The sequence below is a fragment of the Cupriavidus sp. UGS-1 genome (assembly GCF_021213615.1).
GTDB lineage: Bacteria > Pseudomonadota > Gammaproteobacteria > Burkholderiales > Burkholderiaceae > Cupriavidus.
This window is the reverse complement of sequence record NZ_JAJQJF010000015.1, coordinates 1-56627: the sequence shown is the minus strand read 5'-3', so window position 1 is coordinate 56627 and position 56627 is coordinate 1. Positions and strand designations below refer to the sequence as shown.

Below are 56627 nucleotides of genomic sequence, written 5' to 3'. Positions count from 1 at the left end.
CCCGCCGTCCGCTGCCGCCGGAAGTGGCCGACGCCCTGCAGGCGCGCTTCGGCGAGCGCTTCACCACGTCGGCCGGCGTGCGCGATCACCACGGGCGCGACGAATCGCCGTTTCCGCCGGCCCCGCCCGATGCCGTCGTGTTCGCCCACAGCACCGAGGAAGTCGCCGAGGTCGCCAGGCTGTGCAACGCCCATGGCGTGCCGCTGATTCCCTACGGCGCGGGCTCGTCGCTGGAGGGCCATTTGCTGGCCGTGGCCGGCGGCATCAGCCTGGACCTGTCGCAGATGAACCAGGTGCTGGCGGTGCAGCCGGAAGACCTGACCGTTACCGTTCAGCCGGGCGTCACCCGCAAGCAGCTGAACCAGGAAATCAAGGACACCGGCCTGTTCTTCCCGATCGATCCGGGCGCCGACGCTTCGCTTGGCGGCATGTGCGCGACGCGGGCGTCGGGCACCAACGCCGTGCGCTACGGCACGATGCGCGAGAACGTGCTGGCGCTGACCGTGGTCACCGCCGACGGCCGCGTGATCAAGACCGGCACCCATGCCCGCAAGTCCTCGGCCGGCTACGACCTGACCCGGCTGTTCGTCGGCAGCGAAGGCACGCTCGGCATCATCACCGAGATCACCGTGCGGCTGTATCCGCAGCCCGAGGCGATCTCGGCCGCGGTCTGCGCCTTCCCCGACATGGGCAGCGCGGTGCGGGCCGTGATCGACACGATCCAGCTCGGCGTGCCGGTGGCGCGGGTCGAGTTCGTCGACGCGCTGGCGATCCGCGCGATCAACCGCCACGATCGCCTGACGCTGCCGGAAAGCCCGCACCTGTTCTTCGAATTCCACGGTACCGAGGCCGGCGTGCGCGAGCAGGCCGAGACCGTGCAGCAGATCACCGCCGAGCATGGCGGCCAGGGTTTCGAATGGGCGACGCGGCCGGAAGACCGCAGCCGGCTGTGGAACGCCCGCCATACCGCCTACTTCGCGATGCTGCAGCTCAAGCCGGGCTGCCGCGCGGTGACCACCGACGTCTGCGTGCCGATCTCGCGGCTGGCCGACTGCGTGGTCCAGACCGAGCGCGACCTCATCGCGTCCGGCCTGCCCTGCCCGATCGTGGGCCACGTCGGCGACGGCAATTTCCACGTGGCGATCCTGACCGATCCCGTCAAGCCCGAGGAGCTGGAACAGGCCGAGGCGCTGAACGCGGCGATCGTCTCGCGCGCGCTGGCGATGGGCGGTACCTGTACCGGCGAGCACGGTGTCGGCCTGCACAAGATGGACTTCCTGGTCAGCGAGCATGGGGAGGACGCGCTGGACCTGATGCGCGCGATCAAGCGGGCGCTGGACCCGAACGGCATCCTCAATCCGGGCAAGATCTTCCGCCCGAGCCGCTGAGTCCCGCGAGCAACACCCGACATAACCGATATCCCACTCATGGCCGCGCTGTTCAACCGCATCCCGCCGCTCCATCTGCTGATCGCCTTCGAGGCGGCGTCGCGGCTGGGCAGCTTCGCCCGCGCGGCCGAGGAGCTGTCGGTGACGCCCAGCGCGGTGTCGCACAGGATCAAGAATCTCGAGGAGCTGTGGGGCGAGGACCTGTTCGTGCGCGCCAACACCGCGCTGCGGCTGACCGCGGCCGGCACCCGCTATCTGCGCAATGTGCAGGACGCGCTCAAGTCGCTGAACGAGCTGGCCCGGCCCGAGTACAACAAGATGCGCACGCGGCTGCGGGTCGCCACGCCGCCGACCTTCGGCCGCCAGCATCTGGTGCCGCGGCTGCCCGAGTTCGGCGCGCTCTATCCGCATATCGACCTGGAACTGCAGCTGGCCATTCCCTTCCTCGATGTGAAGGCCGAGGACACCGACGTCGAGATCCGCTATGGCACGGGCCGCTATCCGGACCTGAAGACCACGCGGCTGCTGGTCGAGCCGGTGTTTCCGGCCTGCGGCCGCGAGTACTATGAACGGATCGACGGACGCTCGATCACGCGCCCCGAGCACCTGGCCAATCTGGTGCTGCTGCGCAGTCCGCTGGAGCCGTGGAAGCCCTGGTTCGAGACCGCCGGGCTCGACTGGCCCGAGCCGCAGAGCGGCCCCCAGTTCAACGACATCGGTTTCATGCTCGAGGCGGTCGCCTCGAACCAGGGCGTGGCCCTGGTGCGCCAGCGCATGGCGCGGCACTGGCTGTCGCTGGGCCAGATGGTGCGGCTGCTCGATATCGAATCGGAGTCGCCGCATGGCTACTACATCGTCGAGCGCGAACAGGCGCCGCTCAAGCCCGAGGCCCGCTACTTCGTCGACTGGCTGCTCAGCCTCGAGTGGTAAGACGCGGCGCGATGCCGCCCCGGCATGAACGGATTTGATCGGCGCGGCGCGCCGAATTCACGTGTGGCGGCGGCTGCGCGGGCATGGCCTGCGCTATAGTCTGCCGTCCCCGCCTCGCCCGCGCCGCCAGCGCCGCGAGGCCATACAGGAGTCGCCATGAACGCCCCGCAAGACGCCGCCATCCCCGCGGCCTCCTCCGCCGCGCTGGCCGCCGCGCTGTCGCCCGAGCAGACCGCAGAGCTGCTGCGCGAACTCGCGCGCATCCTTCCCGAGCCGGCGCTGCTGACGCGCCCCGAGGACACGGTCCCCTATGAATGCGACGGCCTGGCGGCCTATCGCCAGGTCCCGCTCGCGGTGGTCCTGCCCGACAGCGAGGAGCAGGTGATCGCGATCCTGCGGCTGTGCCACCGGCTGCGCGTGCCCGTGGTGCCGCGCGGCGCCGGCACCAGCCTGTCCGGCGGCGCGATGCCGATCGCCAGCGGCGTGGTGCTGTCGCTCGCCAAGTTCAAGCGCATCGTGTCGATCGATCCGCTGTCGCGCACCGCCGTGGTCCAGCCGGGCGTGCGCAATCTGGCCATTTCCGAAGCCGCCGCGCCGTACGGCCTGTACTACGCGCCCGATCCCTCGTCGCAGATCGCCTGCACCATCGGCGGCAATGTCGCCGAAAATTCCGGCGGCGTGCATTGCCTGAAATACGGCCTGACCGTCCACAACGTGCTGCGCGTGCGCGCGATCACGATGCAAGGCGAGGTGGTCGAGTTCGGCAGCGCCGCGCCCGACGCGCCGGGCCTGGACCTGCTGGCGGTACTGATCGGCTCGGAGGGCATGCTGGCGGTCACGACGGAAGTCACCGTCAAGCTGGTGCCGCGGCCGCAGCTGGCGCAGGTCATCATGGCCAGCTTCGATGACGTCGAGAAAGGCGGCAATGCGGTCGCCGACGTGATCGCCGCCGGCATCATCCCGGCCGGGCTCGAGATGATGGACAAGCCGGCGACCGCCGCGGTCGAGGAATTCGTCCATGCCGGCTACGACCTCGACGCCGCCGCGATCCTGCTGTGCGAATCCGATGGCACGCCGGAGGAAGTGGCCGAGGAAATCGAGCGGATGAGCGAGGTGCTGCGCGCCTCCGGCGCGACCCGCATCGCGGTGTCGCAAAGCGAGCCCGAGCGGCTGCGCTTCTGGAGCGGCCGCAAGAACGCCTTCCCGGCCGCCGGCCGGATCTCGCCGGACTACTACTGCATGGACGGCACCATCCCGCGCAAGCACATCGGCACGCTGCTCAAGCGCATCGAGCAGATGGAGCACAAGTACGGCCTGCGCTGCATCAACGTGTTCCATGCCGGCGACGGCAACATGCACCCGCTGATCCTGTTCGATGGCGCGGACCATGACGAGTGGCAGCGCGCCGAGCTGTTCGGCGCCGACATCCTGGAGACCTGCGTCGAACTCGGCGGCACCGTCACCGGCGAACACGGCGTCGGCGTCGAGAAGCTCAATTCGATGTGCGTGCAGTTCGCGCCCGAAGAGCGCGAGGCCTTCCTGCGCGTCAAGGCGGCCTTCGACCCGGCGCGGCTGCTCAATCCGGACAAGGCCATTCCGACGCTGGCGCGCTGCGCCGAATACGGCAAGATGCATGTGCGCCGCGGCCTGCTGCCGCATCCGGACCTGCCGCGCTTCTGAGCGAGGCCCGCACGCCGATGGCCAATTACCGCCAAGCCCCTCGCAACGACGGCCCCCGCCAGGCCCCGCGCGACGATCCGCGCCGCCGCCAGGAAGCGTTCGTGCGCCAGTATCTGGGCAAGCCCGAGACCGGCTGGCGCCAGCGCTGGTACACGATCATCTTCGAGGCCGATACGCGCGAGGGCCGGCAGTTCGATGTGGCGTTGCTGCTGGCCATCGTCGCCAGCGTGCTGGTGGTGATGTTCGACAGCGTGCCGGCGATCCACGCGCGGCTCGGCGTGGGCTTCACCGTGCTCGAGTGGATGTTCACGCTGCTGTTTACCGCCGAGTACGTGATGCGGATCCTGGTGGTGCGGCGGCCGCTGCGCTACGTGTTCAGCTTCTTCGGCATCATCGACTTCATTTCGATCATGCCGACCTGGCTGGCCTTCTTCATGCCGGAGCTGGCCTTCCTGATCGACGTGCGCCTGCTGCGGCTGCTGCGCGTGTTCCGGATCCTGAAGCTGACCGTCTACTTCGAGGAGGCGCAGATCCTCTACCGCGCGCTGGCCAACAGCCGGCGCAAGATCGCGGTCTTCCTCGGCACGGTGTTCATCATCACCGTGATCCTCGGCACCGTGATGTATGTGGTCGAGGGTCCGGAAAACGGCTTCGTCAGCATTCCGCGCAGCATGTACTGGGCGGTCGTGACGCTGACCACCACGGGCTACGGCGACATGGTGCCCAAGACCGCGTTCGGGCAGTTCATCACCTCGCTGACGATCCTGCTGGGCTACGGCATCATCGCCTTCCCGACCGGCATCGTCGGCGCGGAACTGGCCGCCAGCATCATCCGGCGCCCGCTGACCACGCGCACCTGCGTGCATTGCCTGACGGAAGGGCACGACCCCGACGCCTCCTATTGCAAGCACTGCGGCAAGAAGCTGCCGCCGTATCAGGTCGAGGTCGGCGACAACGCCTGACGCGGCGCGACGAGGATCGACCGGACAACAGAACCAGAGCGCCCGCCGGCGCGGCCGCGTGCCGCGCGCAGGACGCCCCGAACCCCAGAAAACCAGAACCCCAGCCATCCCTGCCAACGCCATGCAAGACAAGCTCGACGCCTTTCGCGATGCCATCCGGCACGCCGCCGCCAGCCGTACGCCGCTGCGCTTCACCGGCGGCGGCAGCAAGGACTTCTACGGCCAGCCGCCCCAGGGCGAGGTGCTGGACACGCGCGGCCATGCCGGCATCGTCGACTACGACCCCGCGGAGTTGGTGATCACCGCGCGCTGCGGCACGCCGCTGGCCGAGATCGAGGCGACGCTGGCCGAACGGCGCCAGATGCTGGCCTTCGAGCCGCCCCACTTCGCCGGCGCCGACGGCGTCAGCCGGGCGACGCTGGGCGGCGCGGTCGCGGCCGGCCTGTCCGGCCCGCGCCGGCAGTCCGTTGGCGCGCTGCGCGACTTCGTGCTCGGCGTGCAGATGATGGACGGCCGCGGCGACACGCTGCAGTTCGGCGGGCAGGTGATGAAGAACGTCGCCGGCTACGATGTGTCGCGGCTGATCGCCGGCTCGCTCGGCACCCTGGGACTGATTCTCGAAGTCTCGCTGAAGGTGCTGCCGGTGCCGTTCGACGATGCCACGCTGCGCTTTGAACTGAACGAGGCCGAGGCGCTCGAGCGCCTGAACCAGTGGGGTGGCCAGCCGCTGCCGATCGCCGCGTCGGTCTGGCACGACGGCGTGCTGCACGTGCGGCTGTCCGGCGCGGCGGCGGCGTTGCGCGCGGCGCGCGAACGCCTGGGCGGCGAGGCGATGGAACAGGGCGAGGCGCAGGCGCTGTGGCAGGCGCTGCGCGAACAGACGCATCCGTTCTTCGCGCCGTCCCATGCCGGCGCGCCGCTGTGGCGCCTGGCGGTGCCGACCACGGCCGCGCCGCTGGCCCTGCCCTCCGCGGCGGGCGGCACGCAGTTGATCGAATGGGGCGGCGGCCAGCGCTGGTGGATTCCGGCGCAGCCGGTACCGGCCGCGCAGGTGCGGGCGATCGCCCACGCCGCTGGAGGACACGCGACGCTGTTTCGCCACGGCGACAAATCCGAAGGCGTGTTCACGCCGCAGTCCGCGCCGCTGATGGCGATCCACGCGCGGCTGAAGGCGGCCTTCGATCCGGCCGGCATCTTCAATCCGGGGCGGCTGTATCCGGAGCTCTGAATCGGCGCTCCCTTCGTTCCTTCCCCCATTCGCCCATTCGCCCATTCGCCCATTCGCTAGACAAGCGTCCCGGCAAGTCCCCGCGACAAACCCGAACAACAAGCCAACCGACAAGCCGGCGCGACAAACCCTCTGGTCCCTATCATGCAAACGACCCTGGCCGATTTCCTCCGCGACACGCCCGATGGCGAAGAAGCCAAGTCCATCGTCGGCAAGTGCGTGCACTGCGGCTTCTGTACCGCGACCTGCCCGACCTATCAGCTGCTCGGCGACGAGCTCGACGGCCCGCGGGGGCGCATTTACCTGATGAAGCAGGTGCTCGAGGGCAACCCCGTCACCGAAAGCACGCGGCTGCATCTGGACCGCTGCCTGACCTGCCGCAACTGCGAGTCGACCTGCCCGTCCGGCGTGACCTACGGCCGGCTGGTCGATATCGGCCGCCAGGTCGTCGACGAGCGGCTGGCCGAGCAGGGCCTGCATCGCCCGGCGCGCCAGCGCATCGCGCGCTGGGTGCTGCGCGAAGGGCTGACGCGCCCTCGCCTGTTTGGGGCGGCGATGCGCATGGGGCAACTGGTGCGTCCGCTGCTGCCCGAGGTGCTGCGCAACAAGGTGCCGGTCGCCGCGCCGGCCGGCGCATGGCCGCGACGCGAGCACGCCCGCAAGATGCTGCTGCTGGCCGGCTGCGTGCAGCCGTCGATGTCGCCCGGCATCAATGCCGCGACCGCGCGCGTGTTCGATCGTCTCGGCGTGCAGATGGTGGTCGCGCCCGAGGCCGGTTGTTGCGGGGCAATCCGCTATCACAATGGCGACCATCCGGGCGGCCTCGACAATATGCGCCGCAATATCGATGCATGGTGGCCGCATGTCGAGGCCGGCGCCGAGGCCATCGTGATGAATGCGTCGGGCTGCGGCGTGATGGTCAAGGAGTACGGCCATCTGCTGCGCCACGACCCGGAGTACGCCGAACGCGCGGCCCGCATCTCGGCGCTGACGCGCGACGTCTCCGAGTTGCTGCCGGCCTTCGCCGAGCCGCTGAAGCGGCTGGCCGAGGCCGCGCCGCCGCCCGAGCAACGGGTCGCGTGGCACCCACCCTGCACGCTGCAGCACGGCCAGCAGATTCGCGGCAAGGTGGAGGCGCTCTTGACCGCACTCGGCGTGGAGGTCAAACTCTGCGCTGACAGCCACCTGTGCTGCGGATCGGCGGGCACCTACTCGGTGTTGCAGCCGGACCTGGCCTATCGCCTGCGCGACGACAAGCTCGCCAAACTGCAGGCCACGCAGCCGGACACCATCGTGTCCGCCAATATCGGCTGCATCACCCATCTGCAAAGCGGCACGCAGACGCCGGTGCTGCACTGGATCGAACTGGTGGATCGCATGCTCGGTTGACGGTGCGCGGGAGGCTGCCGCCGGTGGAATCGCGGTGATTCCGCCTGGCCGACCAACCTGCCTCTCGCATGCTTCAGACGCTTGCCATCCTGCTGGTATTCCAATCCGTGGGCGAGGTGTTCAGCTACGCGCTGCGCCTGCCCGTTCCCGGTCCCGTGATCGGCATGATCCTGCTGTTCTGCTGGCTCGCGATCGACGATCGCCTGCTGGCGATCATCCAGGGCACCACCGCCGAACTGCTCAAGCATCTGTCGCTGCTGTTCGTGCCGGCCGGCGTCGGCATCATGGTGCACGGCAGCCGCATCGGCGGCGAATGGATGCCGATCATCGTCGCGCTCGTGCTGTCCACCTGGCTGGCGATCGCGACCACCGCGCTCGTCACGCGCGCGCTGATGCGCAAGCCCCCGGCTTCGCCTTCCGCCCCTTCCAGCCCTTCCGCGGACGATGCCGCGAACGGCGCGGGAGAGACGCGATGACGCCGCGCCTGAACGAGATCTGGGTCTATCTGGCCGCCAGCCCGCTGCTCGGGCTGACCGCGACGCTGCTGGCCTATGTGTTCGCCTTCCGCATCTACGAGCGCGCGCGTTTCTCGCCGCTGGCCAATCCGGTAATGATCTCGGTCGCGCTGCTGGTCGCGGTGCTGACCGTGACCGGCACGCCGTACCAGACCTACTTCGACGGCGCCCAGTTCGTGCACTTCCTGCTCGGCCCTGCCACCGTGGCGCTGGCGGTGCCGCTGTACCAGCAATTGCCGAAGCTGCGCGCGCACGTGCTGCCGCTGCTGGGCGGGCTGCTGGCGGGCTCGCTGGTCGCGGTGGTGTCGGCGGTCGGCATCGCCTGGCTGCTGGGCGCCTCGCCCGAGGTGGTGCGCTCGCTGGCGCCCAAGTCGGTGACCATTCCGATCGCGATGGGCGTCGCAGAAAAGATCGGCGGCCTGCCGTCGCTGACCGCCGTGCTGGTGATGGGCACCGGCATCATCGGCGCGATCAGCGCGACCAAGATCCTGAACCTGCTCGGCATGCGTGACTACAGCGTGCGCGGCTTCGCCACCGGGCTGGCGGCGCATGGCATCGGCACCGCGCGCGCCTTCCAGGTCAACCAGGAGGCCGGCGCCTTCGCCGCGCTCGGCATGGGCCTGAACGGCGTGCTGACCGCCGTGCTGGTGCCGTTGCTGGCGACGTGGATGCCGCGCTGATTTGCGCCGATCGGCGCTGAACCCGCCGCAGCGCGCTTCGGCGCCGGCAACGCAGGACCGAACGACAACCGACCGGGAGAACGCGATGGTACTGAAGCTGGCTCTGGCGCTCGTCTCGCTGTTCGTGCTGTGGGGCGCGCTGGCGCCCGACCAGCTCGGCGCGACGATGCAATGGCTGCTGACGGGCGTGATCGCCCGCTTCGGCTGGTTCTATCTGCTGACGATGTTCGGCTTCCTGGTGTTCGCGCTGTACCTGGCGTTCGGCCGCTTCGGCAGCATCCGGCTTGGCGGCGAAGACGCGGAACCGCAGTTTCACCGGCTCAGCTGGTTCTCGATGCTGTTCGCCGCCGGCATGGGCATCGGCCTGGTCTTCTGGGGCGTGGCCGAACCGGTGTCGCACCTGATCAAGCCGCCGCAGGGACTCGAACCGCTGACGCCGCAGGCTGCCGGCACCGGGCTGCGCTACGCACTGTTCCACTGGGGCCTGCATCCGTGGGCCGCCTATTCGGTGGTCGCGCTGGCGCTGGCCTTCTTCCAGTTCAACCGCGACCGGCCGATGCTGATCAGCACGACCTTCGAGCCGCTGATCGGCGCGCGCGCCAACGGGCCGCTCGGCAAGTGGATCGACGTGCTGGCGCTGATCGCCACCGCGTTCGGCGTCGCCACCTCGCTTGGGCTGGGCGCGCTGCAGATCAATGCCGGCCTGTACCGGGTGTTCGGCGTGCCCAACGATATCGCGGTCGAGCTGATCATCATCGCGGTGGCCGGCGCGCTGTACATCCTGTCGTCGCTGAGCGGACTGACGCGCGGCATCCAGTGGCTCAGCAATCTGAACATGGTGCTGGCCGTGCTGCTGCTGTTGACGGTATTCGTGCTGGGGCCGACCTCGTTCATCCTGGACGCGCTGACCACCACGATCGGCGCCTATCTGGACAACCTGATCGGCATGAGCATGCGGATGACGCCGTTCAGCCAGGGCACCTGGGTCGCCGACTGGACACTGTTCTACTGGGCCTGGTGGATCGCCTGGGCGCCGTTCGTCGGCACCTTCATCGCGCGCATCTCGAAGGGCCGCACCATCCGCGAGTTCATCGTCGGCGTGCTGCTGGCGCCGACGCTGATCAGCTTCCTGTGGTTCGGTGTGTTCGGCGGCGCGGGGCTGTATGCGTCGATGTTCCAGAACGTGCCGGTGGTGCAGGCGGTCCAGCAGGATCCGTCGCTGGCGCTGTTCGCGCTGCTGGACGCCTACCCGGCGGCGACGCTGACATCGATCCTGGCGATCGTGCTGGTCACCGTATTCTTCGTGACCTCGGCGGACTCGGCGACCTTCGTGCTCGGCATGATGTCCGACCACGGCAATCCGCGTCCGCCGGCGCGGCTCAAGCTGATCTGGGGCGTGCTGATCGCGCTGATCGCCGGCGTGCTGCTGGTGTCCGGCGGGCTCAAGGGATTGCAGTCGATGTCGATCCTGGCGGCGCTGCCCTTCGCGGTGGTGATGGCCGCGATGTGCGTCAGCCTGTTCCGTGCGCTCGACGAGGAATCGACCCGGCTGGAGCGCCGGCACCGCGCGCGTGACCGGCTGCTCGAGCGGCTGCTGCGCGACCGCGAAACCCAGCCGCCGGCGGGGCCGCCGCAGGACTGAGCGGCCGCTGGCGACGGCCGGCGCCGCCTCGGTGCGCCGCCTCGGTGCGCCGGCTCAGTGCGCCGGTTCGGCCAGCAGCGTCTCGATGTCGGCCTCGATGTCCTCCGGCTTGGTGGTCGGCGCATAGCGCTTGTACACCGTGCCGTCGCGGCGCAGCAGGAACTTGGTGAAGTTCCACTTGATCGCCTCGATGCCGAGCAGCCCCGGCTTTTGCCCGGTCAGCCAGCGATACAGCGGATGCGCGTTGGCGCCGTTGACATCGATCTTGGCGAACATCGGAAAACTGACCTGGAAGCGCGATTCGCAGAACTGGCCGATCTGCTGCGCATCGCCGGGCTCCTGCTTGCCGAACTGGTTGCAGGGGAAGCCCAGCACCGCGAAGCCGCGGCCCGCATGGCGCTCGTGCAGCCGCTGCAGCCCGGCGTACTGCGGTGTGAAACCGCATTCGCTGGCGGTATTGACGATCAGCAGCACCTTGCCCTCGAACTGCGATAGCGAGACCGGTTGGCCGGCCAGCGATTCGGCGGTGAACTGATAGACGTTGTCCATGGCGTGTTCCTGTCGGCGATTGGATCGGGAGCAAACACTATAATGGCCTACCCCTAGTTGCCAACCGTTTCTTTAGATGTTTGCCGAATCATGTCGGTCATAGCCGCGAATCTGCAAGCCGTGCGCCGGCGCCTTGCCGCCGCCGAACTCGAGGCGGGCCGATCGGCCGGCGACGTATCGCTGCTGGCGGTGTCCAAGACCTTCCCGCCGGGGGCCGTGCGCGAGGCCTTCGACGCGGGCCAGCGGGCCTTCGGCGAGAACTACGTGCAGGAAGGCCTGGACAAGATCGCCGCGCTGGCATCGTTGCGCGAGCAGCTGTCGTGGCACTTCATCGGCCCGCTGCAAAGCAACAAGACGCGTGCGGTGGCCGAGCACTTCGACTGGGTCCATTCGGTCGACCGGCTGCGCATCGCCGAGCGGCTGTCGGCGCAGCGCCCGGCCTCGATGGGGCCGCTGCAGGTCTGCATCCAGGTCAATATCAGCGGCGAGGCCAGCAAAAGCGGCGTGGCGCCGGCCGACGTGCTGCCTCTTGCCCGCGCGATCGCGCCCCTGCCCAATCTGCATCTGCGCGGGCTGATGGCGATTCCCGAGCCGGAGGAAGACATCGCGGCGCAGCGCCGCCCGTTCGCCGCGCTGCGCGCGCTGCTGGCCACGCTGCGCGAGGATGGCCTCGCGGTCGACACGCTGTCGATGGGCATGTCCGGCGACCTCGAGGCGGCGGTGGCCGAGGGCGCGACCATCGTGCGCGTCGGCACCGCGATCTTCGGCTCGCGTCCGCGTCCGGCCTGAACCTGGCTTGAACCTGGCCGGCACCTCTGTGCCCATCTTCCGAACCCCACATCCAGACTCACAGCGAGACCCACCCATGCTCACCACCCTGACCTTCGGCTTCGTCGGCGGCGGCAACCTTGCCACCGCGCTGATCGGCGGCCTGATCGCCCGCGGCGTGCCGCCGACCTCGATCCGCGTCGCCGACCCGTACGCGCCGGCACGCGAGCGGCTGGCGCGCGAGCAGCGCGTGCATACCGTCGAGACGCCCGACGTCGAACTGGCCGGCAGCGACGTGATCGTGATGGCGACCAAGCCGCAGCAGTTCCGCGAGGCGGCCGAACAGCTGCTGCCGCATCTGCGCACTGCCGGCAGCCGCGGCCTGGTGATCAGCGTGGCCGCCGGCATCCGCCTGCAGGACATCCAGCGCTGGCTCGGCGGTCATGCGCGCGTGGTGCGCTCGATGCCGAATACGCCGGCGCTGGCCGGCAAGGGCATGACGGGCTTGAGCGCGCCGGCCAGCCTGTCGGCCGAGGACCGCGCGATCGCCACCGCGCTGGCCGAGGCGGTCGGCCAGTGCGTCTGGCTCGACAACGATGCGCAGATGGATGCGGTCACCGCGGTCTCGGGCAGCGGTCCGGCGTATGTGTTCTACGTGATCGAGGCGATGGAGCGCGCGGCCACCGAACTGGGGCTGACCGCGGCGCAGGGCCGCCAGCTGGCGATCGAGACGTTCCGCGGCGCGGCCGCGCTGGCCGCGCAGTCGAGCGAGCCGGTGGCCACGCTGCGCGAGCGCGTGACGTCCAAGGGCGGCACGACCTACGCGGCGCTGACGGTGCTGGAGCAATCGGGCGTCGGCGATGCCTTCGTCAAGGCGGTCCACGCCGCGGCGGCGCGCGGCGCGCAGATGGGCGAGGAATTCGGCAAGGAGGGTTGAGTCCGGAGCCAGCGCCAAGATCGCTGTCGTCCCCGCGCAGGCGGGACCCAGCGGCTTTCAGCCGCCCCCCTTGGGAGTCGCTGGGTTCCCGCCTGCGCGGGAACGACAGGCTCTACCGCAGTGCGTAGGCCAGCGCGGTACCGGCGAACACCCAGGCGCCCAGCCAGTTGTTGTGCCGGAATGCCGCGAAGCACTGCATGCGGTCGCGCCCGCGGATCAGCGTGTAGTGATACAGCGCGGTGACGGCGGCGGCCGCCAGGCCGAGCCAGTACGGCCAGCCCAGCCCGAGCATGCTGCCGGCCAGCGCCATCAGCGCCAGGAAGCCCGCGTAACAGATCATGATCGCCGCGACATCGAAGCGTCCGAACGTGATCGCCGAGGTCTTCATGCCGATCAGCAGGTCGTCGTCGCGATCGACCATCGCGTAGGCGGTGTCGTAGGCGACCGACCAGAACACATTGGCGAGCAGCATCAGCCAGGCCACCGGCGGCACCTGCTCCTGCACCGCGGCGAACGCCATCGGGATGCCGAAGCCGAACGCGATGCCCAGATAGGCCTGCGGAATCGCGAAGAAGCGCTTGAAGAACGGATAGGTCGCCGCGACGATCACCGCGACCACCGACAGCCACTTGGTCAGCGCGTTCAGCGGCAGGATCAGCAGAAAGGCCAGCACGGCCAGCGTGCCCGCGACCGCCAGCGCCTCCCAGGCCTGGATGCGCCCGGCGGTCAGCGGCCGCTCGCGTGTGCGCTTCACATGCTTGTCGAAATCCCGGTCGGCCCAGTCGTTCATCGCGCAGCCGGCCGAGCGCATCAGGAAGGTGCCCACCACGAAGATCCAGAAGATCGGCCACGGCGGCGGGCCGCCGGCGGCCATCCACAGCGCCCACAAGGTCGGCCACAGCAACAGCAGCGTGCCGATCGGCTTGTCGATGCGCACCAGGCGCGCGTACAGGGCGAGACGTTCGAACATCGGGGTCGGGCGGTGGGAGGGGGACAGCGGCACGGGCGGACAGGCAGGAAGCGGGATCGAGAATGAAGCCCAGCGGTTGCCGTCAGGTTCGATTGCCCCTGGCGAGGCCCCTGCTGCAACCTGAAACGATACGCCGCCGGCATCGGCGGCGCATCGTCACGACACCGGCCCGTTCAGGCCAGCATCGAGCGCAGCATCCACGCGGTCTTTTCGTGGGTCTGCATGCGCTGGGTCAGCAGATCGGCCGACGGCTCGTCGGCGGCGGCCTCGACCAGCGGGAAGATCGAGCGCGCGGTGCGCACCACGGCCTCCTGGCCCTCGACCAGCTTGCGGATCATCTCGGTGGCCTCGGGCACGCCCTCTTCCTCCTGGATCGACGACAGCCGCGCGTATTCCTTGTAGGTGCCCGGTGCCGGATAGCCCAGCGCGCGGATGCGTTCGGCGATCGAATCGACCGCCAGCGCCAGTTCGTTGTACTGCGTTTCGAACATCAGATGCAGCGTGTTGAACATCGGGCCGGTGACGTTCCAGTGGAAGTTGTGCGTCTTCAGATAAAGCGTGTAGGTGTCCGCGAGCAGCTTGGACAGGCCCTCGGCGATCTTCTTGCGGTCCTTGTCCGAAATCCCGATGTTCACGCTCATCTCGTTCTTCTTCGCCATGATCGATACGCTCCGTTCTGATGTGGCCACGACAAACTGCGGAAAAATGCGACGGGGCCGCGAGCGGAATCTCCGCCTGCGGCCCGGCATCGCATTATGGCATCCCGCGGCGAATGCGGACAAACCCGCACGCACCGGCTGGGCGCCATGCGACGATCGTCAACGTACGTTCAGCGCCTGCTCCACCCCCTGCGCGTAGGCCGGATCGATCTTGCGGAAGTGCGCGAGCTGGACCTGCACGATGTCGGCCGGCACGCCCTGCATCGCCGCCGCGATATTGCCGAACAGCCGTTGGCGCTGGCCTTCGTCGAACAGCTGGAACAGCGCGCGCGGCTGGCTGTAGTAATCGTCGTCGTCCGCCCGGTGATCGAAGCGGTCCGCCACCGCGCCGACCGCCAGCGGCGGCTCGACCGCGCGCTCGCCGGCCGCGAAGGCGCCCTGCCGGTTCGGCTCGTAGTTCAGCTTGCTGCCCTGGTTGCCGTCGACGCGCATCGCGCCGTCCCGGTGGAAGCTGTTGTGGAACGGGCATTTCGGCGCGTTGACCGGGATCTGGTGGTGATTGACGCCGAGCCGGTAGCGCTGCGTGTCGCCGTACGAGAACAGCCGTCCCTGCAGCATCCGGTCCGGCGAGAAGCCGATGCCGGGCACGATGTTGGACGGGTTCATCGCGACCTGCTCGACCTCGGCGAAGTAATTGTCCGGGTTGCGGTTCAGTTCCAGCACGCCGACGTCGATCAGCGGGTAGTCGGCATGCGGCCAGACCTTGGTCAGGTCGAACGGATTGATCCGATAGGTCGCCGCGTCGGCCTCCGGCATGATCTGTACCTGCAGCTTCCAGCGCGGGAAATTGCCCTGCTCGATGTGTTCGTACAGGTCGCGCTGCGCGCTCTCGCGGTCGCCCGCCACGACCTTCGCCGCTTCCTCGTTGGTCCAGTTGGCGATGCCCTGCTGCGACTTGAAGTGGAACTTGACCCAGAAGCGCTCGCCGGCGGCGTTGATGAACGAGTAGGTGTGCGAGCCGAAGCCGTGCATCTGCCGGTAGTTCTGCGGCAGGCCGCGATCGCTCATCAGGATGGTGACCTGGTGCAGCGATTCCGGATGGCGCGACCAGAAGTCCCAGACCGCGATCGGGTCACGCAGATTGGTGCGCGGATTGCGCTTCTGCGTGTGGATGAAGTCGGGGAATTTCAGCGGATCGCGGACGAAGAACACCGGCGTGTTGTTGCCGACCACGTCCCAGTTGCCCTCGTCCGTATAGAACTTGACCGAGAAGCCGCGCACGTCGCGCTCGGCATCGGCGGCGCCGCGCTCGCCGGCCACCGTCGAGAAGCGCAGGAACAGCGGGGTCTGCTTGCCGACCTCGGCGAAGATCGAGGCCTTGGTGTACTGCGTGATGTCGTGCGTCACCGTGAAGGTGCCGTGGGCGCCCGAGCCCTTGGCATGCACGCGGCGCTCGGGAATGACCTCGCGGTCGAAGTGGGCGAGCTTCTCCAGGAACCAGACGTCCTGCAGCAGCATCGGACCGCGCACGCCGGCGGTCAGCGAATTCTGGTTGTCGGCGACCGGCGCGCCGGCGGCGGTGGTGAGGATGTCCTTGTCCTTGCTCATCGTGACCTCTGCTGGTGGGGATACGGGGAATACGGAGATACGGGGGTGCGCGGAACGGCTGCGCAAAACGGCTGCGCCAACGCGCGCGAGACTACGCGCCGTTTGCGATGCCGCCGTGACGCCGCGTTCGCCGGCCGTCAATAGACGGTGGCGAAACAGGCCAGGCAGTCGGTCAGCTGACGGCGCAGGTCGCGCCAGACGGCGCCCGGGGCGGGCAACGACAAGGGACGATTGCGGTTCATGCTGACTCCTTCTGCGAGCGGTATCGTGCGTCGATGGAAGGAGTTTAACAATCACCTATTGGTATGAGAATTTAATTATTTAAAACTATGATATAGCGTAAAGCTAACAGCGCCTTTGCAAGGCAATGCGGTCCCCGCCTGCGCGGGGACGACCGTGGATGCAGCGGGATGGGAAAGGGTCAGGCCGCCTTGGCCAGCGCGTCCGGCGTCAGCTTGCGCACGCCCGGCAGATCGCAGGCCGCGACCGCCGCGCACAGCGCTTCCATCGCCGGCAGCCGGGTGAAGCTCTTGCGCCAGGCCAGCACGACGCGGCGATCGGGCACCGGCTCGGCGAACGGCACGTAGGACAGCAGATCGTTGCCGGCCTGCAGGTCCGGCACCGAGGTACGCGGCAGCACGGTAATGCCGACGCCGCTGGCGACCATATGGCGGATGGTCTCGAGCGACGAGCCCTCGAAGGTCTTCTGGATGCCGTCGGCCGCCTGGGAGAAGCGCGACAGCTCCGGGCAGACGCCCAGCACATGGTCGCGGAAGCAGTGGCCGCTGCCCAGCAGCAGCATGGTTTGCTGCTTCAGTTCGTCGGGCGCGACGTGCTCGGCCTTTTCCAGCTGATGGCCGCGCGGCACCGCGACGACGAAGGGCTCGTCGTACAGCGGCCGCACCGTCAGGCCCGAGTCGGGGAACGGCTCGGCCATGATCGCGCAGTCGATCTCGCCCTGCTTGAGCAGCTCGATCAGCTTGACCGTGTAGTTCTCCTGCAGCATCAGCGGCATCTGCGGCACGGTCTGGATCATCTGCTTGACCAGCGCCGGCAACAGGTACGGCCCGATCGTGTAGATCACGCCGACCCGCAGCGGTCCGGCCAGCGGATCCTTGCCCTGCTTGGCGATCTCGCGGATCGCCATGGTTTGCTCCAGCACCCGCTGCGCCTGCGCGACGATCTGCTCGCCGACCGCGGTCACCGACACCTCGGAGGTACCGCGCTCGAAGATCTGCACGTTCAGCTCGTCTTCCAGCTTCTTGATCGCCACCGACAGCGTCGGCTGCGACACGAAGCAAGCCTCGGCGGCGCGGCCGAAATGGCGCTCTCGCGCGACGGCAACGATGTACTTCAGTTCGGTCAGCGTCATGTCGTATCGGCTTGGGACGGTTGCGGTGGAGCGGGCGATTCTCGCGAGATTGCCAGACGTTGCTGTACGTTGCCGGACGTGTCCCGGCGGACCGGTGCGGCCGGCGGGACGGTGGAATCGCCGCGAAAGCACGTGACAGAAGTGCTTCGCAAATTATCGCTTTTCGGAAGCGATAGATTTTACCTTCGAATCGAGGTTCTGTCAGAGCCGCGCGGCAAAGCGGCGCCGGCTGCTCTTGCCTGCGACGCCCCGCCGGTGGCCGCCGCAGGCGATTTCAAGCCTTCAGAAAGTGCTCCCGCCCACCGAGCCAGCGCGACAGGTGCGCCTGCGCCGCCTCCGGGTAGCGGCCCAGCAGCAGCTCGGCGGCCTGCTGTGCCGGTTCGACCAGCCAGGCGTCGGTCTCGAGGTCGGCGAAGCGCAGCATCGCCTCGCCGGACTGGCGCGCCCCGAGGAATTCGCCGGGCCCGCGGATCTGCAGGTCGCGCCGCGCGATCTCGAAGCCGTCGGTGGTCTCGCGCATCGTCGCCAGCCGCTGCTTGGCGGTGGGCGACAGCGGCGCCTGGTACATCAGCAGGCAGACCGACTCGGCGCTGCCCCGGCCGACGCGGCCGCGCAGCTGGTGCAGCTGCGCGAGGCCGAAGCGCTCGGCATGCTCGATCACCATCAGCGAGGCATTGGGCACGTCGACGCCGACCTCGATCACCGTGGTAGCGACCAGTACCTGCAGACGGTTGGCCGAGAACGCGTCCATCACCGCGGCCTTCTCGGCCGGCGGCAGCCGGCCATGGACCAGCCCGACCTTCAGGTCCGGCAAGGCGGCGGCCAGCGTCTCGAAGGTTTCCTGCGCGGTCTGCAGCTGCAGCGCCTCGCTCTCCTCGATCAGCGGGCAGACCCAGTAGACCTGCCGGCCCTGGGCGGCGGCGTGGTGCACGCGCTCGATCACCTCGTCGCGGCGGGCGTCGTTGACCAGCCGCGTGACCACCGGACTGCGGCCGGGCGGCAGTTCGTCGATCACCGAGACGTCGAGATCGGCGTAATAGGTCATCGCCAGCGTGCGCGGGATCGGCGTGGCCGACATCATCAGCTGGTGCGGTACCGTGGCGGGCTCGTCGGACTGTTGCGCAGTCGCGGCGCCGTGCTGGTCCGGCCCTTCCACGCCGTCGGCCTTGCCGCGCAGCGCCAGCCGCTGCGCCACGCCAAAGCGATGCTGCTCGTCGACGACCGACAGGCCCAGCCTGGCGAAGCGCACCGCGTCCTGGATCAGCGCATGGGTGCCGATCGCCAGTTGCGCCTGGCCCGATTCGACCCGCGCCACGGCCTCGCGCTTTTCGGTGCGCTTCAGGCTGCCGGCCAGCCACACCACCTCGACGCCCAAGGGCGCCAGCCAACCCGACAGCTTGCGGTAGTGCTGCTCGGCCAGGATCTCGGTCGGCGCCATCAGCGCGGCCTGGTAGCCGGCGTCGATCGCCTGGCAGGCGGCCAGCGCGGCGACGATGGTCTTGCCGCTGCCGACGTCGCCCTGCAACAGCCGGTGCATCGGGTGCGGCGCGCCCATGTCGGCAGCGATCTCCCTGACCACGCGCTGCTGCGCGCCGGTCAGCGCGAACGGCAGCGCGGCGAGGAATCGGTCGAGCAGGCCGCCGGCGCGGCGCGGCATCGGCGGCGCGTTGCGGGCGCGGCGGGCGGCCTGCGCGCGCTTGAGCGACAACTGCTGGGCCAGCAGCTCGTCGAACTTGATCCGGACCCACGCCGGATGGGAGCGGTCGATCAGCGCGGCCTCGTCGACCTGCGGCGGCGGCGCATGCAGCAGCCGCAGCGATTCGGCCAGCGGCTGCAGCTTCAACGGCGCCAGCGGCCCGTCCAGCAGCGGCCGCGGCAGCGTCTCCGGCAGCGGCGTGCGCTGCAGCGCCCCGCCGATCGCCTTGCGCAGATAGGCCTGCGAGATGCCGGCGGTGGCCGGGTACACCGGGGTCAGCCGGTCCGGCAGCGGCTCGTCGGGGCCGACCGGACGCACGACCGGATGGATCATCTCGGCGCCGAAGAAGCCGCCGCGGACCTCGCCGCGCACGCGCAGCCGCACGCCCTCGGCCATCTGCCTGGCCTGGCTGCCGTAGAAATTGAGAAAGCGCAGCGTCAGCTCGCCGCTGTCGTCGGCGATGCGCACCACCAGTTGCCGGCGCGGCCGCAGCGTGACCTCGCTCGACACCACCTCGCCCTCGACCTGCACGGCAAAGCCCAGGCCTGCCCGATGCACGGCCTCGCGGATCGGCAGCAGCGTGGTCTCGTCCTCGTAGCGCATCGGCAGATGCAGCACCAGGTCGACGTCGCGCTTCAGGCCGAGCTTGGCGAGCTTGGCCATCGCCGACGACGGCGCGCCGGGCTTGGCGGATTTCGCGGCCGCGGCGGGCTTGGTCGACCTGGACGTCGACTTGGACGCCGACTCGGACGCCGACTTGGGCGTCGGCTTGCCGGCCGGCTTGGCCGATTGCGGCTGGGCGTCTGGCTTGGGCGTGCGTTCGCTGGCGGTGACGGGCATCGAGGCGGTGGTCGGCAGGGCGCGGCGGCGCCGCTGGCGTGTCGGATCGGATCGGGGAAAACGGCTGGGCCGTCGGCGCTTTGCGGGCCGCCCCGGCGGAATACCCGCCATCACGGCCAGCGCGGCAAGCCTGGCGGCCGAAGCCTTACAATAGCGGGTCCGCCGATTGTACCCATGCCTGCGCCGCGCGCTCCAGGCGCTACTGGCGGTTCCCCAACCTGCTGCCGTCCCGTTTCGTATGCGCCGGCCTCGTTTCGAGGCGCCGGCCCCTGTCCTTTTATGCTGACGCTGTCCGATTTCGATTTTCCGCTGCCGCCCGAACTGATCGCCCAGACGGCGCTGCCCGACCGCAGCGCGAGCCGGCTGCTGGTCGTGCGGACCGGCGCGGACGGCGCCACGGAGCTCGACGACCGGGCCTTCGCGGACCTGACCGACTATCTGCGCCCGAACGACCTGCTGGTGTTCAACGACACCCGCGTGATCAAGGCCCGCTTCTTCGGCCAGAAGGCCAGCGGCGGCAAGGTCGAGGTGCTGGTCGAGCGCGTGCTCGACAACGACACGGTGCTGGCCCAGGTACGCGCCTCGAAGACGCCGGCCGAGGGCAGCACGCTGCGGCTGGCCGATGCCTTCGATGTCACGGTCGGCCCGCGCGTGGACCAGTTCTTCACGCTGCGCTTTCCCGAGCCGGCGCTGGACCTGATCGAGCGCTTCGGCCGGCTGCCGCTGCCGCCGTATATCACGCACGATCCCGACGCCTACGACGAGACGCGCTATCAGACCGTCTATGCCTGTCATCCGGGCGCGGTGGCGGCGCCGACGGCCGGGCTGCATTTCGACGACGCGCTGTTCGCGCGGCTCGACGCCCACGGCGTGCGGCGCGCCTTCCTGACGCTGCATGTGGGCGCCGGCACCTTCCAGCCGGTGCGCACCGAGAACCTGGCCGAACACAAGATGCACTCGGAGTGGTACGCGATCTCCGAGGAACTGGCGCAGGCGGTGCGCGACACCCGGGCCGCCGGCGGCCGTGTGATCGCGGTCGGCACCACCTCGCTGCGCGCGCTGGAATCGGCCGCGACGCCCGAGGGCGAGCTGGTGGCCGGCAGCGGGGACACCGACATCTTCATCACGCCGGGCTACCGCTTCAGGCTGGTCGACGCGCTGATCACCAACTTCCACTTGCCCAAGTCGACGCTGCTGATGCTGGTGTCCGCGCTGGCCGGCATCGAGCCGATCCGCGTCGCCTATCGCCATGCGGTCGAGCAGCGCTATCGCTTCTTCAGCTATGGCGACGCGATGCTGCTGCAGCGCCAGCGCTGAGCCGCCGGCACGCCTTGCCCCAACGAATCTCCGCCACCGCTACCCCATGCTCCAATTCGAACTGCTCACCACCGATGGCAACGCCCGCCGTGGCCGTGTCACCCTGAACCACGGCGTGGTCGAGACGCCGATCTTCATGCCGGTCGGCACCTATGGCTCGGTCAAGGCGATGTCGCCGCTGGAGCTGAACGAGATCGGCGCGCAGATCATCCTCGGCAATACCTTCCATCTGTGGCTGCGGCCCGGGCTCGAGGTCATCGACACCCACCAGGGCCTGCACCGCTTCATCGGCTGGGACAAGCCGATCCTGACGGACTCGGGCGGCTTCCAGGTGTTCTCGCTGGGCGAGCTGCGCAAGATCACCGAGGACGGCGTGACCTTCGCCTCGCCGGTCAACGGCGACAAGCTGTTCCTGTCGCCGGAGATCTCGATGCAGATCCAGCGCACGTTGAACTCCGACATCGTGATGCAGTTCGACGAATGCACGCCGTACGAGATCGAGGGCCGGCCGGCCACGCACGAGGAGGCCGCGCGCTCGATGCGGATGAGCCTGCGCTGGGCAAAACGCTCGCGCGACGAGTTCGAGCGGCTGGCCAACCCCAACGCGTTGTTCGGCATCGTCCAGGGCGGCATGTTCGAGGACCTGCGCGACGAGTCGCTGGCCGGGCTGTCGGAGCTCGGTTTCCATGGCCTGGCGATCGGCGGGCTGTCGGTCGGCGAGCCCAAGGAAGACATGATGCGGGTGCTCGAACACGTCGGCCCGCGGCTGCCGGCGGACAAGCCGCACTATCTGATGGGCGTGGGCACGCCCGAAGACCTGGTGGCGGGCGTGGCGGCGGGGGTCGACATGTTCGACTGCGTGATGCCCACCCGCAATGCGCGCAACGGCTGGCTGTTCACGCGCTACGGCGACGTCAAGATCAAGAATGCCACGCACCGCAACGATCCGCGCCCGCTGGACGAAAGCTGCGCCTGCTACACCTGCCGCAATTTCTCCCGGGCCTATCTGCACCATCTGCACCGGGTCGGAGAAATTCTGGGCGCGCGGCTCAATACGATCCACAATCTGTATTACTACCTGCAGCTGATGCGCGAAATCCGCGAGGCGATCGAGCAGCACCGCTTCGACGCCTTCCGCCGCCAGTTCGCCGCCGACCGGGCGCGCGGCACGCAGTAGACGGGCCTGCCGGCCCTGCCGCCGGCCGTGCGAGACGGGGCTGTCCGGGCGGGCGAAGAAGCGCCTGAACCGGCCGAAGCGGGTGATAGAATGCCCGATTCCTTGAATGTAATTTGTGACGGAGAAGCAACGTGCTGATTTCGAACGCATTTGCCCAGGCCACCGGCGGAGCCGGCGGCGCGGCGGGTGGCCTGATGAGTTTCCTGCCGATCATCCTGATGTTCGCGGTGCTGTGGTTCATCATGATCCGCCCGCAGATGAAGCGGCAGAAGGAAGCGAAGGCGATGCTGGAAGCGCTGGCCAAGAACGACGAAGTCGTGACCGCCGGCGGCATCCTGGGCCGGATCACCAAGGTCAACGAGCAGTATGTGACGCTGGAAATCGCCGAAGGCACCGAGATCACGGTGCAGAAGAACGCCGTCACCGCGGTGCTGCCGAAGGGTTCGCTCAAGGCGCTCTGAGCCCCTCGCTCTCTTACGCCTTGCGGCTTGGCCGCAAGGTTCCGGCACGCCGCCAATAGCGTGCCCGCACAGCCGCCTGGCCCCGCCCCGGGAAGTCTCCGGTCGGGCCAGGCGGCTGTTTGCCAACCGGTTGCCTGCGCGGCACGCCCGCGGATTCCCGTCCGCGCGCCGCGCCGGCCGTAGCAAGACCGTAGAAAGACTGGCCGAAGATGAATCGCTATCCGCTTTGGAAATACCTCGTGATCCTGGTGGCGCTTGCCATCGGCATCATCTATACGCTGCCCAACTTCTTCGGCGAGGCGCCTGCGGTGCAGGTCTCGTCGGGCAAGGCCACCGTCAAGGTCGATCTGGCGATGCAGAAGCAGATCGAGCAGGTGCTGGCGCAGAACGGCTTGCAGCCCGACGGCGTGTTCTTCGACGTGTCGGGACAGTCCGGCTCGGTCAAGGCGCGCTTTCGCACCACCGACGAGCAGCTGCGCGCCAAGGACGTACTGTCGCGCGCGCTGAACCCCGATCCCGCCGACCCGACCTATGTGGTCGCGCTGAACCTGCTGTCCGGCTCGCCGAAGTGGCTGACGTCGCTGCATGCGCTGCCGATGTACCTGGGCCTGGACCTGCGCGGCGGCGTGCACTTCCTGCTGCAGGTCGACATGAAGGGCGCGGTCGACAAGAAGCTCGACAGCCTGGCAGGCGATGCCCGCACGGTACTGCGCGACAAGGGCATCCGCCACGGCGGTGTGGACCGCAACGGCGACCGCGTGACCGTGCGCTTCAACAATCCCGAGGACGCCAATCGCGCTCGCGGCGTGCTGGCCGACACCATGCCGGACCTGACCTTCGCGATGGACGGCAACAACGTGGTCGGCACTTTCACCGAAGTGGCGCGCCGCGCGGTGCAGGACGCCGCCGTGAAGCAAAACATCACCACGCTGCACAACCGCGTCAACGAGCTGGGCGTGGCCGAGCCGGTGATCCAGCAGCAAGGCGCCGAGCGCATCGTGGTGCAGCTGCCGGGCGTGCAGGACACCGCCAAGGCCAAGGACATCATCGGCCGTACCGCCACGCTGGAGGCCCGCCTGGTCGATCCGGACGCGCCGCGCAGCCCGCGCCAGGGCGATCCGATCCCGTTCGGCAGCGAGCTGTTCCTGCATGGCAACGGTGCCCCGGTGGTGCTGAAGAAACAGGTGATCTTCACCGGCGACCGCATCGAAAGCGCGTCGGCCGGCTTCGACCAGAACCAGCGCCCGTCGGTCAACATCAAGCTCGACGCCCAGGGCGGCCGCGTGCTGCGCGATGTCTCGCGCGAGAACATCGGCAAGCCGATGGGCATCGTGCTGTTCGAGAAGGGCAAGGGCGAAGTGCTGACGGTGGCGACGATCCAGTCCGAACTGGGCTCGAGCTTCCAGATCACCGGCTCGTACTCGACCGAGGCCGCCAACGACCTGGCGCTGCTGCTGCGCGCCGGCTCGCTGGCCGCGCCGATGGAGATCATCGAGGAACGCACGATCGGCCCGTCGCTGGGCGCCGACAACATCGAGAAGGGCTTCGATTCGGTGGCCTACGGCTTCGCCGCGATCGCCGTGTTCATGGTGCTGTATTACCTGCTGTTCGGCGTGTTCTCGGTGATCGCGCTGGGCGTCAACCTGCTGCTGCTGATCGCGGTGCTGTCGATGCTGCAGGCCACGCTGACGCTGCCCGGCATCGCGGCCATCGCGCTGGTGCTCGGCATGGCGATCGACGCCAACGTGCTGATCAACGAGCGCATCCGCGAGGAGCTGCGCGCCGGCGCGTCGCCGCAGATGGCGATCGCGGTCGGCTTCGACCGCGCCTGGGCGACGATCCTGGACTCGAACGTGACCACGCTGATTGCCGGCCTGGCGCTGCTGGCCTTCGGTTCGGGTCCGGTGCGCGGCTTCGCCGTGGTGCACTGCCTGGGCATCCTGACGTCGGTGTTCTCGGCGGTGTTCTTCAACCGCGGCCTGGTCAACCTCTGGTACGGCCGCAAGAAGAAGCTGCAGAGCGTGTCGATCGGCCAGATCTGGAAGCCCGGCCCGGACAACAAGGGCACCGTGGCCAACAAGTGAGCCAAATCAGCGCAATGAGCGCGAGCCGCGCGCGGCCCTGCCCCGCGGCTGCGCTCTGAACATGAAACACCCGAACGCAGCACGCTGCAGCAGATACAGGATTCACCATGGAATTCTTCCGCATCCGGCGCGACATTCCGTTCATGAAGCACGCGTTGATCTTCAACGTGATTTCCTTCGTGACGTTCTTCGCCGCCGTCTTTTTCCTCTGGCAGAAGGGCCTGCACCTGTCGATCGAGTTCACCGGCGGCACGGTGATGGAGGTCAGCTACCAGCAACCGGCCGATCTGGAACGGATCCGCGGCCAGGTCGGCAAGCTGGGCTACACCGACGTGCAGGTGCAGAACTTCGGCACCTCGCGCGACGTGATGATCCGGCTGCCGCTGCAGAAGGGCGCCGACGGCAAGCCGATCAGCTCCGCGCAACAGAGCGAGCAGGTGATGGGCGCGCTCAAGGCGGTCTCGCCCGACGCCAACCTGCAGCGCGTCGAATTCGTCGGCCCACAGGTCGGACGGGAGCTGGCCACCGACGGCCTGCTGGCGCTGCTGTGCGTGATCGCCGGCATCGTGATCTACCTGTCGATCCGCTTCGAATGGAAGTTCGCGGTCGCCGGCATCATCGCCAACCTGCACGACATTGTGATCATCCTGGGCTTCTTCGCCTTCTTCCAGTGGGAATTCTCGCTGTCGGTACTGGCGGCCGTACTCGCGGTGCTCGGCTATTCGGTCAACGAGTCGGTGGTGATCTTCGACCGGATCCGCGAGAACTTCCGCAAGTTCCGCAAGATGAACACCCACGAGGTCATCGACAACGCGATCACCAGCACGATCTCGCGGACCATCATCACGCACGGCTCGACCGAGATGATGGTGCTGTCGATGTTCTTCTTCGGCGGCCCGACGCTGCACTACTTCGCGCTGGCGCTGACCGTGGGCATCCTGTTCGGCATCTATTCGTCGGTGTTCGTCGCCGCGGCGCTGGCCATGTGGCTGGGCGTCAAGCGCGAGGACCTGATCAAGGGCGAAAAGAAGGCCGGCGGGGCCGACCGCGACGACCCGAACTACGGCGCGCAGGCATGACGTGCCGGTGGTAAGGAAGCACGCATAAAAAACGGGGCTCAGGCCCCGTTTTTTTATGCTCCAGCGTACCGCTCACCGGCTGTGTCCGCCCTCTCCCGCAAGCGGGAGAGGGGAGAAAACCAGCGGGATGGCAACCGCTTCTCTTCCTGCCGATCCCCTTCCCTCAGAACTGCTCGATCCAGATCGCCAGCCGGTCGGCGCCGAACTCGGTCGAGGCCGGCGCCAGGCGCGAGACGATCGTGTTGCCGTCGCGCAGCATCTGCAGCGCATTGCCGCTGTGATCGAGCCACAGCAGCGCGGCGAACCACGCGGCGTGCTGCTCCGACACCGCCGTGCCGACCGGTGCGCCGAGGAATTCGGACAGCACCGGCAACGACAGCCACACCAGGGCGTCGCCGTCGCGGCGCACCGCCTCGCCCAGCTGCTGCGCGATCACCGCCAGCGCATCGGCGCCCGCGGCGGCGTCATGCGCGGCGCGCAGCTGTGCCAGGCGGCTCGCCACCGCATGACCGAACGCGCCGCTGCGCTGGCTTTCGGCGCCGACCAGGTCGGCGTAGTCCATCCGCGCCCAGTCCGGCTCGGGACCCTTGGCCCCGGCCAGCACGGCGGCCGCAAGATAGGTCTCGACCGGCTGGAAGCGTTCGGGACCGATCAGGCTGGCGCACAGCGCGCGCACCATGCCGATGCGCGCCGCCAGCGTCTGGCGCTGGATCACGCTGAGCTTCTCGCGCACCAGCTGGTCGCGCTCGCGGCGCAGCCCGGCGATTTCCAGCGCCTGCTTGAGCTCCATGCGCAGCGCGGTGATGTCCCACGGCTTCTTGATATAGCGGTGGATCTGCCCTTCGTTGACCGCCTGCACGGTCGACTCGAGCTCGGAATACGCGGTGGTCAGGATGCGGACGATATGCGGATAGTGCTCGCGCGCATGGCGCAGCAGCTCGTTGCCGTATTCGCCGGGCATGCGCTGGTCCGAGACCAGCACGGCCAGCGTGTCGCCATGGGCTTCGAGCAGCGCCTTGCCCTCCTCGACCGAACCGCCGGTGACCACGGGCGCCAGCCCGCCGATCGCCCTCTGGAAATACTTGACCGCGGTGGCCTCGTCGTCGACGAACAGAATCGCGGGAGGCGATGCCTGGTTGTCGTTCGGTTCGTTCATTGACCGCTCCTATTGCTGTGCATTCGAGTCTTCGTATGGGGGAATTCCAGCGTCACGGTGGTGCCGGCGCCCGGAATCGACTCGATCCGGATGCCGCCGCCGAACGACTGCATGACGCGGTTGCAGAAAATCATGCCGAGGCCATTTCCGCCGGCGGCGGCATGCGTGGTGACCGGATCGACCAGCAGGCGTTCCATCACGTCCGGTGGAATGCCCGGGCCGTTGTCGCTGATGCGGATCACGGGGTCGGGCTGCGCCACCACACGGAAGCGCAGCGACGGCCTGGGAACATCGGTCAGCGCCCGCAAGCCGTTGTTGAGCAGCGACGACAGCACCAGCGACACGCAGTTCGGCAGCGTATGGACGATGAAATCGCCGTGCAGCTCGACCTCGATCCAGTTGCGCTGCGGGCCAGCGAACGGATAGCTGTCGAGCAGCGCCATGATCAGGCTGCCGGCGGTGATGTCGCGATCGTTCTCGCTGGTCAGCGGCCGTTCGCCATTGCCGCGTACCGACTGCAGGAACGACGAGATCACCGCCAGGCAGTACTGCGCATTGCTGTGCATCACCGCGGCCGCCTGGCCGATCTCGGCCTGGCGCTGCGGATCGTATTCGGCGCTGCTGCGGCTTTCAACACCGCGGGCAAAATTCGCGATAGCCGCGAGCGGGGTGTTAAGTTCGTGCGCCAGGAAGGCCAGCGTCTCGTCGATCGCGGTCAGCCGCTGGTGGCGCGACTGCCGTTCGCGATAGCGCTCGCGCGCCAGCGCCAGCACGTCGCGCACCGCCTGCAGGCCGAGCGGCTTCTCGAGGATGCGAAACACCTCGCCGCTGTTGACCGTCTGCAGCAGCATGTCCTTGTCGGCGTAGGCCGTCACCAGGATTCGCACGATCTGCGGATACTCGGCGGCGACCTGCCGCAGCAGATCGGCACCGTTGCGCCCGGGCATGCGGAAGTCGGTGACCAGCACCGCGGTGCGGCCGCTGTCGTTGCGCAGCATCTCGATGGCCTGGTCGGCGCCCTGGGCGAGCAGCACCTCGTACTCCGCGCCTGCGGCGCGCGCGAAGTACTTGCAGGCCATCTCCTCGTCGTCGACGTAGAGCACGGTCAGCCGCGGCTGGCGCCGATCGGATCGCAGCTCGGGCCGCGGATCCGTCCGCTGTTCTGTCCGCTGTTCTGTCATCGCGCTCATTCCGCCCGCGGCAGATCGAAGCTGAACGCGGCCCACTGGCCCAGCTCGCTTTCGGCGAACAGCACGCCGCCATGCCGCTCGATCACCGCATAGCTGATCGACAGCCCCAGTCCCAGGCCCTGTCCGACTTCGCGCGTCGTGAAGAACGGCTCGAACACGCGCGCCAGATTCTCGCTGGGGATGCCCGGGCCGTTGTCGCGCACGTTGACATGCAGCCGGCCGTCCCTCCAGACGACGGTGGTATGGATTGCCGGTGCCGGCGTGCCGGCCTTGCGCATCGCCAGCGCCGCGTTCGAGAACAGGTTGATCAGCACGCCGATGATGGCCGCCTCGTCGCCGAACACCAGCGTGTCGGGCGGCAGATCGCGCGACATCCGCACGCCGCGCAGTTCGTGCGCGGTCAGCCGGCTGGCCGAGTCCAGCGCCTTCTCGAACAGGAACGGCCGGCCCTCGACCTCGGCGCCCGGCTGCCGATAGGCAAAGATCTTCAGGTCCGAGACGATATGCTGGATCCGCTGCATCCCCTGCCGGGCATCGATCAGGCATTCCTGCAGCGAGGCGCTCTCCTTGGCCTCGGGCTCTTCCAGCGCGATCTCGATCGCCATCAGGCAGAAGTTGACCGGGTTGTTCACCTCGTGCAGCAGCCCCGCGGCCAGCGTACCGACCGCGGCCATCTTTTCCTGCTGCAGCAGCTGGCCCTTGATCTGGGCCAGGTTCTCGTTGATGCGCGCCAGCTCGTCGTTCTTGTGGGCCAGTTCTTCCTTCAGCCGGAACAGCTGGAAGCGGCCCTTCTCGTTGAAGTAGGTGTAGACCGCGCTGGCCGCGCCGGCGAACAGCACGAACAACGAGTTGACGATGAAGGTGCCGATCGGATGCAGGCCGTCGGGATGCAGCAGGCAGGCGACCAGGTAGCACAGGTACGAAAGCCCGCCGAACACGACGTTCTGCCACAAGCCGAACGGCAGCGCGATGCCGGACGCGAAGATCGCCAGATTCAGCCCCACGTAGTACGGCGAGGCGACGCCGTCGGTCTCCCAGATCATCCACGCGATCATCAGCTGCGGCAGCAACAGCCACGACAGCGTCAGCCACGGCGCCAGCCTGCGCCCGTGCCGGCTGTACAGCACCACGACGATGCCGGCGATCAGCATCGACACGACGATGCGGGCGACCGCGAACGGTACCTGCCATTCCGGGTACTGGCCGTAGTCCAGACCCATGCCGAGCAGCACCAGCACGATGGCGGTGTAGGCCCCGCCGCGGCTGAACGCCAGGCGAAAGTCGGCCAGTTCGGCCTGGTATCCGGCGTAGAGTCGGTTGACAGTCATGGCAGATCGGCGGCGCCGCCTCAGGAGATGGTGGCTTCAGCGAACACGTTGACGCCCGTGGCATCGACATAGACCTGGTGGTCGGTCGACTGCTCGGGCAGCAGGCTCAGCATCTTTGCTTCGTCGCGATAGATCAGGTACCACTCGAGCAGGTGTTCCATGCCGTATCGCTCGGGATTGCTCGAATGGACGTTGGTGACCAGGACCCGCCCGCCGGGACGGGTGCGCGCCGCGAAATGGTTCAGCAGGCGGGCGCAGACCTTGTCGGACAGATAGTCGAACAGGCCGGCGCAATAGACCGCATCGAACTCGCGCACCGAGGGATCCTCGACCGCGATACGGCGCTTGAGCAGCTCGTGCACCGACTCGTGCACCATCTCGACTTGCACGCTGCGGCCCGCCTCCCGCGCCGCCCGCTGGATCGAGCCGCGCGTGAATTCGAGCGTCTCCTCGCTGAAGTCGACCAGCTGGAACGACAGCCGGTCGGGCTCGGCGTATTCGCGCGCAAAGCGCTGGATTTCGAAGGCCGGGCCGCAGCCGACGTTGAGCACGCGAAACGGTCGGCCCGCGGCGCGGGCGCTGTCCGCCTGCCGGCCGAGGAACTCGACCAGCAGATCGATGCGGTTGCGGTGCGCGGTGGCGACCGCCGCCTTCAGGAAGGCGGTATTGACGATCTGGAAGTAGGTGGTCGGCCCCTGCTGCGGATCGCTGAGGATCTGGTTCACCATTTCGTAGTCGCCGGCGTAGCCGAGCGGCTTGGTGAAGGTGCGATAGACGAACGGCGCGCGCAGCAGCAACGGGTGCAGCGCCGATTGCGCATAGGTGCGATGGACCGGCGCCAGCTCGACGTCGACGCGCTCGGCCTCCTCTTCGAGCCGGTCCAGGTACGCCTTGACCTTGACCATCAGCGGCGTGGCCAGCTCCTGGAACACGTCCTCGCGCAGGCGGCCGTCGACCTTGGGCAGGCTTTCGGTCAGGTCGACCTGCTCGACCCAGCGCGACACCTCGGACAGGAAGGCGCGCATCTCGTTGACGGCGATCTGGTAATCGCGGCGGATGTTGAAGCGCGTGTCCCAGTCCGTGACGAACAGCTCGGCCTCGCGTCCCACCGAGCGCGGCTCGTTGGGCAGGTCGCTCAGCTCGCGCCATTCGTCGATCAGCGTCAGCGAGACCACCGCCGTGAGACCGGTATTGACCAGGCTCATCACCACCGCTTTGCCAAGATAGGCGTTCTTGGCCCCGATCCTCACGCTCAGGTCGCTCAATACCTCGCTGACCTGGACGATCGAATACGGGTTATAGACTTCCATCACCAGAGACTTTCTCTGGAGATTGATGATCGTGCCCCGCACCTGCTCGCCCTGCGAGTTGCGGAAGCTGACCACCGGATCAATTTGCGTTTGGGAGTACACGGTTTTGCGCCAGGGAAAATCCGAAGAATGCGGCTGGCTCATGCCGACACGGGGGTCGGGACGGTCCGGCGCGGCATGGGCGAAGGAACTCGCGAACGGCTCGGCGAAGGCGATGCACGGAAACTAGGGGTTGGGCATACGCTTGCGATCCTGATCGGGAAGTGAGCGGCGAAGGGGCAAAGCTGCGGAAACGCCTGCGGGCCAACGACAGGCCGATGCGGGCCAGCAGCCTGACCGGAAGCCGGCCGGCAACGGCCTCGGGCGCGATCGGGCAACGCCTGCCCCGGTCCCGCTCCCCGGGCCGCCAGGTGCGAATCAGCGACCGATTGTACTGTGGGCCCCTGCGGTGGACAACGACCCTCATCCCAACGAGGGGGAGCGGCCGCACATGCCCCCCACCGCGGGAGGGGTTGCCACCAATGAAAAAGGGCCGGATCAACCGGCCCTCGAATGGCAATGCGCAGGCAATGCGGATGCGCCCCAGGCAGGGCCGCGGCGGCGTCAGTCGGCGCGCACGCCCTCGACCTGGATCGCCAGCTTGACCTCGGGCTTGAAGCCCATCTTGACGCCGTAGTCGATGCCGAAGTCGGTACGGTTGAAGGTGGCATAGGCATCGGCGCCGCAGGCCTCGCGCTTGAGCATCGGATGCTGGATGCACTTGAACTCGCGGATCTCCAGCTTGACCGGCTTGGACACGCCGCGCAGCGTCAGCACGCCATCGACCTCGGTCGGCACGTCGCCGGCGAACTTCGAGAACTTGCCCTTGTAGGTGGCCTCGGGATAGGCCTGCACGTCGAACATGTCCGGGCTCTTGGCGTGCTCGTTCATCTTGCCGTTGCCGAAGTCGATCGATGCGGCATCGATCTTGATGTCCAGCGTGCCGGTCTTGGCGGCACGATCGAGCGTGACGACGCCGCTGGACTTTTCGAACTTGCCGCGCCACTTCGACAGGCCGCCCAGGTGATCGGCCTCGAAGCTCGGATACGTATGGGTCGGATCGAGGTTGTAGGTCACGGCGGCAGCCGAGGCGAGGCCAGCGAAGGCGGTGGCGGAAGCGGCGGCAACGATGGCGGCGGCGGTACGCAGTTTCATGGGTTCTCCGGTCAGCGGTCGGGTTGGATACATTTCGATCGGTTCGATTCGATCGTTTGGGGTCGTTGGGTTGGGTTCGAACGTTGCGATTCGGTTCAGGACTTGGCGGCCGTCACCAGACGGAACTTGATCTGGACTTCGTCGGCGACCACCGAGGTGTCCTTCCACTCGCCCTCGCCGATATTGAAGACGCTGCGCTTGATCGGCAGCACGCCCTCGAAAACCTGGTTGGCGCCTTCCTGGCGATAGGTCGCGGGCACCACCACGTCCACGGTCTTGCCCTTGATCGTCAGCTTGCCGGCGACATCGAACTTGCCCGCCGCGGCCGGCTTGATGCCGGTCGATTCGAACACGGCCTTGGGAAAGCGCGCGGCATCGAACCAGTCCTTGCCCTTGACCTCCTTGGTCGTGGTGGCGTCGCCGATCTCGAAGCTCGCCACGTCGATCTCGACCTTGGCGCTGGAGCTGGCCAGCCTGGCGGGATCGAAGTCCACCGCGGCGGCAAAGCGCTTGAACTTGCCTTCCATCGGCACGCCGATCTGGCGCGCCACCGCGGTCACCGAACTCTTGCCGGCGTCGAGCTGCGCGGCGGCGAGATTGGCGGCAAAGCCGGCGCAGGCCAGCGACGCGGCCAGCAGCAAGGCACCGGGACGGGGAATACGTTTCATCGAGGGCTCCTCGGATTCATTCGGTCAATGCTAAACAGCGGGAATCGGGTGGTGATCCTGCGGGCGATTCTGCGCAGGATTCTGGCGCTCGGGCGGGCTCAGCGCAGGAACGGCAGCATCCGGCCGAGCGTGCCGTCGCGGTCCAGCCACTGGTGCTTCAGCGCCGCGGCGGCATGCAGCACGACGATCGTTGCCATCAGGTAGTTCAGCCAGATGTGGGCGTACTTCAGCGTCTCCTTCAGCGCGTCATTCGGCTCGATCAGCTGCGGCAGCGGCCATACGCCCAGATAAACAACTGGCACGCCGGCGGACAGGCTGTACAGGTAGCCGGTCACCGGCACCACCAGGATCAGCAGATAGAGCAGCCCGTGGGCGGCCTTCGCGGCGGCTGCCTGCCAGGCCGGCATGCCGGCTACCGGCTCCGGCGCCGCATGGGTCAGGCGCCAAAGCACACGCATCACCGCCAGCGCGAACACCGTCACGCCGAGCCACTTGTGCCACGAGTACAGCTTCAGCTTGGTCGGCGTGAAGCCCGGGATGTCGGTCATGTAAAGGCCGAGCCCGAAGGCGGCGAAGATCAGCAGCGCGACGATCCAGTGCAGGCCGATCGCGGTCGCGCCATAGCGCGCGGGAGTATTGGAACGCATTGAGGAAATCCGGCTTCAGTCTTTATTCTTTCGGCAAACGCTATTGATTCTCGCATTATTGCGCCCGAAAAGTGACGTCGGAAAGGCGGAACTTCATCAAGTCGTTCAAAGCGTTTGAAGGGGCCTGCCCGCGCGACGGCCTGGGCTCGGCACATCGGGACGCCCGATGGCCTCAAGTCAGCCAGTTTTCGTAGCGCAAACCCGGCACGCGGGAAAACTCGGACACGTTGTCCGTCACGAGTACAGCGTCAATCGCCAGGGCATGCGCGGCGATCAGCATATCGTTGGCGCCGATCGGTTTCCCATGGCGCTCCAGCTCGGTGCGGAGCCGGCCATAGTGCCGATCGGCATCGCCATCGAGCGGCAACACGCGAAGCGTGCTCAAGGCATGTTCCACCCGGCGTGCCAACTCGGCAGAACCCTTCTTCGCAACGCCGAAGCGCAGTTCGGCCGCGACGACAATGGACGTGCACAGCGCCTCGGCGTCCGTCATTCCGATCCGCGCGGCACAGGCGCCACGGGTATTCCGAAGGGCCGCCGACACGATATTCGTGTCAAGCAGGTACAACGCCATCAAAGATCCACCGGCTCGGGAGGCCGGTCATCGATGTCCGGCCACGTCTCGTCGAGCGGCTCCCACTGCGTGAGAAGCGCCCGGAACGACGTCGCAGGAATCGGTTCGATGATCAGCTTGTCGCCTTCTTTACGCATGATCGCCTCCTCTCCGGGTAACTCGAATTCGCGCGGTATCCGCACTGCCTGATTGCGGCCATTGCGGAAAAGCCGCACATGCCTGCCTTCCGTTGTCGTCGTCATGGTACACCCCTTGGCATATGTCAAAGCATATGCCAACTGTAGTGGGTGCGCCAGTCTTCCAGTCATGTGGGAAATGGTACCGATTCGGCCCCCCTATGAAATAGGAGGTGGGCACATCGTGTCGCCTCCTTACGCTGCCGAATTGACCGGCCAGGCCAACCGGACAAGGCGCCCAGGAAGCAAAAAGCCGCCCCATGGGGCGGCTCGGTGACAAAGGGACGAGAGAGGCGAAGGGACGAGAGAGGCGCGATCCGGTACCGCGCCTTGCTTCCCTACTTCAACCGCTCGGCCAGTTCCACCGCGCGGCCGATATAGCTGCCCGGCGTCATCTCGAGCAGCCGAGCCTTGGCCTCGTCGGGGATCGCCAGGCCCTCGATGAAGGTGCGCAGCGCCTCGCGCGAGATGCCCTTGCCGCGGGTCAGTTCCTTCAGTTGCTCATAGGGATTGGCGATGCCGTGGCGGCGCATCACGGTCTGCACCGGCTCGGCCAGCACTTCCCAGCAGTTGTCCAGGTCCTCGGCCAGCCGCTCCGGGTTGGTCTCGAGCTTGCCCAGGCCGCGCAGGCAGGCCTCGTAGGCCAGCAGGCTGTAGCCGAACGCGACGCCGATATTGCGCAGCACCGTCGAGTCGGTCAGGTCGCGCTGCCAGCGCGAAACGGGCAGCTTCTCCGACAGGTGGCGCAGCAGCGCGTTGGCCAGGCCCAGGTTGCCCTCGGAGTTCTCGAAGTCGATCGGATTGACCTTGTGCGGCATCGTCGACGAGCCGATCTCGCCGGCCTTGGTCTTCTGCTTGAAGTAGCCCAGCGAGATATAGCCCCAGACATCGCGGTCCAGGTCCAGCAGGATGGTGTTGGCACGGGCCACCGCGTCGAACAGCTCGGCCATGTAGTCGTGCGGCTCGATCTGGATCGTGTAGGGGTTGAAGGCCAGGCCCAGCCGGTTCTCGATGACGTCGCGCGAGAACGCTTCCCAGTCGAACTCCGGATAGGCCGACAGGTGGGCGTTGTAGTTGCCGACCGCGCCGTTCATCTTGCCGAGCAGCTCGACGCGTTCGATCCGGTCGATCGCACGGGCCAGGCGCGCGGCGACGTTGGCCATTTCCTTGCCGAGCGTGGTCGGGCTGGCCGGCTGGCCGTGCGTGCGCGAGAGCATCGGCTCGCGCGCGTTGGCGTGCGCCAGTTCGACCAGCCGCGCATGCACGCGCCGCAGCGTCGGCACCAGCACGCTGTCGCGCGCGCCCTTGAGCATCATGCCGTGCGAGGTGTTGTTGATGTCTTCGGAGGTGCAGGCGAAGTGGATGAATTCGCTGGCGGCCACCAGCTCGGCGTTGTCCTGCACGCGCTCCTTCATCCAGTACTCGACCGCCTTGACGTCGTGATTGGTGACCGCCTCGATCTCCTTGATCCGCGCCGCGTCGGCTTCGCTGAAGTGCTCGACCAGCGCCAGCAGCGCGGCTTCCGACTGCGCCGAGAACTTCGGCATGTCGGGCAGGCCGGTACGGGCCAGCGCAATCAGCCAATGGACTTCGACCTTGACGCGGTGGCGCATGAAGGCGGCCTCGGACAGCCATTCGCGCAGCGGGTCGGCCTTGGCGGCATAGCGGCCATCGATCGGGGACAGGGCGGTGAGCGGCGAGAGCGCGGCGGGGGAGGCGGTAGCGGACATGCTGGCAGACGGCGGGAGGGAATGAAGAGGAAAACCTGGAACGGTCGGCGGGCGCGCTGCGCTGGCACAGCCTATGTACTCAAACGCATACAAAGCCGGGAACGATCCTGCGCAATCCGGCGCGAACCGGTGCACCGGCCTGGCAGCCGGCGCTGGAAAGCCGCGATTTTACCACCGCCCTCCCCGCTGCGCCGCGCGATCGTCGCCAGTGTTGCGGGCAGCCCCGCGGGGCGCCCGTTCGGCGCCGGCGCCGTGCCGGAACGGCCTCCCGGGCGGTTATACTCGCCACGCCGAGCCAGCGGCCTGTTACGAAGTGCATCAAGGCAGACCGGACCCGCGCGCCACCGCCGGCGCACGAGGCCAGCCGCTCCCGCTGCGGAGCGCCCGATGCACTTCATAACGAGCTCAAGGGGAGAACATGAAGCTGTACGCATCGCAGACCAGCCCTTACGCGCGCAAGGTGCGCGTGGTGATGGCCGAGAAGAAGATCGACTATCAGATGGTGGAAGTCGACGTGTGGTCGCCGGACACGGCGATCGGTCAATTCAATCCCCTCGGCAAGGTGCCCTGCCTGGTGATGGAGGACGGCGGCGCGGTGTTCGATTCGCGCGTGATCGTCGAGTACGTCGATACGCTGACGCCCGTCAGCCGCATGATTCCGCAAGGCAGCCGCGAGCGGCTCGAGGTGCGCTGCTGGGAGGCGCTGGCCGACGGCCTGCTCGACGCGGCGCTGCTGGCGCGGCTGGAACATACGCAACGCGAGCCGGCCGAGCGCAGCGAGCGCTGGGTGCGCCGCCAGCTTGGCAAGATCGACAGTGCGCTGGTGGCAATGGCCAACGGCCTGGCCGATCGCACCTGGTGCGCCGGCAACCATTATTCGCTGGCCGACGTCGCGGTCGGCTGCGCGCTGTCCTATCTGGACTTCCGCTTCCCGGACATTGCCTGGCGCGAGCGCCATCCCAACCTGGTCGCTTTCCACGACAAGATCAGCAAGCGCCAGTCGTTCATCGATACGGAACCGCCACGCGGTTGAGCCGGTGCCCGCCCGAGGGTCAGTCGAAACGCCTGTCCTCGGGCGGCGCTGCCCAGCGGATCGCATCGAAGCGCTTCCAGACGTCTCGCAGCGCCGCATGCCGCGTCGGCTGCGCGCGCAACTCGCACAGGGCGAGCAGCGGCAAACCCTGATACTGGCCGGGCAATGCCGCGGTGGCGGCAATCAGTTGTTCCAGTAGCGGTCTGGCGGCAAGTTGCACACCCTTCCGATCGCCGCTCCATTTGCGCAGGTCGAACATCGCCAGCCGGCACAGGACCTGCGCCTGCAGTGTCGATGGCAGCGTCCGGGTCTGCTGCAGCAGCCACGCGCGTTCATCGATCTTCCTGAACTTGACCGCCAGCGCATCCAGGACCTGGGCGCGCAGCGTTGGCTCGACTCGGGACAGCGCCGCGGCGATGATGTCCCGCCAGATGCGACTCCACTCCGGAGGCGGTTCCCGCATTTCGACCATCATCGAACGCCATGCCCTGGCGAGCCCGGCATCGAGCCACCCGGCGTGACGCCGCGCGTTGGTCGTGTGCGCCAGCATGGCACCCGCCAGCGGTCCCCAGACCACGAGGTCGCTGTCGCACCGATATGCCGTTGCCCTCGCGCTGTCCTGGGCGGCCAGCTGTACGTCCTCCGGCAGACCGGCGTAGCGCTCCAGGATGACGGCTTCATCCCGGGTGGTTTTCAGGATGGCCTTGACGAACGCCCTGAACTCGGAAACCGCCGCCAGTGGCTCGGCCGGGGAAGGGCCACCCCCCTCGACATACCGAAGCACTGCCGCCACCGCTTCCCGGTCCGCCGGCAAGAGCCCATCGGCGGTGGCACGGAGGCGGTCCGCCGTCCCAGGCGGCGCCCATTCGTTCGCTACCCAGGCCATGGCCTTGATCACAACGGCCCGGTCCTCGACGGACAGCGCCTGCGTGGAATCCAGCACGGCATTCCACACCGTCGGCCATGTCGCGCTCTGGAATCCCGGTCCCAAGGTGGTGTTGCTACGGTCGCACTCCAGCGTCTTGACCAGCTCGAGCAACAGCGCCGTTTGCGCCGACAGCGGACGTCGCCTGGCATCGAGCAGTTCGCCATTGGCTTGCAGCAGTTGCAGGTGGCGATCGGCAAGCGCCGGCATGCCGCTACGCCAACGCACGCGCTCCAGCAGCGTCAGCAGCAGATCCACGCGCTGCTCGAGCGGCAGGGTCCGTCCGGCGTCGATCCACAGCGCCAGCCCCTGTTCGGACAGCGGCCGCGCGCAGAGGCGCAGATAGGCGCACAGCGACGGTCCGCGCTGGCTCGCCGGCAGCTCCATGACCGCGACGATCAGGTCATCGGGCGAGACGCCGTACTCCTCCCAGACGGCGCCTGCGGAATCGGCTTCGGTGCGGGTCCGGTAGCCCGCAGCAGCCAGCAGTCGCTGAAGCGGGCCGGCACGAACCGATGCCGGCAGATCGAGCACCGCCCTGGCGATATCGTGCTGCCGCCGGCTCGCCAGATAGGGCAGCTGAAAGACACGCCGCACCAGCGTGGCCAGGATCTCGGCCCTCCGCGCTGTCGGAACGACGTGCTGTCCCGGGGCCAGGCATTGCCGTTTGTCGCGATGCTGGTCGGTCAAGGCGTGCGTCCCGGAAGTGCATTCGCGCAATATCGGCGCGATCGTGGACGGCGTCGCCGCTCGCCGCGCGTGGTGCAGCAGTTTGTCGGCATGCAGCGCGTTGCGTAGCGCTTGCAGCATCGATTTCGACGCGCGGGCCAGGTTGGCGCAGGTTCGCGGTGGCAGCATGCCGGCCACCTGTTGCCAGACATGGCAAGGAACCAGGTCGATGGTGGCCTTGCTGGCGGACGACGCCGGCTGTCCCGGTGGCGGCGCGATGGCAAGCGCACCGGTGCTGGCGGGATGGGAGGAAGGAAAGGCCGTCGGCTCGGCGACAGGCAGGAAGGACGGCGCGGAAGGCGCACGGCCAGTAACAGGCGGATTCAGGGGCATGGCAGGCAAGCATGGGCAAGGCCGCTTGGCGCCTTGCCGCGTGGAACTCGGGAAGTCGGGGACCCCGATGCGGGGCACTATCGCGCGCCATCGGTCGCGCCATCGGTCGCGCCATCGGGCGCGCCATCGGGCGCGCCATCGAGGGCACCATCGGGGGCACCATCGCCGGCGCCGCACGAATGCGAATGGTGCGCCAACTCCCTGCCCCCCGCTTTGCCGTAATTCCGCCCGCTTTCGCTTCTACCGCCTGCTGTTGCCGATCGTGCCGCTGGCCACGCGGCCCTTACTGGATGATGCCTCCGCCAAGACACACCTCGCCGTCGTACAGCACCGCCGACTGGCCCGGCGTGACCGCCCACTGCGCCTCGTCGAAGCGCAGCTGAAGATCGTCACCGTCGATCGCGCCGACCACGCACGGCGCGTCGCTCTGCCGATAGCGCGTCTTGGCGCTGAGCGCGGTACCCGCGCGCGGCGCTTCGCCGGCGACCCACGACAGGTCGGCGGCCCGCAGCGTCGGCGACAGCAGCCACGGATGGTCGTGGCCCTGCACCACGTACAGCGTGTTCGACGCCATGTCCTTGCGCGCGACGTACCACGCGTCGCCGCTGCCGTCGCGGCTGCCGCCGAGACCGATGCCCTTGCGCTGGCCCAGCGTGTAGAACGCCAGGCCGATATGCTCGCCGACGACCTTGCCGTCGGCCGTCTTCATCGGCCCGGGCCTGGTCGGCAGATAGCGATTCAGAAAATCCCGGAATGGACGTTCGCCAATAAAGCAGATGCCGGTGGAATCCTTTTTCTTCGCGTTCGGCAGGCCGATTTCGGCGGCGATCTCGCGCACCTGCGTCTTCGGGATTTCGCCCAGCGGAAACAGCGTGCGCGACAGCTGCGCCTGATTGAGCCGATGCAGGAAGTAGCTCTGGTCCTTGGTGTGGTCCAGCGCCTTCAGCAGTTCGAAGCGGCCATGCTCGCCCTGCCGCACGCGCGCATAGTGGCCGGTGGCGATGCGCTCGGCGCCGAGGGACATCGCATGGTCGAGGAAGGCCTTGAACTTGATCTCGGCATTGCACAGCACGTCCGGGTTCGGCGTGCGGCCGGCCGAATATTCCCGCAGGAAATCGGCGAACACGCGGTCCTTGTACTCGGCGGCGAAGTTGACCGCCTCGACGTCGACGCCGATCAGGTCGGCCACCGAGACCACGTCGAGCCAGTCCTGGCGCGTCGAGCAGTATTCGCTGTCGTCGTCGTCCTCCCAGTTCTTCATGAACAGGCCGACCACCTCGTAGCCCTGCTGCTTCAGCAGCCAGGCGGTGACCGACGAGTCCACCCCGCCCGACATGCCGACCACGACGCGCTCGCCGCGGCCGATGGCGGGGTTCAGTTCGGGACGGGTCGAGACCGCGGCAAGCGATCCGGCGTTGCTGGCTGCGCTCATGGATGGGCTCCCGGCATCAGCGTCGACGGATGCGTGTACAGCGCATCGAGCGCGAAGCGCTTGCCCGCCAGATAGTCCTCGACGCAGGCCAGCACCAGCGGCGAGCGATGGCGTTCGGGACAGGCGCGGATCTCGTCGGCGCTGAGCCAGACGGTGCGGACGATGCCGGTGTCGAGCGGGCGGCCGCTGTCGAGCGGACCCAGATCGCCGGTGAAGGCGAAGCGCACATAGGTGATGTCGCCCTCGGGATGCTGGGTGGTCGGCGAGGTCACCGAACGGGCCAGATAGCAGCCGAGCAGCGCGCGCGGCTCGAAGCTGTGCGCGGTTTCCTCCAGCGTTTCGCGGATCACCGCGCGCACCAGGCTCTCGCCCGGGTCCAGGTGGCCGGCCGGCTGATTCAGCTTCAGGCCGTCGCGGGTTTCTTCTTCGACCAGCAGGAAGCGGCCACCGCGTTCGATCACGGCCGCCACGGTGACGCTGGTTTTCCAGTCTTGGGACATGATGCACAAGTTTTAGGCAATCCGGCATTTTACCGGCAGGCGCGCGCCGCTGCAGCGAGGCCGCCCGCGCCAGGCCCGGGCGGGGGACCGCAAGTCGATCTCCTCCACATCGCCCCCTCTCCCCCACATCGCGCCCGCATCGCCCCCATTGCCGTCAGATTCCTGTAAGCTGCGAAAAAATTGTGCGCTGCGCTGGACGGCGGCGCCGACAAACGAGCCCGGATGCCTGCCCGGCCGTAGCCCGGAGCGGCACCGCAACAGGAGAAGCTGACGATGCAGATCGGTATCCCGCTGGAGACACGGGCCGGCGAAGCGCGTGTCGCCGCCACCCCCGAGACCGTCAAGAAGTACGTCGCCCAAGGCCATCAGGTGCTCGTGCAGAGCGGTGCCGGTGTACGCGCCAGCTGTCCCGACGCCGCCTACGAGGCCGCCGGCGCCAGCATCGTCGATGCCGCCCGCGCGTTCGGCGCCGAGCTCGTGTTGAAGGTACGCGCTCCCGATCCGCAGGAACTGACGCAGATTCGCCCCGGCGCCGCGCTGGTCGGCATGCTCGATCCGTTCGACGCCGACAACAACGCGCGCATGGCGGCCGCCGGCATCGTCGCCTTCGCGCTCGAAGCCGCGCCGCGCACCACGCGCGCGCAAAGCATGGACGTACTGTCCTCGCAGGCCAATATCGCCGGCTACAAGGCCGTGCTGGTCGGCGCCAACCACTACCAACGCTTCATGCCGATGCTGATGACCGCCGCCGGTACGGTCAAGGCGGCACGCGTGCTGATTCTCGGCGCTGGCGTCGCCGGCCTGCAGGCGATCGCGACCGCCAAGCGGCTGGGCGCGGTGATCGAGGCCTCCGACGTGCGGCCCGCGGTCAAGGAACAGATCGAATCGCTGGGCGCGAAATTCCTCGACGTGCCGTTCGAAACCGACGAGGAGCGCGAGATCGCGCAGGGCGTCGGCGGCTATGCGCGGCCGATGCCGGCAAGCTGGATGCAGCGCCAGGCCGCGCTGGTGCACGAGCGGGCGAAGCAGGCCGATATCGTCATCACGACTGCGCTGATCCCGGGCCGGCGTGCGCCGGTGCTGCTCAAGGAAGAGACCGTGCAGGCGATGAAGCCCGGCTCGGTGGTGGTCGACCTGGCCGCCGCGCAAGGCGGCAACTGCCCGCTGACCGTGGCGGACGAGGTAGTCGAGCGCCATGGCGTGACGCTGGTCGGCTACACCAATCTGGCCAGCATGGTCGCGGCGGACGCCTCCGCGCTGTACGCGCGCAACGTGCTCGACTTCCTCAAGCTGATCGTCGACAAGGACGGCAAGCTGACAATCAACGCGGAAGACGATATCGTCGCGGCCTGCCTGATCAGCAGGGACGGCGCGCTGGCCCGCCAGGCCGCCTGAGCGGCAGCCGGCCCGGCGCCGCCGGTGCGATCGGCGCGCCGGCAGCGCCGACCCTCCACCATCGATTTCAACCCCGCGCCCATCCCGGGCGCGTTTTCACGGTGCCGCGGCCCCACGTTCGAGCCGTCGCGGCGCCAGCATCAACGAAGGAAAGCAACACCATGCAACGCATCATTCTGCGCGCCAAGCTGCATCGCGTCACCGTGACGCAGGCCGACCTGCACTACGAGGGGTCGTGCGGCATCGACGAGGATCTGCTCGACGCGGCGGACATGAAGGAGTACGAGAAGATCGAGCTCTATAACGTCAACAACGGCGAGCGTTTCTCGACCTACATCATCAAGGGCAAGCGCGGCACCGGCGAGATCTCGCTGAACGGCGCCGCCGCCCGCCGCGCCCACCTGGGGGACCACCTGATCATCTGCACCTACGCGCCGATGAGCGATGCGGAACTGGCCGACTACAAGCCGAAGATCGTGCTGGTCGACGACAACAACCGCATCAAGGAAATCAAGAAGGTGTAATCCCATGATCGCCGCGCGCAGGCAGTCTCGCCCGCAGTCCCGGCATGCCAACGGTGGCCCTGGCGCATGGCGCCGCTGGCTGATCGTTGTCGTGACGGCGGGCTGCGCGGCCTGCGCGGGCGTATCGACACCCGCATCGGCACCCGCATCGCCATCGCCTGACGGCGGTGCCCCGCCGACCTCCGCCGCGGCGGACCCGCTGCCCTCCTGGCGCGACGGTCCCGCCAAGCAGGCGATCCTGCGCTTCGTGCGCGACACCACCACGGTGGGCGGCCCGGCCTTCGTCGCCCCGGCGGACCGCATCGCCATCTTCGACAACGACGGCACGCTGTGGCGCGAGGACCCGCGCGCCGAGCTGCTGTTCGTCGCGCACCTGGCGCGCGCGCGCACCGACGCCGAACCCGCGCTCGGCGCGCAAAGCCCCTACCGCGAATTCCTCGCCGATCCGCGCGGCTACCTGCAGCGCGGCGACACCGCGGCGCTGCAGCTGCTGCACGCCGTGTACGGCAACACCGCGGTCGAATCGTTCCAGGACGAGACGCGGCGCTTTCTCGCGGCCGCCCGTCATCCCCGCAGCCGCGCGCCGCTGCGCGACGGCATCTACCAGCCGATGCTCGAGCTGCTCGCCCATCTGCGCGCGCAGGGCTACCAGACCTGGCTGTGCGCGGGTTCCACCGCCGACTTCATGCGTGCGTTCTCCGCGGACTACTACGGCATCGCGCCACAGCAGGTGATTGGCTCCCGGCTGGCACTGCGCTTTCGCGAAACCGCCCAGGGGAACGCGGTCTGGCGCGAGCCGCGCGTCGACAGCTTCAACGACAAAGAGAACAAACCCGCCAATATCGCGCTGCAGATCGGCCAGCGGCCGGTGTTCGCGGCCGGCAATGTCGGCGGCGCCGGCGATATCGCGATGCTGGCCTACAGCCAGGGACGGCACGGGCCATCGTTCCAGATGCTGATCGACCATGACGACGCGCAGCGCGAGTCGGCCTATACGGAGCCGGATGGCGCGTCGCTGAAGGCCGCCGCCGCGCACCGCTGGACCGTGGTCAGCATGCGGCGCGACTGGGAGCGGGTATTCGTGCCGCCGTCGGCACGGACGCCATCACCGGCGCTGGCCGGCGAGCCAATGGCGAAGCCGGCCGCGCCATAGCCGGGAAACTGCGCGGACAACCGAATTCAAGCAACGGGAGGAGAAGTCGATGGAGATGGTGAACCACACGGTGATCAACCTGATCATCTTCGTGCTGGCGATCTACGTGGGCTACCACGTGGTCTGGACGGTTACGCCGGCGCTGCATACCCCGCTGATGGCGGTCACCAACGCGATCTCGGCGATCATCATCGTCGGCGCGATGCTGGCCGCGGGGCTGACCGAAGGCGGCGTCGGCCGCGCGATGGGCACGCTGGCCGTGGCCCTGGCCGCGGTCAACGTGTTCGGCGGCTTCCTGGTGACCCAGCGCATGCTGGAGATGTTCAAGAAGAAGGAGCCGAAGAAGTCGGCTCCGGCCGGCAACAAGGAGGGCGCGCAATGAGCATGAACGTCGTCACGCTGCTCTACCTGGTGGCCTCGGTCTGCTTCATCCAGGCCTTGAAGGGGCTCTCGCATCCGGCGACCGCGCGCCGCGGCAACGCCTTCGGCATGATCGGCATGGCGATCGCCGCGCTGACCACCGTCGCGCTGATCGTCAAGCTGAAGAACGAGTTCCTGGCCGCGGGCATCGGCCAGTCGTCGATCGGCACCGGGCTCGGCCTGATCCTGGCCGGACTGGTGGTCGGCGGCGGCATCGGCGCCTACGTCGCGAAGAAGGTCGAGATGACCAAGATGCCGGAGCTGGTCGCGGCGATGCACTCGCTGATCGGCCTGGCGGCGGTCTTCATCGCGATCGCGGCGGTGGCGGAACCGGCCGCCTTCGGCATCACCGCGGCCGGCTCGCACGAGATTCCGCTGGGCAACCGCATCGAGCTGTTCATCGGCTGCTTCGTCGGTGCGATCACGTTCTCCGGTTCCGTGATCGCGTTCGGCAAGCTGGCCGGCCGCTACAAGTTCCGGCTGTTCCAGGGTGCGCCGGTGGTGTTCGCCGGCCAGCATTGGCTGAACCTGGCGCTGGCGGTAGCGATGGTCGGCTTCGGCATCGCGTTCTTCATGACGCAGCAGTGGGTGCCATTCCTGGTGATGCTGGCGATCGCCTTCGTGCTCGGCGTGTTGATCATCATCCCGATCGGCGGCGCCGACATGCCGGTGGTGGTGTCGATGCTGAACTCGTACTCGGGCTGGGCGGCGGCGGGCATCGGCTTCTCGCTGAACAACCCGATGCTGATCATCGCCGGCTCGCTGGTGGGTTCCTCCGGTGCGATCCTGTCGTACATCATGTGCCGGGCGATGAACCGCTCGTTCTTCAACGTGATCCTCGGCGGCTTCGGCGGCGAGGCCGGCAGCGCGGCCGCCGCCGGCGCGCAGGCGCAGCGCAACGTCAAGTCCGGCTCGCCGGACGACGCGGCCTTCCTGATGGGCAATGCCGAGACCGTGATCATCGTGCCCGGCTACGGCCTGGCGGTGGCGCGCGCCCAGCATGCGCTCAAGGAGCTGACCGAGATGCTGTCGGAGAAGGGCGTCACGGTGAAGTACGCGATCCACCCGGTCGCGGGCCGGATGCCGGGCCATATGAACGTGCTGCTGGCCGAGGCCGAGGTGCCGTACGACCAGGTCTTCGAGATGGAGGACATCAACAGCGAGTTCGGCCAGGCCGACGTGGTGCTGGTGCTGGGCGCCAACGACGTGGTCAACCCGGCGGCCAAGACCGACCCGAACTCGCCGATCGCCGGCATGCCGATCCTGGAGGCCTACAAGGCCAAGACCATCATCGTCAACAAGCGCTCGATGGCGGCCGGCTACGCCGGGCTGGACAACGAGCTGTTCTACATGGACAAGACGATGATGGTGTTCGGCGACGCCAAGAAGGTGGTCGAGGACATGGTCAAGGCAGTCGCCTGACCGCGATCGCGCACCCGTAAAAGCTGTGCCGCCGGCCCTACTCCAGGGCCGGTTGCGCCCCCGCTCCGGCGCGCTATACTGGCCCTCGGCCGCGGGGGCCGGCATGCGCCGGCCATGGCGGCCCTGGCGCCGGCCCCGCGCTCCCCGCTGCAGCCGGACCCGCTTTTCGCCTCCCCGGGGTCGCACGCGACATGACATTCAATCCGCAGGACCGGCATCTGCCGGTCTTCCAACATCCGATCCTGACCGTGCTGGTCGACGACAGCCGTTCGTTCATGGACAGCCTGGTCTTCCAGATGGACCGGACCCGCCCGGTGGTCACCTTCACCGACCCGCGCGAGGCGCTGCAGTGGATCCGCGAGGCCTACACCACGCGCTTCACCGGCTTCCTGCCGGTGCGCGTCACGCACGACGACCTGACGTTCCTGACCGAGCGCCGCACCGTGCAGCTCGATATCGACCGCATCCACCGGCAGATCCATGACATTCACCGCTTCGTGCAGCCCGGCGTGATCGTGGTCGACTATTCGATGCCGCAGATGGACGGGCTCGAATTCTGCCGCGCGCTGCAGGACCTGCCGTGCAAGACCATCCTGCTGACCGGCACCGCCGACGAGGGGGTCGCGGTGCAGGGCTTCAACCACGGGCTGATCGACCGCTACGTCAAGAAGCACGACAGCAATATGGTCGAGCGCCTGGACCAGGAGATCGACGCGCTGCAGCAGCAGTACTTCACCACGCTGTCGCACACGCTGCGCGACCTGCTGACGCGGCACTCGTTCTCGTTCCTGTCCGATGCCGCGATGGCCGAGCGCGTGCGGCAGCTGGCGGCGCGCTACGGCTTCGTCGAGTACTACCTGTACCCGAACCCGGCCGGCATCCTGCTGCTGACCGCGCAGGGCCAGGCCACGCTGATGGTGATCGAGACCCGCACCAGCCTGACCAGCCAGGTCGAGTCGGCCGAGGCCTACGATGCGCCGGCGGCGCTGACCGAGGGCCTGCGCGAAGGCCGCATCGTGCCGTTCTTCTGGCCCGGCAACGGCATGTACACGCCGGCCTGCGTCGACTGGGAGCAATACTGCCTGCCGGCCGAGCGCGTCGAGGGCCGCGAGGAATTCCTGTACGCGCTGTTCGACCTGCCGCGCCATCTGCTGGACGAGCCGGTGGTCAGCTTCAGGACCTTCCTGACGGAATTCGAGCGCAACGAAGGCAGTTTGACGGGGCGTTGAGAGGTACTGCCGGTTCTCTCCCCTCTCCCCCTTGCGGGAGAGCGGTCGGGGGAGAGGGCAGGCCGCGGTGGTTATGCAGGCGCCGTTTTCCCTCTCCCCGACCCTCTCCCCTAGGGGGAGAGGGAGAACACCATCAGGCCGTCACGACTGCGCCCGGTTCCCGCCCTTCACCATCTCGAAGCGGAACAGCCGGCATTCGATGGCGCCGTTATACAGCGGCACCCGCCGCGATTCCTTCAGCCGCAGCCGGCGCGGCAGCGACAGGTCGCCGGTAAAGATCCACGCCTCCCAGCCGGCAAAATGCTGCTTCAGCGTCGTCGCGAACGCGCTGGCGAACTGGTTGGCGGCGTCTTCCTCGGCGCTGTCCACCGGCGCCTCGTCGAATGCGGGCCGGCGCTGGCCGCGCACCGCGATCCGCTCGCCATAGGGCGGATTCAGCAGCAACAGGCCGGGTTCCGCGAATGGCGGCTGCACGTGGCGCGCATCGACCTGCTTGGTGCGCAGCTCGCCCGGCAAGCCGGCACGCTGCCAGTTGGCGCTCGCCATCGCCAGCATGTCGGTCGAGATATCGCTGCCCGCGATGGCGAGGTCCGACGCCGATGCCGCCGCAGCGGCGCGCCGGCTGGCGGCCTGGGCCTCGCTCTTCAGCGCCTTCCACGGCTTCTGGTCGATGCCCTTGAGCCATTCGAAGGCAAAGCTGCGTGCCGCCCCGGGAGCGAGACCGAGCGCGACCTGCGCCGCCTCGACCAGGAACGTGCCGCTGCCGCACATCGGGTCGTAGAAGGGCCGCGCGGTCTTGCCCGGCGTCCAGCCTGCCAGCCGCAGGATGCCCGCGGCCAGATTCTCCTTCAGCGGCGCCTCGCCCTTCTCCATGCGCCAGCCGCGCTTGAACAGCGGCTCGCCGGTGGTGTCCAGGTACAGCGTACAGTCGTGCTCGGTCAGGTGCGCGTAGATCCGTACGTCGGGGCTGGCGGTATCGACGCTGGGCCGTGCACCGAGGCGCTCGCGCATCGCGTCGCAGACGCCGTCCTTGACCCGCAGCGCGGTGAAGTTCAGGCTGCGCAGCGGCGAGCGGTGCGCGGTCAGTTCGATCTTGATGGTCTCGTCCGGACCGAACCACTGGTCCCAGCGCTGCGCGCGCGCCAGCTCGTAGATGTCGTCCTCGTGGCGGTAGCCGCGGGCGGCGACCCGCAGCAGCACGCGGCTGGCAATGCGCGAATGCAGGTTGACCGCGTAGGCGGCCGCCATGTCGCCGGAAAAGCTGACGCCGCCCGGCACCTCGCGATGGACGTCGAACGGCGCCAGGGCGTCGACATCGGGCCGCACGGCGATCTCGCGCAGCTCGTCGGCGAGCGCGCTCTCGAGGCCGCGCGGGCAGGGGGCGAAGAAGGCTTGGGTCATCACAGCGGTCCGGCAAAAGGTCGCGAACGGGTCGCAAGAAAGTCGCGAATGGTCCAGTGGTCGCGACAGGTCAAATAAACAGCAGGCGAAACGGCGGCACAAGCCGCTTCAAACAAAAACGTCCGCCGTGGCGGACGGAGGCACCGGCGCCGGCCTGGGCCGGCACGGACCGCGCTCAGGCGGCCGCCAGCGCGCGATCGAGAAAGTCGAGCCGGTCCTGGCCCCAGTACGGCTGGCCTTCGTAGACATACCACGGCGCGCCGAACACGCCGGCCGAGATCGCATCTTGCGTATGGCGCGCGTATTCGTCCTGCACGCCCTGCCCTTCGCTGGCCTTGAGCAGCGCCGCGCCATCCAAGTCCAGGCGATCGGCCAGCTCGGCCAGCGTGGCGGCATCGGCGATATTCCGCTCCTGCGCCCACAGCGCCTGACCGATCGCCCCGAGCAGCGCCATCGCGCGCGCGGTGCCATGCGCCAGCCGCGCCGCGATGATCAGCCGGCTGGCGGCGTCGCCCGAGACCGGAAAGTACTTCGGCTCCAGATTGAGCGGCACGCCGAGGTAGTCGCGCCAGCGCGCCAGTTCGATCAGCCGGTAGGCCTGGCGCTGCGGCGGCCGCTGGGCCAGCGGCAGACCGCCCGAGGTCGCGAACACCTTGCCCAGGTCGCATGGCTTCAGATTGACCTGGGCGCCATGACGGGCGGCGATCTCGGTAAAGCGCGCGTGGCCGAGATAGACGTACGGCGACTGCGGCGAGAAGTAGTAGTCGATCTGCTTGCTCATCGGTTCCTCGGGAATGGGTTCAGGCGAAGAGATACAGCGTCAGAACGGGATGTCAGAGGGCGTCAGAACGGCTTGACCACCACCAGCACCACGATCGCCAGCAGCACCAGCACCGGCAGTTCGTTGAACCAGCGGTAGAAGCGGTGCGAGCGGGTATTGCGGCCGGCCTCGAACTTGCGCAGCAGCACCGCGCAGCCATGGTGATAGCCGAGCAGCACCAGCACCAGCGCCAGCTTGGCATGCATCCAGCCCTGCCCCGGGCCGCGCCCGATGCCATAGCGCAGATAGAGCCACAGGCCGAACGCCAGCGCGGGGATCGCCAGCATCGTCATGAAGCGCAGCAGCTTGCGCGCCATCGCCAGCAGCCGCGTCACCGCGGCGGGATCGGTCTCCATCGCCAGATTGACGAAGATGCGCGGCAGATAGAACAGCCCGGCGAACCAGGAGACCACGAAGACGATATGCAGCGATTTGACCCAGAGCATCGGCGATCCGTATGACGCGGCGATTTACGTGCGAATCTCGCCGTGGCCGAACACCACGTACTTCAGCGAGGTCAGTCCTTCGAGGCCGACCGGGCCGCGTGCGTGCAGCTTGTCGTTCGAGATGCCGATCTCCGCGCCCAGGCCGTATTCGAAGCCGTCCGCGAAACGCGTCGACGCGTTGATCATCACGCTGGCCGAATCGACCTCGCGCAGGAAACGCATGCCGGCCGAATAGTTCTCGGTGACGATCGAATCGGTATGGGCCGAGCCGTAGGTATTGATATGGGCGATCGCCTCGTCGAGGCCGGACACCGTGCGGATTGCCAGCACCGGCGCCAGGTATTCGAGGCGCCAGTCCTCCTCGGTGGCATCGACCAGCCCCTTGATGCCGGCCGCTTCCAGCGTGGCGCGCGTGGCCGGGCAGACCCGCAGCTCGACGCCCTTCTGCTGGTAGATCTTGCACAGCGGCGGCAGCACGCGCGCGGCGATCGATTCGGCGACCAGCAGCGTTTCCATCGTGTTGCACGGCGCGTAGCGCTGCGTCTTGGCGTTGTCGCAGATGCGCACCGCCTTGTCGAGGTCGGCGTCGGCGTCGACGTAGACGTGGCAGATGCCGTCCAGATGCTTGATCATCGGCACGCGCGCCTCTTCCATCAGCCGCGCGATCAGGCTCTTGCCGCCGCGCGGCACGATCACGTCGACATATTCCGTCATCGTGATCAGGCGCCCGACCGCGGCGCGGTCGGTGGTCTCGACGACCTGCACCGCCTCGGCCGGCAGACCGGCTTCGGCCAGGCCCTCGGCGACCAGCCGGGCCAGCGCGGTATTCGATTCGATCGCTTCCGAACCGCCGCGCAGGATGGTCGCGTTGCCGGACTTCAGGCACAGCGCCGCGGCGTCGATCGTCACATTGGGACGCGACTCGTAGATGATGCCGATCACGCCGAGCGGCACGCGCATCTGGCCGACCTGGATGCCGGTCGGCCGGTATTTCATGTTGCCGATCTCGCCGATCGGATCGGGCAGCGCGGCGATCTGCTCGAGGCCCGCGGCCATCGTCGCGATGGCCTTGTCCGACAGCGTCAGGCGGTCGACGAAGGCGGCGTCCTGGCCGTTGGCGCGGGCGCGCTCGACATCGCGCGCATTGACGGCCTTCAACTGCTCGGCGTCGCGTCGGATCGCGGCGGCGATGGTCAGCAGCGCGCGGTTCTTGTCGGCGGTCGATGCGCGCGCCATCGCGCGCGATGCGGCGCGGGCCTGGCGGCCGACGCGGTCCATGTACTGGTAGAGGTCGAGCTCGTTCATATCGGGGGCCGGTCGGTGCGGCCTGGCAATCTTGTATTTTGGCGGGTCGCGCTGCGGGCGGCGCGGCGGCGCGGGTTCCGGCGGCGCTCGGCCGCAGGGCAGCGTTGGAACCGCGGGGGATCAGCGCGCGATCATCAGCGCCAGCTGCAGCAGGCCATCCCACGGCTCGGCCGGCATGCCGTCGACGCGCAGCCCCTTGGTCTGCCGGTCCAGCTTCGCGGCCATCGCCAGCGCGGCCTCGAGGCGCTCGGTGGACAGCCGCTGCGCGGCCTGCGGCACCAGCTTCTCGCGCGGTCCCCAGATGCGCAGCTCGCGGGTCAGCACGCCCATCGGCTTGCCGCCGGCCAGCCCCTGCCGGACCTTGGATAATACGCGAATTTCCTCGGTCAGCGCCCACAGCACCAGAACCGTGGCCTCGCCCTCGCCGCGCAGTCCTTCGAGCATCCGCACCAGCCGCGGCACGTCGCCGCCGAGCATCGCCTCGGACAGCTTGAACACGTCGTAGCGGGCGACATTGAGTACCGCGTCGTGGACCTGGTCGAAGGTCAGCACGCCGGCCGGGTACAGCAGCCCGAGCTTCTGGATTTCCTGATGCGCGGCCAGCAGGTTGCCCTCGACCTTGTCGGCAATGAACTGCAGCGCGCGGCGGCCCGGTTCGCCCGGTTCCACGCGCTGGTTCTGCAGCGCCAGCCGCTCGCCGACCCAGGCCGGCAGCCGGCTGCGATCGACGTTGTCGACCTTGATCGAGACGCCGGCGCCCTCGAGCGCCTGGAACCAGGCGGATTTCGACGCGGCGAAGTCCAGCCGCGGCAGCGTGATCAGCATCACCAGATCGGACGCGGACTGCGCGCCCGCCAGCTGCGCCGCCACCGCGCGCAGCGCCTCGCCGCCTTCCTTGCCTGGCTTGCCGGACGGAATGCGCAGCTCGACGATCTTGCGGTCCCCGAACAGCGACATCGATTGCTGCGCCTCCAGCAGCTGGCTCCACTGGAAGCCGCGCTCGGACACCAGCACGTCGCGCTCGCTGTAGCCGGCGTCGCGCGCCGCCTGGCGCAGACGGTCGACCGCCTCGAGCACCAGCAGATGCTCGTCGCCGTGTACCACGTACAGCGGTGCCAACCCGCGCGTCTGGGCCTGGCGCAGGTGACCGTCGAGGGCGTCGAGCTTGAGCTGCATCCGGTGGGCCGTGTCCGCTTGGCTTGCCTGTCGTGTCCGTGTTGCCTGTGCGTGCGCCGTGCGCGGCCTCAGGCGGGCTTGGCGGCGGCGAGCCGGCGCATCAGCTGCTGCACGATGTCGCGCTGCATGTCGCGATACAGCTGCTCTTCCTCGTAGCCCTTGGCCAGCGCGTTGGCCTCGTTGTAGGTCAGGTCGCGGAACAGCACCATCTGCGACGGCGCGATCATCTCGCGGCCGGCCGCATCGCGCAGCCGGAACGTGAAGCGCTGGGTCAGCCGGTATTCGCGCACGACACCGGCCGTCGTGATCGACAGCACGGTCCGCGTGCGGGTGTCCTCGAGCACGTCGAGCAGCGCGTCGGCCTGCTTCGGATCGGTGACGACGATGGTGTCGGAACCGCCCTGGATCGCGCGCGTCAGTTCGGCGCCCATCAGCGAGTTCTTCGGGATGCCGACATACAGCCGCTTGAAGGCGAAGTCCGAGCTGCCGCGCAGATGGAAGCCACAGCCGGCCAGCGCACCGGCGGCCAGCAGCGCGGCCAGCACAGCGCGGCGATTCGGGTTCGGTCTAGTCATGGCGCGATTCCTTTGATTGGGACGATGGCGCGGCGGCGGGATGCCATTGCAGGGCGGCCCGCCTCAGACCACCACATTGACCAGGCGGCCGGGCACCACCACGATCTTCTTCGGCGCGGCACCGGCAGCGAACTTGGCGACGGTCTCGCTGGCGGCGGCCATCGCCTCGATCGCGGCGCGGTCGGCGTCGGCCGGCACCGTCAGGCTGCCGCGGACCTTGCCGTTGACCTGCAGCACCAGCTCGATCTCGCTCTGCACCAGCGCGGCCTCGTCGACCTGCGGCCACGGCGCATCGAGCAGATCGCCATGCGCGGTGGCGTAGCCCAGCTCCTGCCACAGCACGTGGGTGATGTGCGGCACCACCGGGTACAGCACGCGCAACAGGATGCCGAAGCCCTCGCGGCGCCCGGCCGGCGAAGCCGACTTGGCGTCTTCCAGCGCGTTGAGCATCTTCATCGCGGCGGACACCACGGTGTTGTACTGGATCCGCTGGTAATCGTAGTTGGCCTGGCGCAGCACGCCATGCACGTCGCGGCGCAGCGCGCGGTCCGCGTCGACGGCTTCACCGCCGGCGCCGGCCGCCCGGATCGCCTCGGCATTGGCCTGGCCATAGGCCCAGACGCGGCGCAGGAAGCGCGACGCGCCCTCGACGCCCGAGCTGCTCCACTCGAGCTGCTGCTCGGGCGGCGCGGCGAACATCGTGAACAGGCGCGCGGTGTCGGCGCCGTACTGGTCGATCAGTGCCTGCGGGTCGATGCCGTTGTTCTTGGACTTCGACATCTTCTCGACGCCGCCGATCTCGACCGGCTGGCCGTCGGCCTTCAGCGTCGCGCCGACCGGGCGGCCGCGCTCGTCGGTCTTCACATCGACGTCGGCGGGATTGAACCAGTGCTTCTTGCCGCTGGCGTCCTCGCGATAGTAGGTCTCGTTCAGCACCATGCCCTGCGTCAGCAGGTTGGTGAACGGCTCGCCGAACTTGACCAGGCCCAGGTCGCGCATCACCTTGGTCCAGAAGCGCGCGTACAGCAGGTGCAGGATCGCGTGTTCGATGCCGCCGATGTACTGGTCCATCGGCATCCAGTAGTCGTTGCGCGCATCGACCATCGTGGCCGCGTCCGGGCAGGTATAGCGCATGTAGTACCAGCACGAGTCGATGAACGTATCCATCGTGTCGGTCTCGCGCCGGGCCGGCTTGCCGCAGGACGGGCAGGTGCATTCGAGGAAGCGCGGATCCTTGGCGAGCGGATTGCCGCTGCCGTCCGGCACCAGGTCCTCGGGCAGCACCACCGGCAGGTCCTGCTCTGGCACCGGCACCACGCCGCAGCTGTCGCAATGGATCAGCGGGATCGGCGTGCCCCAGTAGCGCTGGCGCGAAATGCCCCAGTCGCGCAGGCGCCAGGTCACCTTCTTCTCGCCCAGGCCCTTGGCGGCCAGGTCGGCGGCGATCGCGTCGACCGCGGCGCGATGGTGCAGGCCGTCGTAGTGGCCGCTATGGATACAGCGGCCATGTTCCTTGTCGGCGTACCAGTCCTGCCAGGCCTCGGTCGAGAACGGCCGACCCTCGACGTCGATGACCTGCTTGATCGGCAGGCCGTACTTGCGCGCGAAGGCGAAGTCGCGCTCGTCGTGGGCGGGCACGCCCATCACCGCGCCGTCGCCGTAGCTCATCAGCACGTAGTTGCCGACCCAGACATCGACCGGCTCGCCGGTCAGCGGGTGCACGACCTTCAGGCCGGTCGGCATGCCCTTCTTTTCCATGGTCGCCATGTCGGCTTCCATCACCGAGCCGTGCTTGCACTCGTCGATGAAGGCGGCCAGTTCCGGATTGGTCGAGGCGGCGTGCGTTGCCAGCGGGTGCTCGGCGGCGACCGCGCAGAAGGTCACACCCATGATGGTGTCGGCGCGCGTGGTGAACACATACAGCTTGCCGCCGCCGATCAGCTCGCCGTCGTCGCCGACGATCGCGTGCGGGAAGGCGAAGCGCACGCCCTCGCTCTTGCCGATCCAGTTCTGCTGCATCACCTTGACGCGCTCGGGCCAGCCCAGGCCTTCGAGCTCGCCCAGCAGTTCCTCCGCGTATTGCGTGATGCCGAGGTAGTACATCGGGATCTCGCGCTTTTCGACCACCGCGCCGGAGCGCCAGCCGCGGCCGTCGATCACCTGCTCGTTGGCCAGCACGGTCTGGTCGATCGGATCCCAGTTGACGGTGCCGGTCTTGCGATAGGCGATGCCCTTCTCCAGCATCTTCAGGAACAGCCACTGGTTCCAGCGGTAGTAGTTCGGATCGCAGGTGGCGACCTCGCGCGACCAGTCGATCGCCAGGCCCATCGACGCCATCTGCTTCTTCATGTACGCGATGTTGTCGTAGGTCCAGGCGGCCGGCGCCACGCGGTTGTTGATCGCGGCGTTCTCGGCCGGCATGCCGAAGGCGTCCCAGCCCATCGGCATCAGCACGTTATGGCCGTTCATGCGCAGGTAGCGCGCCATCACGTCGTTGATCGTGTAGTTGCGCACGTGGCCCATATGAAGCTTGCCCGACGGATACGGCAGCATCGAGCAGGCATAGAACTTGGGCTTCTCCTTGCCGTCGGGGCCCACCGCGTGCTCGTCGACGCGATAGGCATCGATGGCTTGCCAGTGCTGGCGGGCGGATTCTTCGACTTCGGCGGGGAGGTATTTGTCTTGCATGGTTGGGACAGCGGTGCGCACGCGGCGCATCGGCAATGTGGAATCTGGCAGCGGTGGAAGGCACGCCGGCCGTTGCGGCGTGCGGAAAGCGCCGATTATAACCGGCGGTGGCCGGCGGAAACGGCCTGCGCCCGCCATCGCGGGGGCCGCAGGCGCGTGCATGGCAGGACTTACTTCAGGCCCAGTACGTCCTGCATGTCGAACATCCCGTTCGGCTTGCCGGCCAGGAAGCGGGCGGCGCGTACCGCGCCATCGGCATACGACTGGCGGCTCGAGGCCTTGTGCGTGATCTCGATGCGCTCGCCGATGCCGGCGAACAGCACGGTGTGGTCGCCGACGATATCGCCGCCGCGCACCGTGGCAAACCCGATCGAATTCCCTTCGCGCTCGCCGGTATGGCCCTCGCGGGCGAACACGCCGCAGGTCTTCAGGTCGCGGCCGAGCGCTTCGGCGATGACCTCACCCATCTTCAGCGCGGTGCCCGACGGCGCGTCGACCTTGTGGCGATGGTGGGCCTCGATGATCTCGATGTCGTAGCCCGAAGCCAGCATCTTCGCGGCCACCTCGAGCAGCTTGAAGGTCGCGTTGACGCCGACGCTCATATTGGCGGCGAAGACCACGCCGATCGACTGCGCGGCCTCGGCCAGCGCGGCCTTGCCGGCATCGTCGAAGCCCGTGGTGCCGATCACCATCTTGACGCCGAGACGGCGCGCCACCTGCAGGTGGGCCAGCGTGCCCTCGGGGCGGGTGAAGTCGATCAGGCAGTCCGCACCGGCCAGCGCGGCCTCGATGTCCGAGGTGATCGTGACACCGGTCTGGCGGCCGAGGAACAGGCCCGCGTCCTGCCCCAGCGCAGCGGCGCCGGGCGCATCGAGCGCGCCGGCCAGCGTCACGCCCTCGGCGTCCAGCACATATTCGATCAACATGCGGCCCATGCGGCCGGAGGCGCCGGCGATAGCGAGTTTCATGGCGAGTCGGTTCCCCGGAAAGAAATCAGGCGAATTTCAGCGAATGACAGCGAATACGGTCAACAAGACCGGAATGGCGCCGGGCGCTGCGTGGGGCGGCCACGCGCGCAATGGCGCGGGTGCTACGGCAGGGGCGACCGGGCGGTGGCCCGCGCCCGCTGCTTACTTGAGGGTGTAGGCCGGGCCGGCGCTGGCGGCGCGCTCGCTGGCCGGCTCGGCCGCGGGCCGCGACGGCGTCGCACCGGCCGG

The 56627-nt window shown here is 68.1% G+C and carries 50 protein-coding genes (1 of these 50 running past the window's edge); 23 read left to right on the top strand and 27 right to left on the bottom strand.

Annotated features, from left to right (window positions below; translation table 11 throughout):
• From LRR16_RS18375 to LRR16_RS18335, 9 genes are all read left to right on the top strand, one after another.
• Positions 1-1388: the 3' portion of an FAD-binding oxidoreductase gene (locus LRR16_RS18375; RefSeq protein ID WP_232206769.1), read on the top strand. Its footprint begins 31 nt before the window's first position; only the last 1388 of its 1419 coding nucleotides appear in the window; its start codon lies beyond the left edge, outside the window; it ends in the stop codon at positions 1386-1388.
• A gap of 39 nt (positions 1389-1427) precedes the next feature.
• Positions 1428-2318 carry a LysR substrate-binding domain-containing protein gene (locus LRR16_RS18370; RefSeq protein ID WP_006575626.1) on the top strand — a complete coding sequence of 297 codons (891 nt, stop codon included), beginning with the start codon at positions 1428-1430 and terminating at the stop codon, positions 2316-2318.
• Between the two features lie 156 nt (positions 2319-2474).
• Positions 2475-3998 (top strand): FAD-linked oxidase C-terminal domain-containing protein, encoded by a 1524-nt coding sequence (locus LRR16_RS18365; RefSeq protein ID WP_006575627.1) that lies wholly within the window; start codon positions 2475-2477, stop codon positions 3996-3998.
• 17 nt (positions 3999-4015) lie between these two features.
• The gene (locus tag LRR16_RS18360; RefSeq protein WP_006575628.1) at positions 4016-4960 is read left to right on the top strand and encodes an ion transporter; all 945 of its coding nucleotides are present in this window, start codon (positions 4016-4018) and stop codon (positions 4958-4960) included.
• Positions 4961-5081: 121 nt separating this feature from the next.
• Positions 5082-6188 (top strand): glycolate oxidase subunit GlcE, encoded by a 1107-nt coding sequence (glcE, locus tag LRR16_RS18355; protein ID WP_232206768.1) that lies wholly within the window; start codon positions 5082-5084, stop codon positions 6186-6188.
• Between the two features lie 144 nt (positions 6189-6332).
• Positions 6333-7577, top strand: coding sequence for a glycolate oxidase subunit GlcF (gene glcF / locus LRR16_RS18350; protein WP_232206767.1), 1245 nt, complete (start codon positions 6333-6335; stop codon positions 7575-7577).
• A 68-nt stretch (positions 7578-7645) separates the two neighbouring features.
• Positions 7646-8053 carry a CidA/LrgA family protein gene (locus LRR16_RS18345; RefSeq protein WP_064576525.1) on the top strand — a complete coding sequence of 136 codons (408 nt, stop codon included), beginning with the start codon at positions 7646-7648 and terminating at the stop codon, positions 8051-8053.
• Positions 8050-8772 (top strand): LrgB family protein, encoded by a 723-nt coding sequence (locus tag LRR16_RS18340; protein ID WP_006578593.1) that lies wholly within the window; start codon positions 8050-8052, stop codon positions 8770-8772. Before LRR16_RS18345 ends, LRR16_RS18340 begins: the two co-directional genes overlap by 4 nt.
• Before the next feature lie 85 nt (positions 8773-8857).
• Positions 8858-10414: a BCCT family transporter gene (locus LRR16_RS18335; protein ID WP_006578594.1), complete on the top strand. Its 1557-nt coding sequence runs from the start codon at positions 8858-8860 to the stop codon at positions 10412-10414.
• A 54-nt stretch (positions 10415-10468) separates the two neighbouring features.
• On the opposite strand, the gene LRR16_RS18330 is transcribed toward LRR16_RS18335, so the two are convergent.
• Positions 10469-10963 (bottom strand): glutathione peroxidase, encoded by a 495-nt coding sequence (locus LRR16_RS18330; protein WP_006580237.1) that lies wholly within the window; start codon positions 10961-10963, stop codon positions 10469-10471.
• Positions 10964-11053: 90 nt separating this feature from the next.
• On the opposite strand from LRR16_RS18330, the gene LRR16_RS18325 reads away from it, so the two are divergent.
• Both LRR16_RS18325 and proC read left to right on the top strand, forming a co-directional pair.
• The gene (locus tag LRR16_RS18325; RefSeq protein WP_023263946.1) at positions 11054-11752 is read left to right on the top strand and encodes a YggS family pyridoxal phosphate-dependent enzyme; all 699 of its coding nucleotides are present in this window, start codon (positions 11054-11056) and stop codon (positions 11750-11752) included.
• A 76-nt stretch (positions 11753-11828) separates the two neighbouring features.
• Positions 11829-12668: a pyrroline-5-carboxylate reductase gene (gene proC, locus LRR16_RS18320; RefSeq protein WP_023263945.1), complete on the top strand. Its 840-nt coding sequence runs from the start codon at positions 11829-11831 to the stop codon at positions 12666-12668.
• A 112-nt stretch (positions 12669-12780) separates the two neighbouring features.
• Here proC and ubiA read toward each other — a convergent pair whose 3' ends face one another.
• The 5 genes from ubiA to recG form a co-directional block, all read right to left on the bottom strand.
• Entirely contained in the window at positions 12781-13638 is an 858-nt protein-coding gene (ubiA, locus tag LRR16_RS18315) for a 4-hydroxybenzoate octaprenyltransferase (RefSeq protein ID WP_232206766.1), read from the bottom strand.
• A 173-nt stretch (positions 13639-13811) separates the two neighbouring features.
• Positions 13812-14297 carry a Dps family protein gene (locus tag LRR16_RS18310; protein WP_006577618.1) on the bottom strand — a complete coding sequence of 162 codons (486 nt, stop codon included), beginning with the start codon at positions 14295-14297 and terminating at the stop codon, positions 13812-13814.
• A 159-nt stretch (positions 14298-14456) separates the two neighbouring features.
• A complete protein-coding gene (locus LRR16_RS18305; protein WP_023263944.1) occupies positions 14457-15905 on the bottom strand; it encodes a catalase in 1449 nt (482 codons plus the stop codon).
• A 421-nt stretch (positions 15906-16326) separates the two neighbouring features.
• Complete coding sequence (locus tag LRR16_RS18300; protein WP_006577620.1) at positions 16327-17277, bottom strand: LysR substrate-binding domain-containing protein; 951 nt, start codon at positions 17275-17277, stop codon at positions 16327-16329.
• 274 nt (positions 17278-17551) lie between these two features.
• Positions 17552-19813: an ATP-dependent DNA helicase RecG gene (gene recG, locus LRR16_RS18295; RefSeq protein ID WP_232206765.1), complete on the bottom strand. Its 2262-nt coding sequence runs from the start codon at positions 19811-19813 to the stop codon at positions 17552-17554.
• Positions 19814-20092: 279 nt separating this feature from the next.
• Here recG and queA point away from each other — a divergent pair, with 279 nt between their 5' ends.
• The 5 genes from queA (at position 20093) to secF (ending at position 25931) form a co-directional block, all read left to right on the top strand.
• On the top strand, positions 20093-21130 hold the full coding sequence (gene queA, locus LRR16_RS18290; RefSeq protein ID WP_232206764.1) for a tRNA preQ1(34) S-adenosylmethionine ribosyltransferase-isomerase QueA: 1038 nt from the start codon (positions 20093-20095) through the stop codon (positions 21128-21130).
• A gap of 46 nt (positions 21131-21176) precedes the next feature.
• The gene (gene tgt / locus LRR16_RS18285; RefSeq protein ID WP_232206763.1) at positions 21177-22307 is read left to right on the top strand and encodes a tRNA guanosine(34) transglycosylase Tgt; all 1131 of its coding nucleotides are present in this window, start codon (positions 21177-21179) and stop codon (positions 22305-22307) included.
• A gap of 131 nt (positions 22308-22438) precedes the next feature.
• Positions 22439-22768, top strand: a complete 330-nt coding sequence (gene yajC, locus LRR16_RS18280) for a preprotein translocase subunit YajC (RefSeq protein ID WP_006577207.1) — start codon at positions 22439-22441, stop codon at positions 22766-22768.
• Positions 22769-22977: 209 nt separating this feature from the next.
• Positions 22978-24852 (top strand): protein translocase subunit SecD, encoded by a 1875-nt coding sequence (gene secD, locus LRR16_RS18275; protein WP_232206762.1) that lies wholly within the window; start codon positions 22978-22980, stop codon positions 24850-24852.
• A 107-nt stretch (positions 24853-24959) separates the two neighbouring features.
• On the top strand, positions 24960-25931 hold the full coding sequence (gene secF, locus LRR16_RS18270) for a protein translocase subunit SecF (RefSeq protein ID WP_064576533.1): 972 nt from the start codon (positions 24960-24962) through the stop codon (positions 25929-25931).
• A gap of 163 nt (positions 25932-26094) precedes the next feature.
• Here the strand turns inward: secF and LRR16_RS18265 are convergent, their stop codons facing one another.
• From LRR16_RS18265 to purB, 10 genes are all read right to left on the bottom strand, one after another.
• Complete coding sequence (locus LRR16_RS18265) at positions 26095-27087, bottom strand: response regulator (RefSeq protein ID WP_064576534.1); 993 nt, start codon at positions 27085-27087, stop codon at positions 26095-26097.
• Positions 27084-28268 carry a hybrid sensor histidine kinase/response regulator gene (locus LRR16_RS18260; RefSeq protein WP_232206792.1) on the bottom strand — a complete coding sequence of 395 codons (1185 nt, stop codon included), beginning with the start codon at positions 28266-28268 and terminating at the stop codon, positions 27084-27086. Before LRR16_RS18260 ends, LRR16_RS18265 begins: the two co-directional genes overlap by 4 nt.
• Positions 28269-28273: 5 nt before the next feature.
• Positions 28274-29605: a sensor histidine kinase gene (locus tag LRR16_RS18255; RefSeq protein ID WP_006577203.1), complete on the bottom strand. Its 1332-nt coding sequence runs from the start codon at positions 29603-29605 to the stop codon at positions 28274-28276.
• Between the two features lie 20 nt (positions 29606-29625).
• Positions 29626-31017, bottom strand: coding sequence for a cyclopropane-fatty-acyl-phospholipid synthase family protein (locus LRR16_RS18250; protein WP_006577202.1), 1392 nt, complete (start codon positions 31015-31017; stop codon positions 29626-29628).
• A gap of 501 nt (positions 31018-31518) precedes the next feature.
• Positions 31519-32109: a YceI family protein gene (locus tag LRR16_RS18245; RefSeq protein WP_006577201.1), complete on the bottom strand. Its 591-nt coding sequence runs from the start codon at positions 32107-32109 to the stop codon at positions 31519-31521.
• A 95-nt stretch (positions 32110-32204) separates the two neighbouring features.
• Entirely contained in the window at positions 32205-32777 is a 573-nt protein-coding gene (locus tag LRR16_RS18240; protein WP_232206761.1) for a YceI family protein, read from the bottom strand.
• A 98-nt stretch (positions 32778-32875) separates the two neighbouring features.
• Positions 32876-33424, bottom strand: a complete 549-nt coding sequence (locus tag LRR16_RS18235; protein WP_232206760.1) for a cytochrome b — start codon at positions 33422-33424, stop codon at positions 32876-32878.
• Positions 33425-33596: 172 nt separating this feature from the next.
• Complete coding sequence (locus LRR16_RS18230) at positions 33597-33998, bottom strand: type II toxin-antitoxin system VapC family toxin (protein ID WP_232206759.1); 402 nt, start codon at positions 33996-33998, stop codon at positions 33597-33599.
• Positions 33998-34240: an antitoxin gene (locus LRR16_RS18225; RefSeq protein WP_232206758.1), complete on the bottom strand. Its 243-nt coding sequence runs from the start codon at positions 34238-34240 to the stop codon at positions 33998-34000. Before LRR16_RS18225 ends, LRR16_RS18230 begins: the two co-directional genes overlap by 1 nt.
• Positions 34241-34512: 272 nt before the next feature.
• Positions 34513-35904, bottom strand: coding sequence for an adenylosuccinate lyase (gene purB, locus LRR16_RS18220; protein WP_232206757.1), 1392 nt, complete (start codon positions 35902-35904; stop codon positions 34513-34515).
• 418 nt (positions 35905-36322) lie between these two features.
• On the opposite strand from purB, the gene LRR16_RS18215 reads away from it, so the two are divergent.
• On the top strand, positions 36323-36937 hold the full coding sequence (locus LRR16_RS18215; protein ID WP_006577195.1) for a glutathione S-transferase family protein: 615 nt from the start codon (positions 36323-36325) through the stop codon (positions 36935-36937).
• A 19-nt stretch (positions 36938-36956) separates the two neighbouring features.
• Here LRR16_RS18215 and LRR16_RS18210 read toward each other — a convergent pair whose 3' ends face one another.
• The 3 genes from LRR16_RS18210 to LRR16_RS18200 all read right to left on the bottom strand — a co-directional run bounded on the left by LRR16_RS18210 (position 36957) and on the right by LRR16_RS18200 (position 40856).
• Positions 36957-38924: a hypothetical protein gene (locus tag LRR16_RS18210; RefSeq protein WP_232206756.1), complete on the bottom strand. Its 1968-nt coding sequence runs from the start codon at positions 38922-38924 to the stop codon at positions 36957-36959.
• A gap of 283 nt (positions 38925-39207) precedes the next feature.
• The gene (gene mnmA / locus LRR16_RS18205) at positions 39208-40356 is read right to left on the bottom strand and encodes a tRNA 2-thiouridine(34) synthase MnmA (protein WP_255674167.1); all 1149 of its coding nucleotides are present in this window, start codon (positions 40354-40356) and stop codon (positions 39208-39210) included.
• A complete protein-coding gene (locus tag LRR16_RS18200; RefSeq protein WP_006577192.1) occupies positions 40353-40856 on the bottom strand; it encodes an NUDIX hydrolase in 504 nt (167 codons plus the stop codon). Before LRR16_RS18200 ends, mnmA begins: the two co-directional genes overlap by 4 nt.
• Positions 40857-41129: 273 nt before the next feature.
• Between LRR16_RS18200 and LRR16_RS18195 the strand changes: the two genes are divergently transcribed.
• From LRR16_RS18195 to LRR16_RS18170, 6 genes are all read left to right on the top strand, one after another.
• A complete protein-coding gene (locus LRR16_RS18195; protein WP_006577191.1) occupies positions 41130-42251 on the top strand; it encodes a Re/Si-specific NAD(P)(+) transhydrogenase subunit alpha in 1122 nt (373 codons plus the stop codon).
• A gap of 161 nt (positions 42252-42412) precedes the next feature.
• Positions 42413-42775, top strand: a complete 363-nt coding sequence (panD, locus tag LRR16_RS18190) for an aspartate 1-decarboxylase (protein ID WP_006577190.1) — start codon at positions 42413-42415, stop codon at positions 42773-42775.
• 4 nt (positions 42776-42779) lie between these two features.
• Positions 42780-43928, top strand: coding sequence for an HAD family phosphatase (locus LRR16_RS18185; protein WP_232206755.1), 1149 nt, complete (start codon positions 42780-42782; stop codon positions 43926-43928).
• A gap of 49 nt (positions 43929-43977) precedes the next feature.
• On the top strand, positions 43978-44310 hold the full coding sequence (locus LRR16_RS18180) for an NAD(P) transhydrogenase subunit alpha (RefSeq protein WP_006577188.1): 333 nt from the start codon (positions 43978-43980) through the stop codon (positions 44308-44310).
• Positions 44307-45770 carry an NAD(P)(+) transhydrogenase (Re/Si-specific) subunit beta gene (locus LRR16_RS18175; protein ID WP_023263383.1) on the top strand — a complete coding sequence of 488 codons (1464 nt, stop codon included), beginning with the start codon at positions 44307-44309 and terminating at the stop codon, positions 45768-45770. Before LRR16_RS18180 ends, LRR16_RS18175 begins: the two co-directional genes overlap by 4 nt.
• Before the next feature lie 191 nt (positions 45771-45961).
• On the top strand, positions 45962-46999 hold the full coding sequence (locus tag LRR16_RS18170; protein WP_232206754.1) for a response regulator: 1038 nt from the start codon (positions 45962-45964) through the stop codon (positions 46997-46999).
• Positions 47000-47140: 141 nt separating this feature from the next.
• On the opposite strand, the gene LRR16_RS18165 is transcribed toward LRR16_RS18170, so the two are convergent.
• The 8 genes from LRR16_RS18165 to dapB all read right to left on the bottom strand — a co-directional run bounded on the left by LRR16_RS18165 (position 47141) and on the right by dapB (position 56378).
• A complete protein-coding gene (locus LRR16_RS18165; RefSeq protein WP_232206753.1) occupies positions 47141-48400 on the bottom strand; it encodes a class I SAM-dependent RNA methyltransferase in 1260 nt (419 codons plus the stop codon).
• A 175-nt stretch (positions 48401-48575) separates the two neighbouring features.
• Positions 48576-49181: a 2-hydroxychromene-2-carboxylate isomerase gene (locus tag LRR16_RS18160; RefSeq protein ID WP_232206752.1), complete on the bottom strand. Its 606-nt coding sequence runs from the start codon at positions 49179-49181 to the stop codon at positions 48576-48578.
• A 62-nt stretch (positions 49182-49243) separates the two neighbouring features.
• Positions 49244-49666: a CopD family protein gene (locus tag LRR16_RS18155; protein WP_232206751.1), complete on the bottom strand. Its 423-nt coding sequence runs from the start codon at positions 49664-49666 to the stop codon at positions 49244-49246.
• Between the two features lie 24 nt (positions 49667-49690).
• The gene (locus tag LRR16_RS18150) at positions 49691-50971 is read right to left on the bottom strand and encodes a glutamate-5-semialdehyde dehydrogenase (protein ID WP_232206750.1); all 1281 of its coding nucleotides are present in this window, start codon (positions 50969-50971) and stop codon (positions 49691-49693) included.
• Positions 50972-51091: 120 nt separating this feature from the next.
• Positions 51092-52147 (bottom strand): DNA polymerase III subunit delta, encoded by a 1056-nt coding sequence (gene holA / locus LRR16_RS18145; RefSeq protein ID WP_023263386.1) that lies wholly within the window; start codon positions 52145-52147, stop codon positions 51092-51094.
• A gap of 68 nt (positions 52148-52215) precedes the next feature.
• On the bottom strand, positions 52216-52722 hold the full coding sequence (gene lptE, locus LRR16_RS18140; RefSeq protein ID WP_006579735.1) for an LPS assembly lipoprotein LptE: 507 nt from the start codon (positions 52720-52722) through the stop codon (positions 52216-52218).
• Between the two features lie 63 nt (positions 52723-52785).
• Positions 52786-55410, bottom strand: coding sequence for a leucine--tRNA ligase (gene leuS, locus LRR16_RS18135; RefSeq protein ID WP_232206749.1), 2625 nt, complete (start codon positions 55408-55410; stop codon positions 52786-52788).
• Between the two features lie 170 nt (positions 55411-55580).
• Positions 55581-56378, bottom strand: coding sequence for a 4-hydroxy-tetrahydrodipicolinate reductase (gene dapB, locus LRR16_RS18130; RefSeq protein WP_232206748.1), 798 nt, complete (start codon positions 56376-56378; stop codon positions 55581-55583).
• Positions 56379-56627: the final 249 nt, after the last annotated feature.

Bases quoted from the DNA above. Each gene is read 5' to 3' on its own strand.
- LRR16_RS18370 (WP_006575626.1), top strand. From the start codon at position 1,428: ATGGCCGCGCTGTTCAACCGCATCCCGCCGCTCCATCTGCTGATCGCC.
- LRR16_RS18365 (WP_006575627.1), top strand. From the start codon at position 2,475: ATGAACGCCCCGCAAGACGCCGCCATCCCCGCGGCCTCCTCCGCCGCG.
- LRR16_RS18360 (WP_006575628.1), top strand. From the start codon at position 4,016: ATGGCCAATTACCGCCAAGCCCCTCGCAACGACGGCCCCCGCCAGGCC.
- glcE (WP_232206768.1), top strand. From the start codon at position 5,082: ATGCAAGACAAGCTCGACGCCTTTCGCGATGCCATCCGGCACGCCGCC.
- glcF (WP_232206767.1), top strand. From the start codon at position 6,333: ATGCAAACGACCCTGGCCGATTTCCTCCGCGACACGCCCGATGGCGAA.
- LRR16_RS18345 (WP_064576525.1), top strand. From the start codon at position 7,646: ATGCTTCAGACGCTTGCCATCCTGCTGGTATTCCAATCCGTGGGCGAG.
- LRR16_RS18340 (WP_006578593.1), top strand. From the start codon at position 8,050: ATGACGCCGCGCCTGAACGAGATCTGGGTCTATCTGGCCGCCAGCCCG.
- LRR16_RS18335 (WP_006578594.1), top strand. From the start codon at position 8,858: ATGGTACTGAAGCTGGCTCTGGCGCTCGTCTCGCTGTTCGTGCTGTGG.
- LRR16_RS18330 (WP_006580237.1), bottom strand. From the start codon at position 10,963: ATGGACAACGTCTATCAGTTCACCGCCGAATCGCTGGCCGGCCAACCG.
- LRR16_RS18325 (WP_023263946.1), top strand. From the start codon at position 11,054: ATGTCGGTCATAGCCGCGAATCTGCAAGCCGTGCGCCGGCGCCTTGCC.
- proC (WP_023263945.1), top strand. From the start codon at position 11,829: ATGCTCACCACCCTGACCTTCGGCTTCGTCGGCGGCGGCAACCTTGCC.
- ubiA (WP_232206766.1), bottom strand. From the start codon at position 13,638: ATGTTCGAACGTCTCGCCCTGTACGCGCGCCTGGTGCGCATCGACAAG.
- LRR16_RS18310 (WP_006577618.1), bottom strand. From the start codon at position 14,297: ATGGCGAAGAAGAACGAGATGAGCGTGAACATCGGGATTTCGGACAAG.
- LRR16_RS18305 (WP_023263944.1), bottom strand. From the start codon at position 15,905: ATGAGCAAGGACAAGGACATCCTCACCACCGCCGCCGGCGCGCCGGTC.
- LRR16_RS18300 (WP_006577620.1), bottom strand. From the start codon at position 17,277: ATGACGCTGACCGAACTGAAGTACATCGTTGCCGTCGCGCGAGAGCGC.
- recG (WP_232206765.1), bottom strand. From the start codon at position 19,813: ATGCCCGTCACCGCCAGCGAACGCACGCCCAAGCCAGACGCCCAGCCG.
- queA (WP_232206764.1), top strand. From the start codon at position 20,093: ATGCTGACGCTGTCCGATTTCGATTTTCCGCTGCCGCCCGAACTGATC.
- tgt (WP_232206763.1), top strand. From the start codon at position 21,177: ATGCTCCAATTCGAACTGCTCACCACCGATGGCAACGCCCGCCGTGGC.
- secD (WP_232206762.1), top strand. From the start codon at position 22,978: ATGAATCGCTATCCGCTTTGGAAATACCTCGTGATCCTGGTGGCGCTT.
- secF (WP_064576533.1), top strand. From the start codon at position 24,960: ATGGAATTCTTCCGCATCCGGCGCGACATTCCGTTCATGAAGCACGCG.
- LRR16_RS18265 (WP_064576534.1), bottom strand. From the start codon at position 27,087: ATGAACGAACCGAACGACAACCAGGCATCGCCTCCCGCGATTCTGTTC.
- LRR16_RS18260 (WP_232206792.1), bottom strand. From the start codon at position 28,268: ATGACAGAACAGCGGACAGAACAGCGGACGGATCCGCGGCCCGAGCTG.
- LRR16_RS18255 (WP_006577203.1), bottom strand. From the start codon at position 29,605: ATGACTGTCAACCGACTCTACGCCGGATACCAGGCCGAACTGGCCGAC.
- LRR16_RS18245 (WP_006577201.1), bottom strand. From the start codon at position 32,109: ATGAAACTGCGTACCGCCGCCGCCATCGTTGCCGCCGCTTCCGCCACC.
- LRR16_RS18240 (WP_232206761.1), bottom strand. From the start codon at position 32,777: ATGAAACGTATTCCCCGTCCCGGTGCCTTGCTGCTGGCCGCGTCGCTG.
- LRR16_RS18235 (WP_232206760.1), bottom strand. From the start codon at position 33,424: ATGCGTTCCAATACTCCCGCGCGCTATGGCGCGACCGCGATCGGCCTG.
- LRR16_RS18230 (WP_232206759.1), bottom strand. From the start codon at position 33,998: ATGGCGTTGTACCTGCTTGACACGAATATCGTGTCGGCGGCCCTTCGG.
- LRR16_RS18225 (WP_232206758.1), bottom strand. From the start codon at position 34,240: ATGACGACGACAACGGAAGGCAGGCATGTGCGGCTTTTCCGCAATGGC.
- purB (WP_232206757.1), bottom strand. From the start codon at position 35,904: ATGTCCGCTACCGCCTCCCCCGCCGCGCTCTCGCCGCTCACCGCCCTG.
- LRR16_RS18215 (WP_006577195.1), top strand. From the start codon at position 36,323: ATGAAGCTGTACGCATCGCAGACCAGCCCTTACGCGCGCAAGGTGCGC.
- LRR16_RS18210 (WP_232206756.1), bottom strand. From the start codon at position 38,924: ATGCCCCTGAATCCGCCTGTTACTGGCCGTGCGCCTTCCGCGCCGTCC.
- mnmA (WP_255674167.1), bottom strand. From the start codon at position 40,356: ATGAGCGCAGCCAGCAACGCCGGATCGCTTGCCGCGGTCTCGACCCGT.
- LRR16_RS18200 (WP_006577192.1), bottom strand. From the start codon at position 40,856: ATGTCCCAAGACTGGAAAACCAGCGTCACCGTGGCGGCCGTGATCGAA.
- LRR16_RS18195 (WP_006577191.1), top strand. From the start codon at position 41,130: ATGCAGATCGGTATCCCGCTGGAGACACGGGCCGGCGAAGCGCGTGTC.
- panD (WP_006577190.1), top strand. From the start codon at position 42,413: ATGCAACGCATCATTCTGCGCGCCAAGCTGCATCGCGTCACCGTGACG.
- LRR16_RS18185 (WP_232206755.1), top strand. From the start codon at position 42,780: ATGATCGCCGCGCGCAGGCAGTCTCGCCCGCAGTCCCGGCATGCCAAC.
- LRR16_RS18180 (WP_006577188.1), top strand. From the start codon at position 43,978: ATGGAGATGGTGAACCACACGGTGATCAACCTGATCATCTTCGTGCTG.
- LRR16_RS18175 (WP_023263383.1), top strand. From the start codon at position 44,307: ATGAGCATGAACGTCGTCACGCTGCTCTACCTGGTGGCCTCGGTCTGC.
- LRR16_RS18170 (WP_232206754.1), top strand. From the start codon at position 45,962: ATGACATTCAATCCGCAGGACCGGCATCTGCCGGTCTTCCAACATCCG.
- LRR16_RS18165 (WP_232206753.1), bottom strand. From the start codon at position 48,400: ATGACCCAAGCCTTCTTCGCCCCCTGCCCGCGCGGCCTCGAGAGCGCG.
- LRR16_RS18160 (WP_232206752.1), bottom strand. From the start codon at position 49,181: ATGAGCAAGCAGATCGACTACTACTTCTCGCCGCAGTCGCCGTACGTC.
- LRR16_RS18155 (WP_232206751.1), bottom strand. From the start codon at position 49,666: ATGCTCTGGGTCAAATCGCTGCATATCGTCTTCGTGGTCTCCTGGTTC.
- LRR16_RS18150 (WP_232206750.1), bottom strand. From the start codon at position 50,971: ATGAACGAGCTCGACCTCTACCAGTACATGGACCGCGTCGGCCGCCAG.
- holA (WP_023263386.1), bottom strand. From the start codon at position 52,147: ATGCAGCTCAAGCTCGACGCCCTCGACGGTCACCTGCGCCAGGCCCAG.
- lptE (WP_006579735.1), bottom strand. From the start codon at position 52,722: ATGACTAGACCGAACCCGAATCGCCGCGCTGTGCTGGCCGCGCTGCTG.
- leuS (WP_232206749.1), bottom strand. From the start codon at position 55,410: ATGCAAGACAAATACCTCCCCGCCGAAGTCGAAGAATCCGCCCGCCAG.
- dapB (WP_232206748.1), bottom strand. From the start codon at position 56,378: ATGAAACTCGCTATCGCCGGCGCCTCCGGCCGCATGGGCCGCATGTTG.